The sequence below is a fragment of the Mesorhizobium sp. LNHC229A00 genome, assembly GCF_000502415.1.
Taxonomy (GTDB): domain Bacteria; phylum Pseudomonadota; class Alphaproteobacteria; order Rhizobiales; family Rhizobiaceae; genus Mesorhizobium.
The window spans coordinates 346030-402806 of sequence record NZ_AYWQ01000003.1; the positions used below are offsets into that span (position 1 = coordinate 346030).

Sequence of the window (56777 nt, forward strand, 5' to 3'; positions counted from 1 at the left end):
GAGCTGCTGGTCGACCTGCAACGCGAGTTTGGGCTGGCCTATCTGTTCATCTCGCATGACATGGCGGTGGTCGAGCGGATAGCGCACCGCATAGCGGTCATCTATGCCGGCCAGATCGTCGAGATCGGCGACGCACAATCCGTGCTGTCGAAGCCGAGGCATTCCTATACGAAGAAGCTGATATCAGCCGTTCCGGCCATCGACCGTCGGCGCGAGCATTTCGAGATCGACACGCGCCAGGTGCCCTCGCTGGTGCGCCCGCCAGGATTCGAGCCGGCGCCGGCGAAATGGGAGCGGTTTGGGGTGGATCATGTGGCGAGGGCGGAGGCTTAGAGATGTTTGCGGGACAGCGCCATCTCTCCGAGGGTGGCCGGCATTGAGCGACCTCCCCGAGATTTTCGATAGCGCATTCCAGCCCCTCGCAATGGCAGTAACCGCCAAGCGAATCCCCGGCGGCGTGCTCGGAATTGTCGACAAAAACGGCGAACGTATCATCCGCGCGACCGGCTCAGCGCAGCTCGTGCCGAAGCCGCGCCCGATGCGGGAAAACACCTGGTTCGACCTGGCGTCGCTGACCAAGGTGATCTTCGCCACGCCGCGTATCCTGGCGCTGGCGCAGGACGGTATCATCGATCTCGACGCGCCGCTGATCTCCCTGCTTCCCGACCTTCGCCAGTATGACGCGAACGCATGGGAGCGGAAGGTGACCTTTCGCCAGTGCCTTGGCCACCAGACGCCGTTCCCCGCCGTCGAGCCGATCTACACTTATGGGCGCGACCCTGAACTGCTCCGCGCCTTCATCCTGCAGCGGGAATGGCGGGCGCGTGACCCTGTCTATTCCGACATCAATTTCATCCTGCTCGGCTTCGCGATGGAGCGACTGTCGGGCAAGAGCATCCGCGCCATGGAGCCCGGCCCAGGCTTTGCCTGGTTCGCGGAACCCGATACCGCCGCGGCGACCGAGGACTGCACCTGGCGCCATCGCGTGCTGTCCGGCGAGGTTCACGACGACAATTGCTCGGCGCTGCATGGTGCCGGCCATGCCGGCCTGTTCGGCACGGCAGCTTCGGTGCTCGATTTTGCCTGGGGATTGCTGGACGGAACAGGTTCATCCGAACAATCGATCGCGCTGATGCGCGAGCCCCTGTCGGCCACCCGCACCCATGGCTGGGAGCGCCCTTACGAAGGCTGGTCCGGCGGTGCGGTGTGCAGTCCGGGAACGATCGGCCACACCGGCTTTACCGGCACCGGGCTGTGGATCGACTTCGATCGGGGCAAGGCTTGGACCTTGCTCACCAACCGGATCCATCCGACACGTCATTTCGACAGCGGGATCGTTCAGCTTCGGCAAGCGGTCGGCGACCTAATCAATGGAGCTCAATGATGGAACCTATCTGGGCCGTCGGCCTGATGACCGGCACGGTGCTTGACGGCAACATCGATGTCGCCCTGATCAAGACCGATGGCGAGCGGATAGACGATTTCGGCACTTACCGGCTGATGCCTTATCCCGCGTCGATCCGTTCGCTGCTGGAAGAGACGCTGACAGCGGCGCGAGCCTGGAATTTCACCGGGCCGGAACCCGCGATTTTCCGCGGGGCCGAAGAGGCGCTGACGCGCGCCCAGTCGGCGGCGGTGAAGGAACTCGTGGAAGGTTACGGCATGACAATGGCCGAGATCGGGGTCGTCGGCTTTCACGGCCAGACCGTGCTGCATCGCGCGCCGCGGGTCGGACGGCTCGGCCAGACCCGGCAGCTCGGCGACGGCGAGCTCATGCATGCCATCCTCGGCACCAAGATCGCCTATGATTTCCGCTCGGCCGACATGCGCGCCGGCGGACAAGGCGCGCCTTTGGCCGCTGCCTATCACACCGCGCTGATGCGCGGCGCCGGCGCCGGTGGCGAGGTGGCCGTGCTCAATCTCGGCGGCGTCGCCAACATCACCTGGTGGGACGGCGCCGACAATGTCATCGCCTTCGACACCGGCCCCGCCAATGCGCCGCTCAACGATTTCATCAAGTCGAAAGGGCTGGGCGATATGGACCGCGACGGCGCGCTTGGCCGCGCGGGAAAGGTGGACGAAGCCCGGCTCGCCAAGCTGTTGCAGCATCCCTATCTGACCAAGCCGTACCCAAAGTCACTCGACCGTTTCGACTTCGGCGCGGCCATGGCCGATGGCCTGAGCGCCGAGGATGGCGCGGCCCTGCTCACCGCCTTCACCGCGTCGGTTGTCGGCAAGGCGCTCGACCTTCTGCCAAGCCGGCCGAAGAAGCTGGTGGTCAGCGGTGGCGGCCGCCACAACCCGACGATGATGGCGATGCTCGCCAGCCGCGCCGGCGTCGAGGTGGTGCTGGCCGAAAGCCTCGGCTGGAGCGGCGACGCTGTGGAGGCGGAGTGTTTTGCCTTCCTCGCGGTTCGCGTGCTGCGCGGCCTGCCGATCAGTTTCCCGAGCACGACGGGCGCGCCGCAGCCGATGCGTGGCGGAAAGCTGGCTGGCTGATCAGTCGACCAGTTTCTTCCGCAGGAAGATGCGGCTGCGGCCGACAGGGAAATCGGCCAGCGTCCCGAAAGGCTGGTAGCCTTGCCTCTGATAGACCTTGGCGGCATTCGGATTGAAGGTATCGATCCAGGCGTTTTGGCAGCCGCGCGCGACAGCCTCGCTTTCGGCCGCGTCGAGCATCCGGCCTGCCATGTGCTGGCCGCGCAGCCTTTCGTCGACCCACAGCCACTGTATGTAGAGCCAGCCCCAGGCGGTGTAGCCCGAAATGCCGGCGACGATCGCCCCGATCTCGTCGCGCACGAACACGGCCAGCGCCTTCCTTTCGGACGCGCCGACATCGCCGTCGTTGAACGCCGTCAGCCGTTCACTGAGAAAAGCGAGTTCTTCCGGCAGGGGATCGGCGGTCGTTTCAAATGTCGTGTTCATGGCTTTTCCGGATACTCGCTTGGAAACGTCAAGAGGGACGAAAATCAGATGCGGCGATGCCATAGCGCTTGAGCTTGTCGTAGAACGTCTTGCGCGGCACGCCGAGCGCGTCGATGGCGCCGCGCACGTCGCCGGCATGGTCGCGCAACGCGTCACGGATGAGCTGTGCCTCGTAATGCCCGACCCGCTCCGGCAGTGCGGCTGCAGGCGCTGGCGATCGTGGGGGCGAGGACCTGGTTTCCTCATCGGGACCAAGACCGAGCGCGACGCGATCGGCGAAATGGGCGAGCTCGCGCACATTGCCCGGCCAGTCGTGCGACTGGAGATGATGGCTCACGGCGGCGTTCACCTTGGCGACAGGCTGGCCAAACCGTTCCGCCGCCTTGCCTAGGAAATGGCCGAACAGCATCTCGATATCGCCGCGCCGCTCGCGCAGCGGCGGAATGCGCAGCGTCACCACGTTGAGGCGGAAATAGAGATCCTCGCGAAAATCGCCGCGCTGGTCCTGGCGGCCGAGATCGACCTTGGTCGCCGCGACGACCCGGAGATCGAGGCGCCTTGTTTCGTTCGAGCCGAGCGGGGTGAGGCTGCGCGTCTCCAGCACCCGCAACAACTTGACCTGCAGGGCCGGCGGCATGGATTCGATCTCGTCGAGGAACAGCGTGCCGCCGCTGGAATGCTCGATGCTGCCGATCCGCCGTCGCTGCGCCCCGGTAAACGCGCCGGCCTCGTGGCCGAACAGCTCGCTTTCGATGACGGTCTCGGGCAGAGCGCCGCAGTTCAGTGCCACGAACGGCTTTGCACGCCGTCGGCCCCACCGGTGCAGGAGGTCGGCCACCACCTCCTTGCCGGTTCCGGTCTCGCCTTCCACCAGCACGTCGACGTCCATGTCGGCAATCTGGCGCAAGGTCTCGCGCAACCGCCTTATGGCGAGCGCTTCGCCGATCAACGGCATGCCGTCCGCGGCAAGTGCGGCGGCTTCGCGCAGCCGCCGGTTTTCCATCACCAGCCGCCGCTTCTCCGATGCACGCTTCAGCGCCTCCACCAGACGCTCCCCCGCATATGGTTTCGGGATGAAATCATAGACGCCATCCTTGAGCGCGGCGACCGCAAGATCGACATCGCCATGCCCGGTGACCAGGATCACCGGCAAGTCGGGATCAACAGCCTTGACGCGGTCGAAGAGTTGCAGCCCATTCATGCCGGGCATGCGGATGTCGCTGACGACCACACCCTCGAAGTTCCGGTCGACGACACCAAGCGCTGCCTCGGCGTTGTCGAACCCGATCACCGTGAAGCCGGCAAGTTCGAGCAGTTGCGTGGTGGCATGCAGCAGATCCGCATCGTCGTCGACAAGCGCGACCAGCCCTGATCCCTGCGTCATTCGATCCGCCTCAAGTCGATGGTGAAGGATGCACCGCTGGCCGTGCCGGGGTCGAGCCGCAGCGTGCCGCCCAATTCCTGGGCGATCTCCTGCGAGATCACCAGGCCGAGGCCAAGCCCCTTCTCCTTGGTGGTCTGGAACGGCATGAACAGATTGGCGGCCGCGTCCGGGCCGAGGCCGGGACCGTTGTCGCGCACGGAAATCAGCACGCGGTCGCCGCGTTCGGCGAGGTCGATCTCAATGCGGGGATCGGGCCGGTCCTTCACGGCGTCCAGCGCGTTCTGCAACAGGTTCACGAGGATCTGCTCCAGCCGGATGCGGCTGGCCATGACCACGGGCGATGCGGTGCCGCGCGGCTTGACGATGGTGACGCCGGAATCGCGGATGCGGCCGGATAGAAGCGACAGCGCGCCGTCGATCGCCTCGCCTACCGGCAACGGCGAGGCAGCGACGCCAGGTCGTCGCGCAAAGGTGCGCAGCGTGCTGGTGATCGCGCCGATGCGTTCAGTCATCGACACGATCGAGGTCAGATTGCCGTTCGCCGGTTCGGTCCTGCCGGCCTCGAGAAAACGGCCGGCATTCTCGGCATAAGTGCGGATCGCGGCGACCGGCTGGTTGATCTCATGCGCCACGCCGGCGGCGATCTGCCCGAGGATGGAGAGCCGGTTGGCCTGAGCGAGATCGTCGCGCAGCCGGCGGACCTTGGCCTCGGCGTTTTCGCGCTCGGCGATTTCGCCGGCAAGAGCCGTGTTCGAGCGCGTCAACTCGGCGGTCCGCGTGCTGACCCGGCTTTCGAGTTCGGCATTCATGCGCCCCAGCGCCTCCTGGCGCAGCCGGCGTGTGCGCCGGCGCCGGGTGAACACATAGGCAAGCAACCCCATCAGCAGCAGCCCGAGCAGTGTCGTCAGGCGCGCCGTGTTGGCGGCGGCGGCCAAGGTGGTATCGGCGGGCGTCAGCAACCACAGGCGCCAGCCGGGGACGGCACCGGGCAAGTCCTGCACCACTTCGACGAACCGGCGCGATTTTCCGGCTTCGTCTATTGTCGCCAGACCGTCACCGGCGCCACGCCGGATCGGCAGCGGGTCGAAGGCGGCTTCGACCAGTTGAAGCTGGTCATGCGCCGCGGCGGCATCCGCGGCGGAGAGCGGCGCCAGCGCATGGAACCGCCAGTCGGGCTGGCTGGTGGCCAGAACGACGCCGCGCTCGTCGGTGACGAAAACGAGAAAGCCGCTCGCCCGCCAATTGGCTTCGACGCCGCCGAGTTCGACCTTCAGAACCGCCACGCCAAGCGGTTTGCCACCATCGTCGACACGGCCGGCAAGGTAGAGTCCCGGCTTGCCGCTGATCGTGCCGAGGCCATATTGACTGGCTGCGCCCTTGGCCATCGCATCGGTGAAATAGTGGCGAAAATTATAATCGCTGCCGACAAAGCTGTCCGGCTGGCCGGCATTGCTGGCCGATATCGCCATGCCCGCCGTATCGATGACATAGATGGCCGAGGCCGACGCATCGCCGGCTATGGCCTTCAGCTTGGCGTCGAGCGCTGTTTCCTCGACTTTCCCGGCGCGGCGCAGCGCATCACGCACCGCATCGTCGCGCGCCAGCACCAGCGGCACGAGACGTTGCTTTTCGATTTCGCCGGTCAAGGTTCCGGCCGCCAGCGGCAAGGCGGCCAATGCCCCATTGCGCAGGTCATCGGCGGCCTGACCCTCGGCGATGCGCCCGGCGGTGGCAACCGCGCCGGCAAGCACAGCGAGCGCTATTGCCGCAAACAGCCAACGGCGGCGCAGGCGCGCTACCGCTTCGCGCAGCAGGTCGCGGCCTGCAGACCCCGGAGATCCGCTATCGATGCGCTGTCGTGGCGTCGGCTCTCTCCCTTTGCTCCCCGGCTTTGCCCAGTCTAATGCGAAATTCCGCCAGGGCAAACAAGACCTGTGCGGAAATCCGCACAACTCCCCGTCGCAGGCAGGACAGAAACGGCTAAACCCAGGGATTCCGCCCTATCCGGCATCTGGCACAGCACTTGCAAAGTTCTTGCAGCGGCGGGCGACCGGAACGCCGCGATGGGAGAAGTCACGCAGGGCGGGTTCCGCCTATCCGGCCAGGGAGAGAGTTCGATGCATATCGCAGACCAATCCGCCGCGCCCGCGGCGCAGCGCAAGCCCCTCTATGCCCAGCTCTACGTGCAGGTGCTGGCGGCGATCACCGTCGGCATCCTGCTCGGCCATTACTATCCATCGATCGGCGAGAGCATGAAGCCGTTGGGCGACGCCTTCATCAAGCTGGTCAAGATGATCATCGCCCCGGTCATCTTCCTGACGGTCGCAACCGGCATCGCCGGCATGAGCGACCTGCAGAAGGTCGGCCGCGTCGCCGGCAAGGCGATGCTCTACTTCCTCACCTTCTCGACGCTGGCGCTGATCATCGGCCTTGTCGTGGCCAATGTCGTGCAGCCGGGCGCCGGCTTCAACATCGACCCGGCGACCCTCGACGCCTCGACCGTGAACACTTACGCTGCCAAGGCACATGACCAGTCGGTCACCGGCTTCCTGATGAACATCATTCCCGGCACGATCGTCGGCGCCTTCGCCGACGGCGACATCCTGCAGGTGCTGTTCTTCTCGGTGCTGTTCGGCATCGCGCTGGCGCTGGTCGGCGACAAGGGCACGCCGGTGCTCAATTTCCTGCAGGCGCTGATGGCGCCGATGTTCAAGCTGGTCAGCGTGCTGATGAAGGCAGCCCCGATCGGTGCGTTCGGTGCGATGGCCTTCACCATCGGCAAATACGGCATCGGCTCGGTCATAAACCTCGCCATGCTGGTCGGAACCTTCTACGCGACCTCGTTCCTGTTCGTGTTCGTCGTGCTCGGTGCCGTCTGCCGCTACAACGGCTTCTCGATCCTGTCCCTGATCCGCTACATCAAGGAAGAGCTGCTGCTGGTGCTGGGCACCTCGTCGTCGGAGGCGGCATTGCCCTCGCTGATGGAGAAAATGGAGAAGGCCGGCGCCAAGCGCTCGGTGGTCGGATTGGTCATCCCGACCGGCTATTCCTTCAATCTCGACGGCACCAACATCTACATGACGCTTGCCGCCCTGTTCATTGCCCAGGCGACGAACATCCATCTGTCGATATCAGACCAGATCCTGCTGCTGCTGGTGGCGATGCTGTCGTCGAAGGGTGCCGCTGGCATCACCGGGGCAGGCTTCATCACCTTGGCCGCCACGCTTTCGGTGGTTCCCTCGGTGCCGGTCGCCGGCATGGCGCTGATCCTCGGCGTCGACCGCTTCATGTCGGAATGCCGGGCGCTGACCAACTTCGTCGGCAATGCGGTGGCGACGCTGGTCGTGGCGCGCTGGGAAGGCGAACTCGACGAAGCCAAGCTGGCGAGAGCGCTGGCTGGGAGCGCCGACGACAGCCTCCCGGCGGACATCGTTCCCGCCGAGTGATCCACGGCTTGATGCCACGGACCATGGCCGCAAGCACGCCGCTTGCGGCCATGGTCATGTGTCATCGCTATCAGGCGGCTTTGCGCAGCGGCGGCAGGGCCTTGCCATCGGCCGCGAAGAGATGGCAGAGACAGGGCCGCGCAAGCTTGAGCTCAGCCCTTGAAGTCCCTCCTCGTGTCCAGACATGTGCTTGGGCCGACAGGCATGGGAGCCGCCAACGTGCCCAAGTCATCGAACAGGACGAGGCTGGCCGCGCCGACCAGCCCGGCATGGCGGCCGAGCTGGGCCTGGACGACCGGCACGTCGCGATAGGCGCGCATGGCGCGCTGGCGGATGGTCGCGCCGATGACGGGCGCCATCAGGTCGAGGCCATTGGCGATGCCGCCGCCAACGACCAGCACGTCGGGCGAATAGAGGTGCAAAAGGTTGGTGAAGCCAAGGCCCAGCCAGCGCGCCTCCTCCTCGAGCAGAGCCAGAGCGAGGTCGTCCTGTAGCCGCGCGGCTTCGACCACGTGGCGACCCGTGACCTCGGCGTTAGCCGAGAGGCGGCGCAGCGTCGAACCGTCCAGAGGAGACGTTGCGGCATTGGCGCGGCGGCCGAGCGCGGTTCCCGAAGCGATGGCCTCGAAGCAGCCGACGACGCCGCACACGCAGCGCTCGCCTTCATTGGTGATGGTCATGTGGCCGATCTCGGCGGCAAGGCCGCGGCGGCCGTGCAGGATGCGTCCGTCGGCAACCACACCGCCGCCGATCCCAGTCGAGACGGTGACGAAGACCAGGGAACGCACACCGTGTCCGGCGCCGAAGCGCCATTCGCCGAGCGCTGCCGCATTGGCGTCGTTCTCCAGCCGCACCGGCAGGCCGAGCCGCCGCCCGAGTATGTCGGCCAGCGGCACATCGTGCCAGCCGGCCAGCGTCGGCGGTCCGACGGCGATGCCGGCCAGCGGATCGAGCGGCCCCGGCGCGCCGATGCCGACGCCGAGGATCGACAGTTCCGGCGCTTCTGCATGAACGGTCGCGGCCAGGGCCTCGATCTGGCCGATCACCACTTCGGGGCCGGCCTGCGCCTGCGTCGGCACAGCGGCGAAGGCCAGGATCTTGCCGTCAAGGTCGACCAGGGCGGCACGAAGCTCGGTGCCGCCAAGATCGATCGCGAGGGCGACTTCAATGCTCATCAGGCCGCGACCTTCAAACCATGCAGCCAGCCGACGCGGCCGGCGAGATCCTTGTCGCCGAAAGCGAGCGAACCGAGCACCACGGTCTCGGCGCCGGCGGCGCGCAGCAACGGCACGGTTTCCTGGCGGATGCCGCCATCGGCGGCGAGCACCACGGCCGACTCGCGACCGGCGTTCCTCAGGACGACGCGGGCTTCGCCCAGCCTGTCACAGGCCTTCTCCGACAGGCCTTGGCCCTTGACGCCGATCGCGGTTCCAAGAAGCGTGACGAATGCCACTTCTTGGACGAAGGGCTTCACCGCCTCTACCGGGGTCTCCAGCCTCAGCACGACGCCGGCCTCGGCGCCGAGTTCATGCGCCAGCCGCACCGCGCGCAGACCCGCTTCGCCGTTCTCGGCATGGACGCTGACCATGTCGGCGCCGGCCTCGATGAACTGGCGCGTCTGTTCTTCGACGATTGCTTGGTCGACCATCAGATGGACGTGGATCGGCCTGGCCGTCAGCTTGGCGATACGGGCGACGAGATCGGGGAAGAACAGGAAGGACGGCGCGAAATGGCCGTCCGCGACGTCGATGTGGTGCATATCGACATAGGGTTCGATGCGCTGCAAGTCGCTCTCGAAATTGGCGAGATTGGCCGACCACGATGAGAATTCGGCGATCAGACGGTCGCGCGGCAATGCGGCGATGGCGGCCGGGCCTGACAAAGGTTTCGAGATCATGATTGGTCCTGGTTGTTGAAATTTCTATCGAGAAAGCCGCCGATGGCAGCGCGGATTTCGGTGAAATGGCGATCCTTGTCGACGGCTTTCGGCGTCACCTCGGCGAAGACGGCGCCGGGGATGGTCTCAGCCAGTTCGCGGGCGGTCGCCAAGGGATGGACGAGGTCGATGCCGCTGCCGATGACGAGCGTCGGGATTGCGAGGCTGGTCGCCGTGGCCCGCGTCACGCTAGGCCCATCATTTGCGATCGCTTGCATCACCTCGGCAAAAACGGTCGCGTTGTCACGCGCGAAGAAGCCGAGCAACGAGGCGAGATTGTCCGGCGCCTCGCTGCGAAAGCGGGTTGCAGTCGCGGAGGAAGCGAAGGCGTCGCGCGCCTCGTCCAGCGGCAGCCGGCTGATGAGTTCCGCCACTTCGACGTAAGGGCGCATGTTTCGCGGCGCCGCACCGAAGGTCCAGGCCGGGCGCACCAGCACAAGACCTGTGACGCGATCCGGGTGGTGGGCCGCCAGGTGCAGTGCAATGGCGGCGCCCATCGAGATACCGCCGGCGACGAAGCGCTCCATTCCAACCGCATCGGCGGCGGCCAGCACGTCGTCGGCGAACATCGCGATCGAGAAGGGACGCTTGCCGCCGGCGCCGGAACCGCCTTGCGCACGGCATTCAATGGTCAGCCGGCGGCGCGACGGACTGTCGGGAAAGTTCAGCGCCACCTGCGCGGCATCGCCGCCGAGACCATGCTGGAAGGCGATGGGAACCCCCTGCCCTGTGTCCAAGACGTGGAGCGCAGCGTCGTCGCGCAGCATGATCGTCGGCGCGGCACCCATCAGAGTAGCCCTCGCAGGAAGATAGCGACGCCAGGGGCTTCGACGGCGGGCAAGCCGTGCGTGACCAGCGCGCCATCGAAATCCACCCCCTTCAGCCGCGCGACGAAATCCGGGAAGTCGACGACGCCCTGGCCTGATGTGGCGAAGCGGCCGTCGGCAAAACGATCCTTGGCGTGCGCCATGGCGATGTGGCCAGCGGCCTCATCGATCGCGGCGGCGACGATGGCTCTCGCTTCATCGGGCTTTGCATGCTCGAACAGGTTGGCGGGGTCGAGCACGATCTTCAGATGCTTCGAACCCATCTCGGCGATCAGCCGGGTCGCATCCATGGCCGAGGTCACGACGTTGGCCTGCTCGGGCTCGATGCCGAGATCGACGCCGGCCTCCTCGGCCAGCGCCAGTGCCTTCGCCATTTCGACGGCCATGTCGGACCAGGCGGACGGATCAGCATTGTCGGGATGGTATGCCCATTGGTCGGCTGCGTTGCGCGAGCCGGTGCAGAGCGTCACCAGTGGGATGTCGAGTGTGGCCGCAGTGTAGATGACCCCCGCCAGGCGCCTCAGCCCGTCGTCGCGCGTAGCCTTGTCGGGATGCGCCATGTTGTAGGTTCCCGACAGCGCGGCCAGGGAAACGCCTGACGATCGCGCGGCGGCACCAATGGCGGCGACGGCATTCGCTGGCACCGCATCCGGCATCGACGGCAGGCCGGCGCAGGCGAGATTGAACTGCGTCGTCTCATAGCCGGCCTGCTTCACGGCAGCCAGCACGGCGGCCGGGTCGGTACCCGCAAATGTCTTGGCGAAGATGCCTAGATACATCAGACCGCACCCGAAACCGAGGCAAGCTCGATCCGCTCGCCAGTCTCGACAGAGCGCGCAATCGCCACCATGGCGCGGATCGACGCGATGCCGTCCCCGACATTGGCGCCGCGCATCGGCGCGCCGGTGAGCACGGTATCGGCAAGGCCCTCGAGCTGGCGGCGGAAGAAGTGGCCGTCGGCGCCAAGCGGTTTTCGCGAGGTCGCGTCCTTCTCATGGAAGATGTCGACCTCGCTGGCGCGGAAGTACCAGGGATTGAAGGTCTTGGCGATGACGGAACCGTTCTCGCCGTAGAGCTGAAACCCTTCGTGCCAGTCCATGCGCACGGCGACGGTGAGGTCGAGATGGCCAAGCGCGCCGCTGGCGAATTCGGTTTCGACGAACCAGCAATAGGCGCCGAAGCGCTCGTTGAGGCGGGCGCGCACGGCAACGATGTCGCCACAGAGGAAGCGGGCGGTGTCAACCAGATGCGATCCGTGCGCCAGCATGAAATATTGCCTGAGATCAGCCTTGGGATTCCCGCCGGGCTTTTTCGCGAGCTTACTGGTGACGGGCAGCGGCTGCACGGCATCTGTGTTGGTGTAGCGGTGGGTGGAATCGCAATACCAGGCCTTCAGTGCCAGAACCTCGCCCATCTCGTCGCGGACGAAGTCGCGGGCGGCCTCCAGCGCCGGATCGAAGCGCTTCATGTGGCCGACCTGCAGCACCTTGCCGGAGCGCTTCACCGCCTCGGCCAGCGCTTCGCCTTCCTCGACCGAGGTACCGATCGGCTTTTCGCAGAGAACATGCTTGCCGGCATCGAGCGCCTTGATCGACATCGGCACGTGATAGGCATCCGACGTGGCGACGATGACTGCTTCGAGCTCGGGATCGGCGAGCATGGCATCATAGTCGGCATACATCTTCCGAGGTTCATAGGAGGCGCCCATGCGGGCGAGCAAATCGGGTGCCGCATCGCAAATGGCGTAGAGGTCGGCATTGCCGGCCTTGACGCAGGATTCCAGATGCGCGAACTGGGCGATCGGGCCGCAGCCGAGCACACCGACCCTGAGGCGTCTGTCCTGTTTCTTGATCATCGTCTCAGGCCCCGTAGCCGCGCATGGTCTGGCGGTTGGTCTTGACCGCGCCGGCCGGATCGGCGGCGGCGGTGTCGGATTCTTCTTCCAGCACCAGCCAGCCGTTGAAGTTCGGCGCGGTACCGGCGATCTCGATCACTTGAGGTGTGTCGCAGACGCCTTGGCCAAGCATCGCCCAGGAGCCGTTGGCGTCGACGTCCTTCAAATGGATGTAGCGGATGCGGTCGCGATAGGTGGAGAGCGTGTCGGCCATGTCCTTGTGGCCGCGCAGGATGTGGCCGGTGTCCGGCACCCAGCCGACCAGACCGGGATCGAGCAAGGCAAACATCGCGTCATAGTCGGCACGGTCGAACAGCAGCGTGTTGTGGTGCGAACTCGGATGCACCGCCACCTGGACACCCGCCTTGCGGCCGATCTCGCCGGCCTTGTTGTAGACCTCCGCGGCGATGGCGAACTTGCCGTCGCGCGGCCCGTCGGAGACGACGGTGGCCGAGCCCATCGACACCAGTGCGCCCGGAAAGGCGGCGGCGAAATCGATCCAGCGCCTGGCGGTTTCGAGATCGGTGCCGATCCCGTCCTTGAGCGTGAAGCCGCTCCTGGAGCCGAAGGCGAACGATACGAGCGCCAGACCGGACGACTTCAGCGCGGCGGCGAACTCGATGGGTTTGCCGCCATAGTGGCCGATCATGGTGTCGGTGATCTCGATGCCGGCATAGCCGCCATCGCCGATCGCCTTCAACAGGTCGTCGGGGCCGCCGGTGAACCGGTCTCCGAGCATTTCCCAGGTGAAGGTCTGGCAGCCGACTTTGAGGTCTTTCACGTTCATCCTTTCATTCCTTGATACCGATCTGTTCCATCAGTTGTCCGTGCGACATCCTACTTGACCGAACCCGCGGTCATGCCGGCGAGGAAGTACCTCTGGGCAACGAGGTAGATGAGCAACAAGGGTAGCGAGCCGAGCACGCTCATTGCCATCATCTGGTTCCATTCGAAGGCGTGCTGCCCCATCAGCAGCTGGATGCCGATCGGCACGGTGCGCATGGACGTCGACTTGGTCAGCGTCAGCGCAAAAAGAAATTCGTTCCAGCACAACAGGAATGTGTAGACCGATGTCGCCACGATACCAGGCAGTGAAATCGGGACGATGACCCGCCAAAGCGCTGTCCAACTGGTGCCGCCATCGACAGCCACCGCTTCATCGAGATCGCGGGGCAAGGTGTTCAGATATCCCGTCATCAGCAGGATCGCGTAGGGCAGCGTAAACACCAGGTAAGTCAGGATCAATGCGACATAGGTGTCGAAGATACGGTATGAGACGACAAGCCCGAAGAAGGGGATCAGCAGCGTGATCGGCGGTATCGTCTGCGTGCTGATGATGAGCGTGTTCAGGCTGCCCTTGCCACGGAAATTGAAGCGGCTGAACCCATAGGCCGCCAGCAAGGCGATCAGCACCGTGAGCACGGTCACCGCTCCCGCGACGAAGTAGCTGTTGAAGAAGAAGCGCAGCTTTACCGGGTCGCCAAGGATGGCCGCGTAGGCTTCCAGGGTGAAGGCCTTCGGCAGGATGGTTGGCGGCAAAGCGAAGATTTCGGTATTCGACTTGAATGAGCTGCTGAGCATCCAATAGATCGGGAAGGCCGCGAAGAACAGCCCTGCCGCAAGAGCAATATGCAGCGCGACGGTGATCAGCTTGTCTTTGCCGGTGTTTCGTCTTCTCATGGCGTCCTACCTAGCCCGCTGATAGCGAATATAGAACAGCGTCAGGCCCAGAGAGATCAACAGGATGACTACGGCACTCGCCGACGCTTGAGACAGGTTGTAGCTCGAAAACGCCAGCTTGTAGGTGTAGGTGCTGAGCACCTCGGTCGAGTAGATCGGACCACCGCCCGTCGTTATCCAGATCAACGGGAAGACCTGCATGGTCCAGATGAAGTCGAGCAGCGAGATGCTGATGATGATCGGCATCAGCTGCGGAATGGTGATGAAGATCAGCTTCTGGTAGGCCTTCGCCCCGTCGATATCGGCGGCCTCGTAGAAATCCTTGGGAATGCCCTGCAAGCCTGCGAGCAGGCTGACCATGAAAAGCGGATAGCCCGCCCAGATATTGGCGAAAGTGACGGCGTGCAGCGCGGTCTGCGGCGAGGAAAACCACTCGACCTTGGAACCAATGAAGCCCAACTGCATGAGAATGCTGTTCACGACACCATTCGGCTCGAGCAGCAGGCGCCAGATCACCGCGATGATCACCGCCGTGAACAGCCAGGGCAGAATGTAGAGCACGCGCAAGACATTGCGCAACGTCGGATTGATGCGGTCGCTGTTCAGCATGAGCGCGAAGACCATGCCGATGGTCATGTGGAAAACGACACTCATGCAGGTGAAATAGAGCGTATGCCACAGCGAAGCCCAAAACACAGGATCGTCGAAGATCGCCTGGTAGTGCTTTAGCCCGGCAAAGGATGGATCACGACGCAGCACCGCGCTGTTCTGGAACGAGTAGGCAATCACCGTCGCCATCGGCAACAGCATCAAAAGGCCGATTATGAGCAGCGAGGGCGACAGGTAGAGATAGGGCGCCACAGCTCGTTTGAGCTTGTGATGGGAGCGCTTCCGCTGGGTCATGGTGCCAACCTCGCGACAGAGAAATGAGCTTCAAATACCATTCAGAGTCGTCATTTGCCGGCTGGCCCGCCTAATGGCAGGCCAACCGATAAATGGGCCGCAAGAGCGGAGGACGACGATCAGAATTTCGCCATCCAGCCCTTTTGCGCGGCAGCGGCCGCTTCTTCCGGCGTTTGCTCGCCGGCAAGCATCTTTTGAGCCTGCACGTCGAACTGGGTCATCAGGTCTTCAGCCACCGGCAGCCCCGTGAACTCGTTGGCGAGGTAGCCGGTCTTGAAGATCTCGAAAGCCTTGCCGAAAGCCTTGTCTGATGTCACGAAGTCGGGTTTGGCGTTGACGTTGCCCGGGAAGGCGTTGGCAAGCGAAACGAGCTTGGCGTTGACCTTTTCGCTCATTAAATACTGGACGAGTTTCCAGGCCTCCTCCTGATGTTTCGAGGCCGCCGAGATGCCGATACCCCAGGAGGCATAGGGAAGGCCGCGCTTTCCGGTATAGTTCTCCACAACCGGGACCGGGATTAGGTCGAAGTTCAGCTTGGGATTACGCTTGCGGATGAGGTTCACATGGGCGAGCGAGTCGATCATCATCCCGACGCGGTCGTTGACGAATTCCTCGACCTTTTCCTGTTCGGTCTTGGTGGCAATGCCGGGCGAGATGGTGCCGGCGTCGTTGAGCGATTTGACGAAGGTGAGCATATCCACCACCGGTTTGCCCTCGAGGTCGGGCTTGCCGTTCGCCATCATCGATTGGCCCGAAGCCCAGACCCACGACATCATGTCGTTCTGGACACCGGACGGCGTTTGCAGCGACAGAGGCAGCACCCAGCCATACTGGTTCTTGTCGGCGTGCGTCATCTTCTTGGCGGCTTCGAGAAATTCCGCGCGCGTCGACGGCAGCTTGGTCACGCCTGCCTGGGCGGCGAGGTCCAAATTCACGAAGACCGGATAGACGAACGAAGCGACCGGGAACATCACCGCCTTGCCGTCCACCTTGATGATATCCGCGACCTGGGCTTTGTCGAACTTGCTCGCATCCATCAGCGGGTTCATGTCGGCCAGCGCACCCTGCGCATTCAGATTGTTCACCCAGGCGCCGTCAAGACCGACGACGTCGCTCAGCGTTCCGGTTGCGGCACCAACCGAGATCTGGTCTCGCGTCGTCGCATAGGGGCCGCTGACCAGTGTCACCTTGATGCCGGGGTTTGCGGCCTCGAAGTCATTCATGATTGCCCTGAGCGAGCCGGCCGGCAGTTCGGGCTCCCACCATTGGGTGAATTCCAGCGTCGTGTCGGCCATGGCGCCGGTCGCACCAAGCAACCATGCGGCCGCGGCCATCTTCAGCATCGCGGGTTTTATACGAAACATCATTTTCTCCTCCTTCTCTGGGATCGACCGCACAATGCTGCCGATCGTCTGGTTATTCAGAAGTCTTCTTACGCAGGCGCCTCGCCCTCGCCTGCGGGCCTTGCCGGGGTTCTTCAGATCGCCAGATGCGTCTCGGGATCGAAGAAATGGAACTTGGCATCATCCACCGCCAACCGGATTTCCGAGCCTGAGCGGACGGCGCTGATTGGCTCGAACCTCGCCACCGCGTTCGATGCCAGGCCAAAATCGTCCACCGCGTCCGGATCGCCGGAGTCCACCCGGACCGCGTCGATGTTCAGGTGGACAATCTGTTCGGAGCCGAGTTCCTCGATCGAGGTCACCTTTGCCGGTATCGTCTGATACTTGCGCCCGGAGTCGAGACTGCTGTCATAGAGATCCTCCGGCCGGATCCCGAACACGACCTTGCGCCCGGCATAAGACCGCAAGCCCGGCCTGCGCACGAAGGCTGCCTCCTGCAGCCGGATGGCGAAGGCGGCGGACGTCAGTTCGTCGCCCTTCAGCGTGGCCTCGAAAAGGTTCATCGAAGGAGAGCCGATGAAGCCGGCAACGAAGGCGTTCACCGGTGATTCATAGAGCCTCTTGGGTGTGTCGACCTGCTGCAGCACACCGCCTTTCAACACCGCGACCCTGTCCCCCATCGTCATCGCTTCGATTTGGTCGTGGGTCACGTATATGGTCGTGACGCCGAGCTGCTTTTGCAGGCTGGTGATTTCGGCGCGCATTTGAACACGCAGCTTCGCGTCCAGATTGGAAAGCGGCTCGTCCATGAGAAAGGCCGCCGGCTCGCGCACCATGGCACGGCCCATGGCAACCCTTTGACGCTGTCCGCCTGAAAGGTTCGCGGGTTTGCTGTCCAGCAGCGACGTTAGCTGAAGGGTTTTGGCGATCTCGTCGACGCGCTTCTTGCGCTCGGCCTTCGGCTTGCCTGCCAGCCGCATCGAAAAGGCGATGTTTTCAAATACCGTCATATGCGGGTAGAGCGCGTAGCTCTGGAAGACCATCGCGATGTCGCGGTCCTTTGGCGGCATATCGACGACGTCGACGCCGCCGATCCGCAGGCTGCCGCTGGTGATGTCCTCCAATCCCGCGATCATTCGCAACGCGGTGGATTTGCCGCAGCCCGACGGCCCGACGAGAATCAAGAACTCGCCGTCCTCGACCGCCAGGTTCAATTGATCGATCGCTCGAAAATTGTTCCCGTAGGTCTTGCAGATATTCTCAAGAACGACTTCTGCCATCTTCCTCCCTCCACAAGTCCAAGCCACTGATTTTTGATTGTTCGTGGCCATTTTTTGCCTGCGAAACGTCTCCTCGGATCTTTCCAGCCTATGTTCCGGTCTCGTGCCGCGCATATTTCAGCCCGACCGCCGACGGAGCGTTCGCCGATGCCAATAATTCCGTGACCTGGGCGTCGGTCGGAAGCGCCTCGCGCCCGCCCCGACCCGTTATCGACAGCGCCGCCGCCGCGGCCGCGAACGCGACCCGGCCCGCGGTGTCGGCTCCGCGCGCCAGTGCATGCGCATAGGCGCCATGAAAGCAGTCGCCGGCGCCGGTCGAATCGACGACGGCAACCCGGTGCGGAGGCAAGTGCCAAAGCCCTGCCTCGTCGCGTCCGCGGTAGTAGACGCCCCTGCCGCCATCCGTCAGAACCACGGCGGACCGCGACGGCAACCACAATGCATCGAGCATCTCGGCCGGCGATCTGCAGCCCGTAGCGGTCTGTGCAAAGCCCAGGGGAAGAATGAGATGGTCGCAGAGCGCGATCAGCCTCTCGGTGGCCGGGCCGGCGCTCCATTCGATATCACCGAGGATCGCAAGGCCGAGATCGCGAGCCCGTGCCAGGACATCCAGCGACCGGATCGCGTAACTATCGATGATCAGGACTGTCGCGCGGCTGAGGACCTCGTCCGGAAAGTCCGGAGCGGTGCCCAGCATCGCTTCGTCGTCATAGGCGATGAACCGCTCGCCATCCGAGCCGACGGTGATCCGCGAGCGCACCGGGCGGGCGTGCGGGTGGCGCGGCGCGAATGCAGTTTCAACGCCGCTCGCTACGAGATCGCACAGCACGGCATCGTCCGCGGCACTGCCCAGCCATCCGACGAACCCGGCGGTGCCGCCGAGCCGCGCGACGGCGGCAAGGGCCGTCGCGACATTTCCGCCGAAAGCCCGGGCGCTTTGCAGAACCTTCCCCTTGCCCGCCGACAACGGCTGATCGACATAGACGATGTCGTCGATCGCAATAGCTCCGAAGCCGAGGATTGAAGGGACGGCGGGCATCGTTCAGGCACCCGCCCTTGCCAGGGCGTCTTGCGCCGAAAGGCCGTCATGGATGACGCCCCGAAAGGCAATCGCTGCCTTCTCCGGATCGCCATGCCCCCAGAGATTGCGGCCCACCACGGCACCGCGCGCACCGGCACGGATGGCGTCCGCCGTCTGCTGGAGGGCGCCGAGCAGCGTATCTGTCTTCGGGCCACCCGCGATCACAACCGGCACCGGGCAGGTCCGAACGGTCTCTCGGAACGATTCGAAATCGCCCGTGTAACCGATCTTGATCACGTCGACGCCGGACTCGTAGCCGATGCGCGCCGCATAGGCGATCTCGTCGGGAGTGAAGACGATTTTTGCCCCGTCGGTGAAATCGCGAGGGTAGATATGCGCGACTACCGGCATGCCGTAGCGGGCCGCTGCATTCACCGAATCGGTCAGCCAGCGTATGTATTTGCCCTCGGTCGCGCCGCGTACCGGAATGGCCACGGCCAAGGCATCGGCGCCGGCGCGCACGGCATCCTCGGGCGTTGCGATCAGCTCACTGATGCGATCGTCCGGGGTGAAGCAGCCGGCCTGGATCACCAGGCAGGCCTTGCCCGCGTATTGCGGCCATAGATGGCGCGCTGTGCCAGGCTGGATGCTGACATAGTCGGGTTTGCCCACCATGACGCGAGCGAGGGCGCCCGGCAGATCGGCAAGACCTCCTTTGCGCACGTCGCCATAGCCGACAAAGTGGTCGACCGCGCCGCCGAAAAGATTGCCCGATGGATGCGAGAAGAGGCGCGCAAGGCGCACCTGGGTTCCGAGGCTCATGAGTGCAAAATTCTCCAGTCGATTGATTTCCAAATGCTGGACCCAGTGTTTTCGAAAGAAAGAACAAATGCAATCTTTCGAAATCTTTCGAATTCGCGTATTTTCGGTAGAATGAGCCGAGGCCAGGGCGGTTGCTTGGCACATGGAGGCAGGGACAAGGCAATGTTGTCAGAGCAGAGACGCCAATCGATCCTGAGTGAGGTGCAACGCAGCGGACAGGTTCGCATCAAGGACCTGTCAGACGATTTTGGCGTGTCGGAAGTCACGGTGCGCTCCGACCTCGAGATACTGGACCGCAAGGGACTGCTGACCAAGACCCGTGGAGGGGCGGTGACCCGGACCACGGATTCGACCACGGCCGCGTTCGCCCGCCGGATGCAAACCAACCTCGATGCGAAGAAACGCATCGCCCGGGCAGCGGTAGAGCTGTTCCAGGACAACCAGTCGGTCATCTTCGACGGCGGCTCGACATTGATGCAGGTTGCCATGCAGTTACCGCCGCTCAACAACGTCGTGGTCGCGGCCACGGCGATGAATATCGTTCAGCATCTGATGCATCGGCCTGGGCTCGACGTTCACATGATCGGTGGCCGGGTCTATCCAGACACGGTGAGCACGCTGATTACCGATGCCGACACTGCTCTCGGCGGCTTGGTAGCGCATCAGGTCTTTGTCGGAGCGCATGCGATCGACTCGTCACTGGATGTGGTCGACGTGAACGAAGACATGGCGCGAACGAAGCGAATCCTGGTGCGCATGGCCCGGCGCGTCGTCCTCCTGGCGGATTCGAGCAAATTTGGCGTCAGCGGGACCTCCAAGGCCTTTTCGCTGTCGGGCGTCGATGTGGTGATCACTGACGATGGCCTGCCCGGTACAATACGCAGCGAGCTTGATAGGATCGGGGCCACGGTGATCTATGCCTGAACCCGTCGCGGTAGCTGGGCGCCCTCGAAATATCCGACTCGCGGATGACCCACCGGCTTTGGCGCCCGCGATCGGCCGTTTTTCATGTCCGTCATTTTCTCCTCCCAAGGCCAGCAGCCTCCCGATGCCCCGGCAGCATTTACGCATGTTCCATAAAAATTTTACGCGCGTCAATATTTAAAATGTTGTATAGCCATTTCGAGCGCGATCCGGCACCGTCGCGAGAGATCAGGCAGATGATCGCATTGGGAGGTAAGACGGAAAATGCAGGCAAAATCAGAAGCCAAACTGGGCATCGGTGTCATCGGATGCGGCAACATCTCGATGACCTACCTGCGCAATGCCGCGCTTTTCGGCGGCATCGAATTGCGCGCCTGCGCCGATATTTCAGCCGAGATGGCGGCGCTGCGGGCCAAGGAATACGGCATCCGGCCCCTTGGCGTCGATGCGCTGCTGGCCGATCCACAGATCGACCTCGTCCTCAACCTGACCATTCCGGCGGCGCATTTCGACATTTCATTCTCCGCCCTTTCGGCGGGAAAGCATGTCTTCACTGAAAAACCGCTCGCAACCTCGGCCAGCGATGGCCGCCGTCTGGTGGCGGAGGCGGCCAAACGCGGCCTGCTGCTCGGCTCGGCTCCGGACACTTTCCTTGGCGCAGCCGGCCGCAAAGCGCGCCGCCTGATGGATGAGGGCGCCATCGGCAGCCCTGTCACCGGCACCGCCTTCATGATGGGGCGCGGCATGGAACACTGGCATCCCAATCCGCAATTCTACTACCAGCCGGGCGGCGGCCCGGTGTTCGACATGGGTCCCTACTATCTGACGATGCTGGTCAACCTGCTCGGCCCGGTCGCGCGCGTCATGGCGATGGCGACGAGGGGCCAGGAGGAACGGCTGATATCGGCCGAAGGGCCGTTCAAGAACACCACATTCAAGGTCGGCACGCCGACCAATGTGCTGTCGCTGCTCGAATTCCGTTCCGGCGCGACCGTCACTTTCGGCGCGTCATGGGATGTCTTCAGGCATTCCAACCATCCAATCGAACTGCACGGCACGGAAGGCTCGCTGCGGTTGCCCGACCCGGATACGTTCGGCGGCACGGTGTCGCTGTCGGAACGCGGCGCCGACTGGAAGGATTTCGCCAGCGAAGGCGAACTCTACGGCGCCCGCAACTGGCCTTACGCGGCGCCCGACCGTGCCAACTACCGCATGCTCGGCGTCGCCGACCTGGTGCGTTCGCTACAGACAGGCGCGACGCCCCGCGCTTCCGGCAATCTGGCGCTGCATGTGCTGGAGATCATGGAAGCGATCCTGCATTCGGGCGAGACGAAAAGTTCGGTCGCCATGACAGGTGACGTCGTCCAGCCGGCCCTGCTCGGCGAAGACGAAGCGCGCGGCCTGCTCGCCTAAGCGTTCCATGTTTTCACGCAATTCCGGACGGAAAACCGCTGCACACTTTTCCTGGAATTGCTTTGACGGAGATAACGATGACGCTCGACCCAGATGCGCTGCGTGCCCTGGAAATCGGCCTTGCCGCCGGCGGCGAACCCTTCGAGAACGGCAGTGTCGCGGCGGCGCGGGCCACGTACAACGCTTCGTTCCCGACGCTGCAGGGCGAGCACGAGCCAGTCGCGGCAACCGAGCAGCGGCAGATCGACGGGCCGAACGGCCCGGTGACGATCCGCATCCATCGCGGTATCGGCGCGCCGCGGACCGGGGCGCGCGCGGTGCTCTATCTGCACGGTGGGGGCTGGGTGATCGGCAATCTCTCCTCGCATGACGAGATCTGCCGCTGGCTGGCCAATCTCGGCAACGCCGTCGTCATCTGCCCCGACTACAGGCTGGCGCCGGAGCACAAGTTTCCCGCCGGGCTAGAGGATTGCGCCGCAGCGCTGCGCTTCATGGCTGCTGGAGGACTCGGAATCGACCCGACCCGCATTGCCGTCGCCGGCGACAGTGCCGGCGGCAACGTTGCCGCCGTGCTGGCATTGCTTGCCCGCGACAGGCTGGCGCCGCCGCTCGCCGCCCAGATCCTGATCTATCCCAACACCGATGCCCGCCAGACGGCGGACAGCTACCGGCGTTTCGGAGACGGCTTCGGACTCACCTCCGCCACCATGGCCTGGTTCCGCGATCATTATGTGCGAACGCCCGAGGATATCGCGGACTGGCGCGTATCTCCGCTGCTGGCCTCCAGCCTCGCCGGTGCACCGCCGGCCTTCGTCGTGATCGCCGGCCACGACATCCTTGCCGACGAAGGCACGGCCTATGCCGAGCGCCTGCGCGCCGACGGAGTGCCGCTGGTGTTGCGACACTGGCCGGGTCAGATCCACGGCTTCGTCTCGATGGGCCGCCACATCCTGGCCGCGCGGCAAACGGCAAGCGAGGCGGCGGCCTGGCTCCGCCTGCAGACGCCGGAGCCGATCACTCAGGCCGACTGACGCATCACAAGGGTCGCGCCAAGCTTGACGTTGCGCGCCAGATCATGGCCGGGTGGATCGGCCTCGTCCAGCAACGCCAGCAGGATCTCGACGCTGCGGCCGGCCATGGCGGCGAAGTCCTGTGCCATGGTGGTCAGCGCGGGACAGGTGTAGCGGCTCAGCGGATGATCGTCGTGGGCGGCGACCCGAAAATCGCAATCGGCACGGCGGCCGATCTTCAGCCCGCGCGAAAAGGCGGCCGCCATCACACCGAAGGCGAGACGGTCATTGGCGCAGAGCAGCGTGCGGGCCGGCAGACCGCCTTTCTCGAGCGTCCTGTCCATCCATTCGTGGCCGATGCGCTCGAAGTCCCAGCTATAGTCGCCCGCCGCCTTGAGAACGGTGGGCTCCAGGCCCGCGGCCTGCATCGTGTCGATATAGCTCTGCAGGCGTTCGCCCGAATTGTGGTTGACGTGCGGGATGTCGACATAGACAGGCGGTTCGCCGGACCGGCAGAGATAATCGACGATGGTCGAGGTGCTCTGGTGGTTGTCATTGCCGACGAATGGTGTGTCGCCTTCGATATAGGTGTCGAAATAGACGATCGGGATGTCCTCGCTCATTCGTTCGAAGACGCCGGGTTCGGAGACTAAGCCCAAGGGCGCGACGATAGCGCCGGCTACTTTCAGCGACATCAGCGTCCTGACCGATTCCGCCTCCAGCTTCGGCGAACCGTGCGAGGAGATGACGATCGGCCAAAACCCTTCGTCGCGACAGCGCCGTTCGATGCGGCTGACCATCTCGGCGTAGAAGGGATCGGTGATCGCCGGTACGACGATGCCGACATTACGGGTGCGCTTGCGGTTGAGGTTCCGGGCAAAAACATTCGGCTGATAGTCGGACGAACTAAGCGCCGCCTCGATGCGCGCCCGTGTCGCCGGCTTCACGCTGGCCGGATCGTCGAAATACTTCGACAGGGTCGGTCGCGAAACGCCGGACGCCCTGGCGAAATCATCCATCGTCCGGTGGGTCTTTTCCGCCATCTATGTTTCAGGCCCCCTTATCCTCGATGCCAGCCTTAACGCTCTGGCCAGAATCAGTCTTGCGATCGTCGCGGTGAGGCAGCATTGCTTGAGCGATCTTATTCAGTCAAATTTCCATGTTTCCAGTACAACGCAGAAGCATTGCGCACGTCAAATTATTTATTGACGCTCCGAAAACGACAATTTAGGTTTTGAACATGCACGGGCAAAGAAAGTTCTGGCCAAAGGGGAGGCCGTCCGTCCGGCAGATGGTGAGGACATGAAGAAACTGGTTTGTGCCGGCGAGATCCTGGTCGAGATCATGGCCGAGCGGATCGGCCAGAGTTTTCGCGCTCCCGGCCCGCTGGTCGGCCCGTTTCCGTCAGGCGCTCCCGCCATCTTCATCGATCAGGCGGCGCGGCTCGGCCAGCCGGCGGGGCTGATCGCGGCAGTGGGCGACGACGATTTCGGCCATCTGAACATCGAGCGCCTGCGTGCCGACGGCGCCGACATCTCGGCCATCACCGTCCATCAGGGCTCCGCGACCGGAACCGCCTTCGTCACCTATGAGAGCGATGGCAGCCGACACTTCGTCTACAACATCAAGCAGAGTGCCGCCGGCCTGATCGAGATGGGCGCGGAGGCGCGCGAGCTGCTGGCCGGCGCCGACCATTTTCACGTCATGGGTACATCGCTGTTCTCGCCCGAGGTGATCGAAATTGCCCGCAACGGCATCGAAGCCGTCAAAACGCGCGGCGGCACCGTCTCTTTCGACCCCAACATCCGCAAGGAGATGCTCGATCTACCGGGCATGCGCGACGCCTTGCACTTCGTGTTGTCAAAGACCGACGTGTTCCTGCCGAGCGGGGCGGAACTCTTCACCTTCGCCGAGGCAACCGACGAGGAAAGCGCGGTACGCGAAATGCTGGACCGCGGCATCTCCACTATCGTCGTCAAGAAGGGCGCGCAGGGCGCCGTTCACTACGACCAGTCGGGGCGCACGGCTTTACCCGGCTTCGTCGTCGAGGAAATCGATCCGACCGGCGCCGGAGACTGCTTTGCCGCAGCCTTCGTCTCCTTCTGGCTGCGTGGAGAGGCACCGGAGAAGGCGCTGCGAATAGCCAATGGCTGCGGCGCGCTGGCGGTGACGAAGAAGGGACCAATGGAAGGCATCGCCTCGCTCGCCACCGTCGAGGCGTTCATCGAGACCGCCCGGACCGGAGCACCGGCATGAGCCAGGCGACCGGTCGACTGGCTAGCATCGCCACGCGCCGTGCGGCCGGCGAACGCTGTGGCATCGCCTCGATCTGCTCGGCCCATCCGCTGGTCGTCGAAGCGGCGCTGCGCCACGGCAAGGCGCGCGGCGCCGACGTGCTGATCGAGGCCACCTGCAACCAGGTCAACCACGAGGGCGGCTATACCGGCATGACACCGGGCGAGTTCCGCCGCTTCGTCGAGACGATCGCCGGCAAGGCCGGCTTTCCCCTGGACAGGCTGGTGCTCGGCGGCGACCATCTGGGCCCCAATCCTTGGAAGCACCTGCCGGCGCCGGAGGCGATGGAAAAGGCCGCACGCATGGTGGATGCCTATGCCGAGGCCGGCTTCACCAAGATCCACCTGGACGCCAGCATGGGCTGCGCCGGCGAAGGTGCGGCACCGCCCGACGCCACCATCGCCGCGCGCGCCGCCGAACTGGCCGAGGTGGCGGAGGCCGCGGTTGAACGAACAGGCGGCACCAGGCCTGTCTATGTCATCGGCACGGAAGTGCCGGTGCCGGGCGGCGCACAGGAGGCGATGGACCATCTGGCGGTGACGACACCGGAGGCCGCGGGTGAGACGGTTCGCATCCACCGCGATGCCTTCAGCCGGCGCCGCCTCGACCAAGCTTTCTCGCGGGCGATCGGCGTCGTCGTGCAGCCGGGCGTCGAATTCGGCAATGCCGAGGTCATCGCCTACCGGCCGGAACGCGCCCGGGCGCTTGCTGGCACGCTGCGAGACCTGCCGCAATTCGTCTTCGAGGCCCACTCGACCGACTACCAGCCCACTGCGGCGTTGAGCGCACTGGTCGACGACGGTTTTGCCATACTCAAGGTCGGGCCATGGCTGACCTTCGCGCTGCGCGAAGCCCTCTACGGCTTGGGCCACATCGCCGACATTCTGGTTCCCGACCCATCGAGGGAAAGTCTGCCGGCGGCCATGGAGCGCGTCATGCTGGCGGCGCCCGGCAATTGGAAGAGTTACTATCACGGCGCCGAGGCCGAGCAGCGGATCGAGCGGCATTTTTCCTACAGCGACCGCATCCGCTATTACTGGCCCGCGTCGGCGGCGCGGCAGGCCGTGAACGCGCTGATGCAGGCGCTGGGCGAGCGTGACATCCCCTCACCCCTGATCAGCCAGTATCTCGGCCGCCTCGATAGCGCGGTGGCGAGCGGATCCGTCACGCCAAAGGCCAGGGAACTCCTCATCGCAGGCGTGACGGACGTTCTCGACATCTATGCCAGCGCTACCGGCTGATCCCCGTCATGGCTGCGGCACCAGGAGCAGGGCGCCCGTTGGTACGGCGCAACTCCAGACCGCGCTGCGCGTCAGCGGCGGCGTCAAGGGCTCCGGCTATGGTCGCTTCGGCGGCAAGGCCCGATCGCCGAATGCACCGATTTGCGCTGGGTGACGATTGAGGCCTCGCTCGCGGAAGATCAAACAGCCAGCGACGGTATGAAGCGGACGCTGGCGGATTGTTTCTGGCCAGGGGCCAGCACAATGCAGCCGGTGTCGATCTCCTTGTCGCCCATCCGGTTGAAAGCATCGGTGATGTTGCTGACCGGCTCGGCGCAAAAGAACGGTTCGCCCGGCGGCGTGTAGAGGACGAGGAAGTCCATCGGCGCCTCGGCCTCGATGTCCAGCTGCCGTCCGTGTTCGGGCCACGTAATCCGGGCGCGGCGCGTCCATCCGGTGAAGACCGTATCGAAGTCCACTTCCGATACGTCAAAGCCGATGGATGGATGGGCCCCCACGGGCGGCGGGACATGGCGGATGGGCAGCACCTCCGCATCGTTTTCCCACATGCCTGATACCCCTGCCTGGACATGCGTCCACTGTGTCGACGGGAAATAAGGATGGAAACCGAGGCCAACCGGCATCGGTGCGTCCGACAGGTTGCGCACGGCAATGGTCAAGCAAAGCCTGCCGTCGGCCAGGGAGATCGCTTGCTCTGCCTCATAGCTCCACGGCCAGGAATCGGCGGCGTGGCGATAGCGCAGGACGATCATGCTCGCTTCATGGCTCACGACCGTCCATGGGTGACGCCAGCCATGGCCGTGCTCATGGTGTGGATCGTCCGAGGCCGTCGGCAATTGAATGGGGCGTCCCGCGAAATCGAAGCGGCCATTCCTTATGCGGTTGGAATAGGGCACGAGCGGAAAGCAGGCCATGGCGCCGGGATCGCGGCGACCGATGGCCGTTGGCTCGGCCGGACGCAGCCAATCCACGGCGGAACCATCCCGCCACCATCGATACGAAGCCAGCGCTCCACCAGCGGCGGAAGCAACTTCAACGGTCGCGATGCCATCACTGATCGAGACCAGTTCCGTGTGCGGAGCGACGGCCACAAAGGAATTATCTGTCATCGGCACTCCCCAATCCCTTGACTCCAATCGCCACGGTTATAAGACATATCATATGAATAGTATGAAGAATAGAAAATCGTTCATCACGGTCCGCACGTCACGGGTCGCGGTCGCGGTTTCCAGCGGTTCCACCGCGCTGCACGCCACCGTCGTCGAGCAGATCGGGCTGCGCATCGTGCAGGGCGACTTCCAGCCCGGCGAGGCGCTGCCCAATGCCGACGATTCCAGCGAGATGCTGGGGGTCAGCCGCACAGTGCTGCGCGAGGCGATCAAGGTGCTGGCGGGCAAGGGGCTGGTCGAATCGCGGCCGAAGACCGGCACGCGGGTGCGTCCTCGCGCCGACTGGAATTTCCTCGACCCCGACGTCCTGTCCTGGCGCTATGCCGGCGGGGTCAGTGCCGAGGATGTGCGGGCGCTGTTTGAACTGCGCCGCGCCATCGAGCCGATGGCGGCGGCCCTTGCCGCGCAGCGCGCGACGCCGGCGCAGATCGCCGAGATCCACGCAGCGCTGGCCGAAATGGAAGCACTGAGCGACGACGGCGACCGCTTCGCCAAGCCCGATCTGGTGTTCCACCAGACCATATTGCGCATGACCGGCAACGAGCTGATCGGCTCGCTGGCCGCACTGGTCGAGACCGCGTTGGTAATGAGCTTTCGCCTCTCCAACGACAATCCGGAAGGGCAGCGCCATTCCTTGCCGCTGCACCGGGAAGTCGCCGAGAAGATCGCCGCCGGCGACGCCGCCGGCGCGCAAAAGGCATTGCTGGTGCTCATCGACAATGCCGAGGATGACGTGCGCCGCAGCGTCGAGAACCGCAACAAACGCCGCAACGAGCGGGGCCTGCAATCGTGACCGAGACCAAACGCAAATTGCGGTCCGAAGCCTGGTTCGGCGGTGAAGGCAAGAACGCCTTCATGCACCGCAGCTGGATGAAAAACCAGGGCATTCCCGCCGACGCTTTCGACGGCCGGCCGGTGATCGGCATCTGCAACACCTGGTCGGAACTGACGCCGTGCAATGCGCATCTGCGGGCGCTGGCCGATCACGTCAAGCGCGGCGTCTACGAGGCTGGCGGCCTGCCGCTGGAATTCCCTGTCATGTCGCTGGGCGAGAGCAACATGCGCCCCACCGCCATGCTGTTTCGCAACCTGGCCAGCATGGATGTCGAGGAATCCATCCGCGGCAATCCGATCGACGGCGTCATCCTGCTTGTTGGCTGCGACAAGACCACGCCGGCGCTCTTGATGGGGGCTGCCTCGTGCAACCTGCCAACCATCGCCGTCTCCGGTGGACCGATGCTGAACGGCAAGTTCCGCGGACAGGATATCGGCTCGGGCACGCATGTCTGGAAATTCGCCGAGGAGGTCAAGGCTGGCCGCATGCTGGTCGCCGACTTCCTCGCCGCCGAACAGGGCCAGAGCCGGTCGGCCGGCAGCTGCATGACGATGGGCACCGCCTCGACCATGGCCAGCATGGTGGAAGCGCTCGGCATCGGCATGCCGGACAACGCCGCGATCCCGGCGGTGGATTCGCGCCGAGGCGTGCTTGCCCAGTTGGCCGGACGGCAGATCGTCGATCTTGTCCACCGCGACGTGACGATTGCAAGGATCCTTACCAGGCAAGCCTTCGAGAATGCCATTCGCGTCAATGGCGCGATCGGCGGCTCGACCAACGCGGTGCTGCATCTGATCGCCATCGCCAACCGGGTCGGTGTCGATCTCGGCCTCGATGACTGGGACCGCCTTGGCCGCGGCGTGCCAACCATTGTCGACCTGATGCCGTCGGGTCGGTTCCTGATGGAAGATTTCTACTATGCCGGGGGGCTAGCTGCGGTCATGGCGGCGCTTGATGAAGCGGGGCTTCTTCATCGCGACGCCATGACCGTCAGCGCCAAGACCATCGGTGAACTGATCGACGGCGCGCCCAACTACAACCGTGAGGTCATTCGGCCGCTGCGCGAGCCGCTGACCAAGGAGGGCGGCATCTCGATCCTGCGTGGCAACCTGGCTCCCAACGGCGCGGTCATCAAGCCGTCCGCGGCAACGCCCGAACTGATGCAGCATCGTGGCAAGGCCGTCGTCTTCGAGAACATCGAGCATTACCATGCCCGCATCGACGATCCGGAGCTGGATATCGACGCCTCCTCGGTGATGGTGCTGAAGAATTGCGGACCGCGCGGTTATCCCGGGATGGCAGAGGTCGGCAACATGCCGCTGCCGGCCAAGCTGCTCAGAGAAGGCGTCTCCGACATGGTGCGCATTTCGGACGCGCGCATGAGCGGTACCGCCTACGGCACGGTGGTGCTGCATGTTGCGCCGGAGGCCGCGGCCGGTGGTGTGCTGGCCCTGGTGCGCGACGGCGATCTCATCGAGCTCGACGTCGCCGGCCGCCGTCTCGAGCTTTTGGTTTCGGATGAAGAGCTGGCGATCCGCCGCCGTGACTGGAAGCCGCCGGAGCCGCCGCAGGGTGGCTACCAGAGCCTCTATGTCGAGCGCGTGCTGCAGGCCGACAAGGGCTGCGACTTCGACTTTCTCGTCGGCCGGCGCGATGCCGGCATACCCCGGCATTCCCACTAGAGAGGCGCGCGATGACTGATCAGATCGGCAGCTACGCGACCTACCCCAGCCTCAAGGGCCGCAGCGTGTTCATAACCGGTGGCGGCAGCGGCATCGGCGAAAGCCTGGTGCGCCATTTCTGCGCGCAAGGCAGCCGCGTCGCCTTCGTCGATCTGGCCGAGGAGCCTTCACGGCGCCTGGTCGATGCGATCGCGGCCGAAGGGCGTGCCGCGCCGCTGTTCATTCCCTGCGACCTGCGCAATGTAGAGCAGTTGCAGACGGCGACCGTCGAGGCGATGCGGCACAACGGCCCGATCCAGGCGCTGTGCAACAATGCCGGCAATGACGACCGCCACCAGACCACGGACGTCACGGTGGCCTATTGGGACGACCGCATGGCGGTCAATCTGCGCCACCAGTTCTTCGCCGCCCAGGCGGTGCGTCCACAGATGAGTGCGCATGGCGGTGGCTCGATCATCAATTTCGGCTCCATCACCTGGATGGTCGGCGATCCCGACTGCCCTGCCTATGTGACCGCAAAGGCGGCGGTGTATGGCATGACGCGGGCGCTGGCCCGCGAACTCGGCCCCGAGCGCATCCGCGTCAACTGCATGGTGCCGGGCTGGGTGATGACCGAGCGCCAGATGCGGCTGTGGCTGAACCCCGCTGGCGAACGCCAGATCACGGAGCGGCAGTGCCTGCCCGACCGGCTGCAGCCATCCGACATTGCGCGCATGGCGCTGTTCCTCGCCGCCGACGACAGCCTGATGTGCACGAGCCAGCAGTTCATCGTTGACGCCGGCTGGGTGTGACCCCGTACGGCCTCTAGGGAAGAAGGGTATTTCATGCGTCTTGTTCAGTACATAACGATCGACGGCGGCAGGCGGGTCGGCCTCGTTTCCGATGACGGCGATCGCCTGCATCCACTCGACAAGACAAGCACCGTGCTGGAGCTCGCCGAAGCGGCGATCGCGCAGGGTGCGTCGATCGCGGCGCTGGTCGAGAAGCGGACGGGCGCGGCCACGATCGACTATGGCGAACTGCTGCGCGATGGCCGCGTGCTCGCTCCCGTCGACCATCCGGAACCGGCGCGGTTCCTGGTCACCGGCACCGGCCTCACTCACACCGGAAGTGCCGCCGCGCGCGACAAGATGCATGTGCTGACCCATGGCGAGGACGCCGAGGAGTCGGATTCGCTGAAGATCTTCCGCATGGGCCTGGAAGGCGGCAAGCCCGGTGCCGGCAAGATCGGCATTCAACCAGAATGGTTCTTCAAGGGCGTCGGCACCTGTGTCGTGCCGCCTGGCGCCGATCTGCCGATGCCTGCATTCGCGAAAGCCGGCGCGGAAGAGGCCGAGATCGTCGGCCTTTACCTCAATGGGCCGGATGGCCGCCCCTATCGCATCGGCTATGCGTTGGGCAACGAATATTCCGACCATGTGACGGAGGCCGAGAACTACCTCTATCTCGCCCACTCGAAACTCCGCTCCTGCTCGATCGGACCGGAGCTTTTGATCGGAGACCTGCCCGAAGAAGTGCGCGGCCATTCCCGCATACTGCGCGACGGCACTGTTATCTGGGAACAGGAATTCCTGTCGGGCGAAGCGCACATGTCGCACTCGATCGCCAATCTCGAACACTTCCATTTCCGCTACCCGATGCACCGCAGGGCGGGCGACCTGCACGCCTATTTCTTCGGAGCGGCGGTGATGAGCTACGCCTCCGGCGTCAAGACGGCTTCCGGGGACGAGTATGAAATCCAGGCACAGACATTCGGCAAGCCGCTGCGCAACCGGATGGTGTCGGTGCCGGACGAGGGACTGGTTGCCGTCACCCAGCTGTGACGGCGATAGCCCCGGAAATTACGGTCCACCAGAATGACAATGGGAGATTAAAAATGGGACTGAAGAAAGCGTTTCTGAGACTAGCGACCATCGGGCTCGGCATCGGCCTGATGACGTCGGCGGCGCTGGCCGCGAACCTTCGCGTGCTGGCCTGGGACGGTTATGCCGACCCGGATTGGGTGAAGGACTTCACCGCCGCCACCGGCATCGGTGTCGATGTAGTCTTCATCGGCAGCGATGACGAAATCTGGGCCAAGATCAAGGGCAGCGAAGGGCAGGACTTCGACGTCTTCGCGGTCAATACCGCCCAGTTGCAGCGCTACATCAAGGCCGATCTGGTGTCGCCGATCGACATCACCAAGCTGCCGAACCAGAAGGACGTGCTGCCGCGCTTCCGTAATCTGTCTCAGGTCAGCGGCGACACCAAGGACGGCAAGGTCTACGGTATTCCGTTCTGCTTCGATTCCATCGGGCTGATCTACGACACCGACAAGGTCAAGCCGGCGCCGACCTCGATGTCCGTCCTGTGGGATCCGGCTTACAAGGGCAAGATCCTCGCCTACGACAATGGCGAGCACAATTTCTCGTTCACCGCGCTGACGCTCGGCTACAAGGATCCGTTCAACCTCGACGAAAAACAAATGGCGGCGGTCAAGGCCAAGCTGGTCGAGCTCAAGCGCAATGTGCTGAGCTTCTACACCACCGCCGACGAGGCGCAGCAGATCTACCAGAACAATGACGTTGCGCTGATCTGGGCCAATTATGGCCAGCAGCAGGTCAAGGCACTGCAGAAGATCGGCGCCCATGTCGCCTACGTCAATCCGAGCGAAGGCGCGCTTGCCTGGCTCGACAACTGGGTCATTTCCAAGGGCGTCCGCGACAATGCCGCGGCCGAGAAGTGGATCGACTTCATGCTGACGAAGAAGGTCAGCGGCGCGCTTTCCGAGCGCACCGGATTCGGCAACACGGTGGTCCAGTCGAGCAGCGCCGGCGGCAACGACAAGCTGGTCTGGCTCAACAATGTCGAGGATCCGCTCAAGCGTTCGGACTTGTGGAACGAGGTCAAGGCGACGCCCTGATCCTTTCCACGCCTGACTTCGAAGGACCCGGCGGTCCGGACGTTCCGGACCGCCGAACCGTATGCGAGAATACCCCATGAGCCAGAACACCGACCTCTTGACGCTGCGGTCCGTCTCGAAATCCTACGGCACGGTTCCCGTGCTGCACGACATCGACCTGTCGATCCGGGACGGTGAGTTCCTGACCGTTCTTGGGCCATCAGGCTCGGGCAAGACCACGGTCCTGCGCCTGATCGGCGGGCTTGAGCCACTGACGTCAGGCGAGATCCGGCTCGACGGCCAGGACATCAGCCGCATGCCGATCAACAAGCGGCCGTTCAACACTGTGTTCCAGGATTATGCGCTGTTCCCGCATATGACCGTCTCCGGCAATGTCGGCTATGGGCTCTCGGTGCGCCATATCAAGCGCAAGGAGATCGCCAGCCGCGTGGCGCAAGCCCTCGATCTGGTCCAGCTCGGACGTTTCGCCGAGCGCTTTCCGGCACAGCTTTCCGGCGGCCAGCGCCAGCGTGTCGCGCTCGCTCGGGCGCTGATCTGCCAGCCGCGCCTGATCTTGCTCGACGAGCCCCTGGCGGCACTCGATCTCGAATTGCGCCGGCAGATGCAGGAGTTCCTAAAATCCATCCAGCGCGAAATCAAGACCACCTTCCTGTTCGTCACCCACGACCAGGAAGAAGCGATCGGCATGGCCGACAGGATCTGCGTCATGCAGGCCGGACATATCCGCCAGCTCGGCACGCCGCATGAGCTCTACTACAAGCCGAATTGCGAATTCGTGGCGCGCTTCTTCGGCGAGAACAATCTGGTGGCTGGAAAACTCGGTCCGGTGCAAGGCGAGCAACGACCGATCGAGACGGCACTCGGACGGCTGGTCTGCTCGATCAGCGACCAGCCGCATCTGAAGATCGCGCCGGATGGCGCCGAGGCTTTCGCGGCGTTCCGCCCCGAAGCCTTGCATCTCGCGGACACCAAGGACGGCGGCAACCGCTTTTCCGGCACCATCGCCGATCTGGCCTTTGCCGGTTCATCGACCGTCGCCACGATCACGGCAGGTGCGGACAATGCCGCGCTGCGCCTGCGCCTGCGGCTGCGCATGCCGAGCCGGATCGACGGCAGTGCTCTCAAGTCAGGCGAAACGGTCTCGCTTTGCTTTGCACCGCATGAAGGCCATCTGGTGCTGGCATGAGCGCGGCTGGCTCGACATCTTCCGAGGAGCGGCGCTTGTCGCAGCTTGTCACGGCGCTGGCATTCGTCTTGCCGGTTATCTTCGTCCTCGTGCCACTGGCGATCTTCCTGGTCTACAGTTTCTTCAGCGTCGACCAGGGTACGATCGTCCATGCACCGACCCTCGGCAACTATATCAGGTTCTTCACCGATCCGATCTTTCTGCCGGTGTTCTGGAACACCATCGTGCTGTGCGTATCGGTGGCCGTCATCTGTATCCTTCTCGCCTATCCAGCTGCCTATTTCCTGACGACGCTGAANCGTGCTGTGCGTATCGGTGGCCGTCATCTGTATCCTTCTCGCCTATCCAGCTGCCTATTTCCTGACGACGCTGAAGGGGCGGTGGCGGTACGCCCTGCTGATGTTGCTGCTGGTGCCGCTGCTGATGAGCTACGTCATCAAGATCTACGCGATCCGCAGCATCCTCGGACTCAACGGCTTCCTCAACAAGGCGCTGGTGGCGCTCGGCATCCTGGATCAGCCATCGACGCTTTTCGTCTTCAACATGAACGCCATCCTTTTGACGCTGAGCCTGCTTTTGATCCCGTTCGCCATCCTGCCGATCTTCCTGTCGCTGGAGCGGATTCCGCAAACCTTGCTGCGCGCCTCGGATGACCTGGGCGCCAGCAGCCTGCAGACATTCCTGCGCATCACGTTGCCGCTCAGCCTGCCCGGCGTCGCCTCGGCGGCGAGCTTCGTCTTCGTACTGGCGATCGGCGATTTCCTGACGCCCCAGATGGTCGGCGGGATCAGCGGCTTCACCTTCGGCCGCATCCTCTACAGCCAGTTCGGCACGGCCTATAACTGGCCGTTCGGCGCCGCGCTATCGGTGGCGCTTGCGATCGTGGTGATCGCCGCCATTCTCATTGGCGAACGGTTCGGGCGCAGCCGGGGAACGTCGGTATGAGCGCGCTGCCCCGGCCTTCCACCATCTTCCTGGCCTCGATTACGACGCTGGTCGCTGTGCTGCTTTACAGCCCACTGTTCGTGCCGATCGTGTCGTCGTTCTTCACCATTTCACATGGCAATGTCGACTGGTCGTCGCCGACCCTTTCGACCTATGTGGCGCTGGCTGGAAACCATGAGATTCTGGCCGCGCTGCGCACCACGCTGATCGTCGGCGTCTGTACCGTAATCCTGTCGGTGGTCAGCGGGACGCTGCTGGCGCTCTACTATCACAGCCGCCGCTCAGGACGTTCGGTTCTGCAGTTCATCATTTTCCTGCCATTCCTGATGCCGCCTATCATAAGCGGCCTGGCGCTGCTGATCTTCTTCCGCGAGATCGGCCTCGAACGCTCGCTGCTGACGGTCGTCATCGGCCACACCGTGTTCGTGCTGGCGATCGTCTACCGCACCGTGCTGATGCGGCTGCAGTCGATGAGCCGCACGCTGGTCGAAGCCTCCTACGATCTCGGCGCCAGCGGCTGGCAGACCTTCTGGCGCATCATACTGCCGAACCTGTCGAGCGCCATGGTCGGCGGCGCCATCCTGGCTTTCGCCCTGTCGTTCGACGAGACGATGATCACCATCCTGGTCACCGGCACGCAAAGCACGCTGCCGGTCAGGCTGTGGGCGATGATGCGGCTTGGCTTCTCGCCCGACATCAACGCGCTGGTGGCGCTGATCTTGATGTTCACCGTCCTGCTCTGCGTGCTCGCCGCCCGTTTTCTCATTCCCAGGCAAATGGCGACGGAACGTAGCTGAGTTTCAGGCGGTTGGGTCAAGGTCGAAGACTCGTCCGGGATTGAGGATGTTCTTCGGATCGAGCGCCGTTTTCAGCCGCCGCATCGTGGCGACCTCGGCGTCGCTGCGCACCAGATTCAGCCACTGCTTCTTGTCGAGGCCGATGCCGTGCTCGGCCGACACGCCGCCTCCGGCCGCCGCCACGCCGCGATAGATGATACCGTAGGCCGCCGCCGGATCCACCGTCAGCACCTGATAGTGCAGGTTGCCGTCGCCGAGATGGCCGAAGACATAGATGTCGGCTCCGGGATCGACCGCGCGGATGGCGGCATCCGCTTCTTGCAGGAACGCTCCCATTCGCGCCAACGGGATGCTGATGTCGACGCCGATCAGGCCTTTCATCGAAAACAGAACGCGGTTGGCGTCCTCCCGCACATCCCACAGCGCGCGGAATTCGCGCGGCGATTGGGAGACGACAACATCGTCGACGATGCCGTCCTCGACCGCCTGCATCAAGACCTCGGCGAATCGCTCGCCGTCGCGTTCTGGCTCGCTGCCCTGGATTTCGGCCAGCACGTAGACGGGTGAGCCAGCCGGAAGCGGCGCCGGCATGGCCATGCTGGCGACCATGACGTCATAGAGCGGCGCGATATTGACCTCATAGGCGGACAAAAGCGGGCCGAGCTTTTGCCGCAGCAGCCCGAGCAGGACGATCGCGGCATCGAGCGAAGGCAGCGCGCAGAAGGCGTTCACCTCCGATGCGGGCTTGTGATGCAGCCGGAGCGCGGCGCGGGTGACGACGCCAAGCGTCCCTTCCGCGCCTATGAAGAGTTGGCCGAGGTCGTAGCCGGAATTGTCCTTGGGCAGGCCTTTGAGCGACGTCAGCACCGTGCCATCGGCAAGTACCGCCTCCAGCCCCAGCACCTGTGCCCGGTACATGCCGTAACGCAGCACGCGGATGCCGCCGGCATTGGTGGCGATGTTGCCGCCGACCGTGGCGGAGCCGCGCGCGCCGATATCGACGCCGAACATCAGCCCGGCGCCGTCTGCCGCTTCCTGCACCGATTGCAGCGTCGCGCCAGCTTCGGCGACGATGGTGGCGGCTTGACGGTCCGGGGCGGCAAGGCCGGTCATGCGCTCCAGCGACAGCACGATCTCGCCCGGCTGGACGCGCGCGCCACCGGCCAGCCCGGTGCGACCGCCCTGGACGACGACCGGCTGGCCAAGAGCGTTGCATATGGCGAGTGCCGCCGCGACACCCTCGGTATCGGGCGGGCGCAGCACTGCTTCGGGAAGCGCGCCGAGCTTGCCGTCGGGATCATCGCGGTAGCGCTGGTCCACGTCGGAGCCGGCGAGCATGCCGCCCGAGCCCAGCCTGTTGCCAAGCGCGGACAGCAGCCGTTGTGTTTCAGGCGACATCCGGATCAGCCGCCTGCGTGACAAGGCGCATCGTCAGCGTCCAACAACCGGATGGCCCGATGAGTATCCTTGTCCAGCACGCTCGCCATCCCTTGAATTGCAGCCGGCCGATCCTATTCGCGCCCGCTTGTCGTGCAAGCGATATCGACCCGCCTCAGGTGACGCCGGCATCGATCGCGATGGGCGAGATCGATGCCGGAAGTACAGCGCCGGCTTACTGAAGCTTGGCCTGCAGCGCGTTGACGTCGTCGGTGGTCATTTCACCATCGGTCGTCACCTTGCCGTCGGCGATCTTCCACAGCCGGAACGGGCCGGTGATGTCGCCAAACTTGTCGAAGGCGACGGGACCGATGACACCTTCATAGCGGATCGGCTTGCCGTCCTTGATCAGGCCGAGCGCCTTGGCGAATTCTTCCTTGCCCGCATAAATCGGCGTGCCGGCGGGATCGACCGCCTTGTACATGGCGTCCTTGATCTTGGCCGGGTCCTCGGAGCCGGCAATCGCGATGGCGAGCCCGACAATGGCTCCGGCATCATAGGAGCGGTCTGCCGCGGGATTTGACGGTTCGATACCGGAAAACGCCTTGTAGTTCTTGGTGAAATACTCCGTCGAGGCGGTCGGGCTGGTGCCTGAAGACGTGCCATAGGCGTCCTTCAGATAATCGGCCCCGACGGACTCTATGAAATCAGGGCTGTTCATGCCGTCATTGAGCAGGAATTTCTGCACGCCGCCCTGCGAGATCCAGGTGCGGGCGATGGTGGCGCCGTCGACGGGCGTGCTGACCAGGTAAAGTCCATCCGGTTCGCCACCCATCGCCGCGGTGACTTCCGAGGCGTAGCTCGACTGCTTCTCGTTGTAGGGCGTGTCGGAGACGATGGTGCCGCCGAGCGCTTTGTAGGCACGCGAGAATTCGGCCACCATGTTGACGCCGAAGTCGTTGTTGACGTGGATGATCGCCAGCTTCTTGAAACCCTTGTCGACCGCATATTTGGCGGCGGCCACGCCCTGCAGCGCGTCCGAGGTAATGGTGCGGAAGAAGATGCCGTTGGTCTTGCCGTCGCGGCCGAGTGTCGTCAGCGTCGGCGAGGACGACGCCGGCGAGACCTGGACGATCTTGGCCGGCGCGGTAACCGAGGTCAGGATCGGGATCGACACCGAGGAAATGATGCCGCCGATGATCACAGGCACTTTCTTGACCTGAACCAGCTGGGTGGCGGCATCGACCGCGATGTTGCCCTGGCTTTGGCTGTCGCGAGTATCGGTGACGAGATCGCAGCCGCGCACGCCGCCGGCTTCGTTGATGTCGCGGAAGGCCATTTCGACCGATTTGGCGCCGGCCTGCCCGTATTCACCGGCCGGACCGGTCAGTTCCATGACGAGACCGACGGTGATCTTGCAGTCGGCGGCCTGGGCGGCACCCGCCATCGTCACGAGAGCAAGTGCCGTGGTGAGCTGGAGTATCGTCTTTCTCATTGTTGTTCCCCTTGAGTTACACGAACTGATTTGACGTCTGGAAAGTCTCAGTGTTCCGGCACCTGCAGCCAGGTTTCATGCAGATGCCGCCATTGGACGCCGTTGGGCGCCGATGAACTGGTGGTGAAGACCGCGCTCGACCGGCGGCGGCTGTGCTTGCCCGCGCGCAGCTGCGCCTCGACATAGAGGACGACGATGGTATCGCCATCCTGCCAGCCGGGCTTGATGTCCTCGATCGAAATGGCAAAGCCGTCGTCGCAAGTGGCGCGGCTGGAGCGCACATGGTCGATCACGGCATCGCGGTCGAGGATCTGGCCGCCTGGTGCGATCATGGTCAGGCCTTCGCCCATGACGGCTTCGAAGCGGCCGAAATCCACCTTGTCGGCGCGCGAGGCGACGAACCAGTCGACGAAAAAGCGATGCAGGGCGACGACTTCGGTGCTGGCCTGCGAAAACAACCTATCGTCCATGGTTTTCATATCCGGCCCGCGTTGAGATTGTAGTGCATGATAGAGCCGTGGCGGCCGTGGCGGTCGCGCTCCAGCGTGTAGACGTCTCCCTCAAGGCCGTTGCTCCTGGCTATCACGGCTGCAATCCGCGCACGGTCATCAGCGTCGAGTACGACATCCATGATTTTGGCGTTGGCCAGCGCGTGCGCCTGGTTGCGGGCACCGACGATGACCGCGGCGACTCGCGGCTGCTCCAGCACCCAGGCGCTGGCGATGGTGGCGATGTCGACGGCGTGGCGGTCGCCCACCGCCTTCAGTGCGCGAAGCAGTTGCTGGAACAGGTCCCAGCCGCCGAAATCGTCGATGATCAGCTTATATTTGACCAGCGAGCGGTTTTCGAGCGGCGTGCCGGGTTCGGCGACATCAAGCCATTTGTCGCTGAGAAAGCCGCCGGCCACAGAACCGTAGCAGAGGAAGCTGACGCCGTTTTCCTCCGCAAGCGCGGCGAGGCTGTTCGCCGGACGCTGGTCGAGCACCGAATATTGCAGCTGCTGGCTGACCAGTGGGATGCCAGCTGACAGGATTTCGGCAAGCCGGGGCGTATCGAAATTGGTGGTGCCGAGATTGCGCAGCTTGCCCTCGCGCCGAAGCTCGTTGAGCCAACCCATCGCCTCGACATAGCGCGGCTGCGCATAATCCCACCAGTGAAACTGCACGAGGTCGAGCCGCTCGGTCTTAAGCCTGCGCAGCGACTGGTCGACGATGCCCCTGATATAGTCGCGGCTGATCGTAGCGAGCCGTTCAAGGTCGGGCACGAGCTTGGTGTGCACCTTCATTTTGGCCGCTGCAGCGAGACCGCGCTCATTGGCCAGCCGCAAGCGCGCGGCGCCGATCAATTCCTCGACGCCGGTGTAGATGTCGGCGCAGTCATAAGTCCAGATGCCGGCATCGAAAGTGACGATCAGGTCGCTCACGGCCTGGCTGCGATCGATAGCGCCATGGCCGCCGGCCAGTTGCCAGCCACCGCGTATGACGCGCGAAATCGCGTAGCCCGGACTGAGCTCGAATGTCTTGGCGGTCATGTCAGGTCATTCCCTTCGGCAGCGGCACGGCCGTGGTTTCGGCATGGCTGAACCGCCGCTTGGCCAGCCTGACGATCCTTAGCCGACTGGCGCAGTTGGGATCGGGACAGGCGATCTCGGCGTCGGAGGTCATCCAGTCATTCGGGTGGGTCGGACGCTGCTTCGCCGCCAGCAGCGGCAGCACCGCCGAGATCGAATAGATCGAAAAGCCCTGCCCCGCCGGCATCGACAGCATCTCGCCCTTGAGTTCGAAATAGTCGCCGGCCCTGGCGCCGCAATAGATCGGCTTGCCCTGCGGAATGACCGCCTCGACGCGGAGATCGAAGAGTTCGAAACTGTCGTCAGCCATTTCAGGCCTCCACCAGGCTGAAGGTGATGTCGCAGGCGCCGTTGCGGCGGATAATGCCGCAGGCAGCCGCGAATTGATCGCGCTCCTTGGGCTTCACCTGCGCGACGACGCTGCCGGCCAGCCAGCCGATCGGGAACAGCAGACGCGCGCCCTGCCCGTAGAACAGGCCGATGTCGAAGATCGCGTTGGGATTGCCGCCCCACATGCGCGGCGGCACGTAAGACAACACGATGTCGCCCGGCTGCGGCGTCAGGGTCGCGTTCTCCGCCGGCAGCGGCCGGGCATAGGCCTGCCCCTCGAGATCGACTGATGGAACCGGACAGGAGATCTCAGGTCCCGTCCACATGGCGTGAATGGCGGGGACGACACGTGGCGTGGCGACATAGGCTGTGAGAAAGGCCGCGTTCTCCGGCGCCCTTTCCGGCAGCAGCAGCGCAGTGACGGAAAGCTTGGAGCGCGGCTCGCTGATCCTGATGGAGGTCATATCTGGCCTTTCGCGGCGGCGGATTGCAGCTTGCTGCGCAGGAAGGTGAAGGGCCGGCTGATGTCGGCGACCAGCGCTTCGCGCGCCGCCCGAGCATCCTGCTTGGCCAGCGCCTCGACAATGCGGCGGTGATACTGGGCGGTGTCGACCTCGCCGGCTTCCGAGAAGGCGTAGATGGCGACGCGGATGCATGGACCTGATTGCAGCCACAGGCTCTCGATCATCGGGATCAAAACGGCCGAGCCGCAGGAGCGATAGATCTCGAAGTGAAAGCTCTGGTTGAGCGTCACTTCGCGGTCGACATCCTTCTTGTGTTTCAGCGCCCGCATCTCGTCCCATTCGCCGAGAATGGTTTCGATGGTGGTGATCTGGCGCGGCCCCATGCGGACGGCGGCCAGCGCGATCGCCTCGCCCTCGATCAGGATACGGGCTCGCAAGAGATCGTCGAGGCGCTCCAGCGTGATTGGCGGCACCCGCACCGAACGGTTGGGCAGCGCCTCCAGCGCCTTTTCCGTGATCAGCCGGCCAAGCGCCTCACGCACCGGCATGGTCGAAGTGACCAGCGCATCGGCCAGACCGCGGATGGTCAGCACCTGGCTTGGCTCGAACAGGCCGCCTATCAAGGCCCGACGCAGCTCGGAATAGACTCGATCCTGCACCGTCTCGCGGCCCACCGGCGCGAGCTGGGCCGCGATCGCCTCGTTGTTTTTTTCGATGGCAGCCTTTTGCATGGAATTCCGTACTCGGCGGGTTTTCGGCTTGCGGATGAAATTAAAGCCGAATAGCGTGATCAAAGCAAGTGTGATCACAAATCATAATCAGAAGACGGCAAGGACCGTCTTCGGCCAGAGGGTTTGATGAGCGAGGCAGCGGAAAGGCAGGGGAAGGAGACCCGTGTCCCGGTTCTGACGGCAAGCAACGTCGTCAGGCGGTTCGGCGGCCTTGTCGCCGTCAACGATGTCTCGTTTCATGTCAAAGCGGGCGAAATCCTTGGCCTGATCGGACCCAACGGCGCCGGCAAGACGACCATGTTCGACCTGCTGGCTGGCAGCATCCTGCCCACCAGCGGCGACATCCTTCTCAACGGCACGCGCGTCTCAGGCGAAGCCGCTCACCTGCGCATCGGCCGCGGCCTTGGCCGCACCTTCCAGATCCCGCGCCCCCTGCCCAATCTGACGCTGATCGAAAACATCATGCTCGCGGCACAGGGCCAGGCCGGCGAAAAGCTGCTGGCTAACTTCCTCACGCCGTGGCGAGTGGCCGCACAGGAAAAAGCCGCCCGGACGAAAGCCCTCGACCTGCTGGAACTCGTCACCCTCAGCCATCTCGCCCATGAGCCGGCGCGCGTGCTGTCCGGCGGCCAGCGCAAGCTGCTCGAACTCGCCCGGGTCATGATGGCCGACCCGGCGATCATCCTGCTTGACGAACCTGCCGCCGGCGTCAACGCGACGCTGCTCGAAGTCATCATCGACCGCATCCGCGACATCAACGTGCGCGGCATCACCTTCCTGCTGATCGAGCACAACATCGACATGGTGACGCGGCTCTGTCACCGCGTCCTTGTCATGGCGAGCGGCCAACTGCTGAGCGAAGGCACGGCAGAAGAGGTCGCGCGCGACCCGCGCGTCATCGATGCCTATCTCGGAGGCACCGCATGAGCGAGACCGTCCTCGATGTACGCGACCTCGAAGCCGGCTATGAGCCCGGCGTGCCGATCGTGCGCGGCGCCTCGATCACCGTCGACAGAGGCGAGATCGTCGTCGTACTCGGCCCCAACGGCGCTGGCAAGTCGAGCCTGATCAAGGCGATCGCCGGCCTCGTGCCGATCACCGGCGGCACGGTGCTGCTGGACGGCAGGGATATCACCGCCGCGCCGGCCCACACCATGGTGCGGCTTGGCCTCGCCTTCGTACCGCAGACCGAGAACATCTTTCCGCTGATGTCGGTGGAGGACAATCTCAAGGTGTCCTGCGGCATCCTCGAGCGGCGCGACATCCCGGTCCGCATCGAGGAAATGTACGCCGCCTTCCCCGACCTTGGCCGCCAGCGCCGCACCGCCGCCGGCAATCTGTCGGGAGGCCAGCGGCAGATGCTTGCCGTGGCGCGGGCGTTGATCGTCCATCCCAAGGTGCTGGTGCTGGACGAGCCGTCCGCCGGCCTGTCGCCGAAGTTCGTCGCGATGGTATTCGAGATGCTGGCCGGCATCCGCAAGTCCGGAGTCACCATCCTTTTGGTTGAGCAGAACGCCAAGGCAGCGCTTGCCATCGGCGACCGCGCCTATGTGCTGGCTGAAGGCAAGGACCGGCACGAGGGCATAGCCTCCGAATTGTGGAACGACCCTGTCGTCGCCGAACTCTATCTTGGCCAGCGCCCTTCTCACACAGGCAAGGGAGGCGCGGGATGAGCCTGCAATTCATCGTCGACGGATTGCTGACGGGCTCGATGATCGGCCTCGGCGCCATCGGCGTGACGCTCACCTATTCGATCCTGCGCTTCTCCAACTTCGCCCATGGCGACTTCATGGCCTGGGGCACCTATGCGACGCTGGCCGTGGTCAGTGCCATCGGTGCGATGTTCGGCAAGGTGGCGCCGATCGGACCGCTGTCCTTCGGCTGGCCGCTTCTAGTCGCCCTGATCGTCGGCATGGCATTCACCGCCTTGCTCGCACTGCTGCTCGACAAGATCCTGTTTTCGCGGCTGCGCTCGCAAGGCCAGGCGATCATCGTGGTGATGGCGAGCTTCGGCGCCTCGATGGCGCTACGCAGCCTGCTCGAATTCACCTTCACCTCACGGCCGACCTACTTCAGCCGGGCGATCCAGATCGCCATGCCGGTCGGCTTCGGCATCCGCATCACGCCCGACCAGATCGCGTTGCTCGTGTTGACCGCCATACTCGTGCTCGGCGTGCATCTGTTGATGACGCGCACGCAGACTGGCCGCGCAATGCAGGCCTTGAGCCAGAACGCGGCACTGGCCCGCGTCGTTGGGATCGACGTCGCCAGCGTGGTGCGGGTGACGTGGATCATCGGCGGCGCGCTCGCCTGCGTGGCTGGCGTGATGATCGGCATCCTGGTGCAGATCCGCCCGTTCATGGGCTTCGACATGCTGCTGCCGATGTTCGCCGCCGCCATCCTCGGCGGCATCGGCAGCATCCCGGGCGCGGTGCTCGGCGGCCTGATCATCGGTCTCGCCGAAGCCGGCGCGGTGCAGTTGATCGGCGCCGAATGGCGCGCCGCCGTGTCCTTCGTCATCCTGATGGCTGTGCTGTTCGTGCGGCCGATCGGCCTTTTCGGAGTTCGGGAAAGATGATCGATCTGGTTGGCTACGGCGCCTTCTTCCTGACCACGGCGCTGATCTTCTCGCTGGTCACGCTGGGGCTCAACCTGCAATGGGGCCTGACCGGCCTGTTCAATGTCGGCCTGGCGGGCTTCGTCGCCATCGGCGCCTACACCTCGGCGCTGCTGACGACACCGGACGATCCCGCGCGGCTCGGCGGCTTCGGCCTGCCCATCCTCGCCGGCTGGGTGGGTGCCATGGTCGTTGGCGGCATTGCGGCCGCGCTTACCGGCATGGCGACATTGCGTCTTAGATCCGACTATCTGGCGATCACCACCTTCGGCGTGGCCGTCGTCGTGCAATTGGTCGCACTCAACGCGCAGAAACTGACCGGCGGCCCCTTCGGCATCGGCTTCATCCCGCGCCCCTTCGGCGGCCTTGCGGAGACGCCGCTGCTGTTCAACCTGTCGAACCTTGCGGTCGTCTGCGCTGTGACGCTGATTGCCTATCTCGCCTTGGAGCACCTGTCGCGCAGTCCGTGGGGCCGTGTCCTGAAAGCGCTGCGGGAGGACGAGTGGGCCGCGATTTCTCTCGGCAAGAGCGCGCGCTTCTACCGCGTCCAGGCGTTTGCCGTCGGCGGCGCCATCATGGCGCTGGCCGGCGCGCTGCAAGCGCATTTCACCGGCTTCATCGCGCCGGACAATTACCTGCCGATCCTCACCTTTCAGGTCTGGGTGATGCTGATCGTCGGGGGCTCGGGCAGCAATCTCGGCGCGGTCATCGGCAGTGTCCTGGTCTGGGGGATTTGGGCCGGATCGGGCACGCTGACCAGCGTGTTCTTCCCGCCCGAGCAGCAGGCGCGCGCCGCCTCGCTGCAGATCGTCGCCATCGGCGTGATGCTCTGCGTGATCCTGCTGATGCGGCCGAACGGATTGTTCGGCGACAGGCCCCCGCGGACGCGCTTTGGCAAGCGCAGGCGGATCGCCACGGACAAGAGCAGTTCCGGTTCATGAATGCCTCGGTCCGGCAGGGTGCGAACGGCATTTCGCTCTGGCATGCCATCAGCCGCGAGCGCCGCAAGCGGCCGGTGCTGCAAGGCAGGCTCGACGTCGACCTCGCCATTGTCGGCGGTGGATTTTCCGGTCTGTCGACCGCGCTGCACGCCGCCGAAAAAGGCATCTCGGTCGCTGTGCTCGAAGCCGAGATCATCGCCTGGGGCGCGACCGGCAGGAATGCCGGTTTCGTGGTGCCGAACTTCGCCAGGATGGATCCAGACAGCATCCTCGCGCATCTCGGCGCCGAGCGCGGCGAACGCCTCATCGATTTTGCCGCCGGCAGTGCCGACCACGTCTTCGACTTGATCCGGCGGCACGGCATCGACTGCGACGCGGTGCAGAACGGATGGATCCAGCCGGCGCACTCGCCGGCGGCCCTGGAGAAGGTCAGATCCCGCGCGGACCAATGGGCGCGGCGCGGCCGGCCTGTCGTCACCCTGGATCGGCAAGAGGTCGAGGCGCTGACCGGCGCGCGCGGCTATGTCGGGGGCTGGATGGATCGCTCCGGCGGCGTGCTCAATCCCGTCGCCTATGCGCTGGGGCTGGCCGATGGGGCGGAGAAGGCCGGCGCGAAGATTTTCGAGCACACGCCGGTCGCCTCGATCGATCGCGTCGCCGATGGTTGGGCACTTCAAACACGGTTGGGCTTGGTACGCGCGGCCAAGGTGCTGGTCGCTACCAACGCCTATGGCGGCTCCCTCGATCCGTTGCTGGGGCGAACTTATATTCCCCTGAAGGTCTTCCAGATCGCAACCGCGCCCCTGCCGCATGAAATCCGCACGCGTCTGCTGCCTGGCGGACAAGGCGTCGGCGACACCAGGCGCAATCTCTTCACCTTCCGCTTCGACGCCGACAACCGGCTGATCAGCGGCGGCATGCATATTCTTGGTGCCGGCGCCGATACGCGCGTGCGCCAAACAATCTGGCGACGGCTCGGCCGGCGCCTCGACCTGCCTGATCTGCCCCCCCTTGCATATGGCTGGTCGGGGATGGCGGCGGTCGAATCGGATTTCCTGCCGCATCTCCTGGACCTCGGACCCGGGCTGATCGCCGGTCGCGCCTGCAATGGACGCGGCATTGCCATGACCACGGCGATGGGCAAGGTGCTGGCCGACTGGGCCGCTGGAGCCGGAGCGCGTGATTTGCCGGTGCCCTTCGCACCGCCGGCGCCAATTCCGTTCCATGCCCTGCTGCGGCACGCGCCCAACATGCTGCTCGGCTGGAGCATCCTGCGCGACCGGATGGACGAGACGGCATAGGCCGACCGAGCCTGCCCTGCGATCAGTGCGCCATGTGAAGATTGTCGGAGAGGACCGCGGCCGCCACGGAGATATCCTCTTCAAGGGAAGCCCGAACGGCCGGACCGTTGCCCTGTTCCAATGCGGCGACGATCCTGCCGTGTGCGTCATTGGACTGCGGAATGTAGCGATCGGCCCGCATCAGGAGCTTAAGATAGGGTCCGACGCGCCCCCAGAGATCGCGGATCATGTTCAAGAGGATCGGCGCGCCGGCGTGCTCGTAAATAGCAAAATGGAAGGCTTCGTTCAGGGAAAGATAGGCCGTGGGGTCCTGCGTCTCGATGGTCCGCTGCATGCCGGCGAGCGCGGCTTGGATGTCGACCAGCCCGCTTTCAGTCATCCGTGACGTGGCCATCTCGCCCGCCAGTCCCTCGACGGCGATGCGGATGCGCGTCAGTTCCGCGAAAGCGGGCGCGGATAGCAAGGGCACGATGATCGAGCGGTTGTTCTGCATTTCCAGAAGCCGCTCGGCGACCAGTCTTTGCAGCGCCTCGCGGATCGGTGTGGTCGAAATGCCAAAAGTTTCGGCGAGCTTGCGAATGACCAGCGTCTGGCCCGGGCTGAAGCCGCCCGAGATCAATTCCTGCTTGAGCGCACCGTAGGCGCGGTCATTGAGGGTTTGATGCTCGAGCTTCAGCATGCGTGTCTGCTCGGCTCACCAGTTCGACAGTGCGCGATCGAGCGCCTCGGCCAGCTGCTCGGCATTGTCCCTGGCAAAGGGCAGCGGCGGCCTGATCTTCAGCACATTGCCGCGCGGACCGCACGACGAGATCAGCACGCCGTCCTCGCGCATGGCTTCAACGACCGATGAAGTCTTGGCAGCAGCAGTGGCCTCATCCTCCGTCAGCTCGACGCCGAAATAGAGGCCGTTCTGCCTGACATCGGCGACCATGCCGTGCCGGCCTTGCAAGGCGCGCAGCAATTCCCCGGTGTAGGCGCCAACCGTCCGCGCGTTCTCGATCAGCCCCTCGCCCTCGATCACATCGAGCACGGCGATGCCGACGGCGGCCGCCACTGGATTGCCGCCGAAAGTGTTGAAGTAGCCGGTGTTCGAACCGAACGAGCTCACCAGTTGCGGCCGCACGATCACCGCGCCCATCGGATGCCCGTCGCCGATCGGCTTGCCCATGGTGACGATGTCAGGCGCGAGGCCATAGTTGGCGAAGCCCCACATGCCCTGGCCAAGCCGGCCGAAGCCGGACTGGACCTCATCGGCGATGACGATGCCGCCTGCTTTCCTGACGTGATCGGCGGCCTCGCGCATGACGGACGCGTTGGGAAAGAAAATGCCGTCGCTGGAAAAGGCGGAATCGAGCAGCAACGCCGCCGGGCGGATGTTTTGCGCGCGCATATCCTCGATGGCGGCGGCGACATTTCTGGCGAAATCATGGGCGGCGCGGCCGCCGTCGCGGAACGTGTCCGGCGCCCCCACGGCTCGATGCCGCGCGGACACGCCCGCTGCCCCGACCGCCGCCGGCGACAGCTGTGCTGTCGCGATGGTGGCGCCGTGATAGGCGAAGTCGGTGATGATCACGCCGGTGTTGCCCGTCGAGTGCTGGGCGATCCGGATGGCGAGATCGTTGGCCTCGCTGCCGGTGCAGGTGAACATCGCATGGCCGAGATGGGAAGGAAGCGTGCCGAGCAGCCTTTCCGCGTAGTCGAGGATGATCTCGCTGAGATAGCGCGTGTGCGTGTTGAGCGTGGCGGCCTGCACAGACAGCGCCTCTACGACGCGCGGGTGGCAGTGTCCGACGGAGGCGACGTTGTTATAGGCGTCGAGGTATTTTCGGCCTTGGGCATCGTAGAGCCAGACACCGCTGCCACGCACCAAATGGATGGGGCTGCGGTAGAAGGCGCGATAGGTCGGCCCGAGTAATCTGGCACGGCGTTCGAGCAGCGCTTGCTCGGATGCCGCCGGATCGACATTTGCAGGATATGGCGAGGACAGGGACACGGGCATCTACTCCGGCTTGGAATGGTCGAGAAAATAGCGGCGGGCGTCCGCGGACGACAGTCCGTCCAGCCGCTCAAGCGAGGCCCAGACCTCGGTGATGAGGCGTAGGACATAGTCGCGTTTGGCCGGAAAACGCTCGGCCTGCCAGCTGGCGATGTTGGCGATGAGTGCGAGGCGGGCACGAATGAGGTGAAAGAGGATGCCAAGTTCTTCGATCTCGAGCGGCTGCACGGACTGATAGCCGGCGACGAAGCGCGCGGCGGGCGCCAGCGGATGACCTTCGGCCGGCCAGCGATAGACGGCCCCGATGGCGAGATCGCAGATCAGCGGCGAATGGATCATGTCGCCGAAATCGAGGATGCCGTTGACCATTTCGGGTCGCGAAGCGTCCATCACCACATTGTAGGAGTTCATGTCGTTGTGGACGATCTGGGCGCGCAGCCCCGGAATAACCGGTGCCGCGTGCTCCTCGTAGGCGTCGATGACGCGCTCGACCATGGCGCGATGGCCGGCATCGACGATATGCGCCAGCATGGGCCGCGTCTTGGCGACCTTGCGGATGTCCCACAAAAGGTCGCTGCCGGCGGCCGGATGGAAGAACCCGCGCAGCGCCCGGCCAAGCCTGGCGAGGAAGATGCCGAGATTGCGATCCTGTGCCGATGAGGTGGGCGAGCGCGAAAGCAGCTGTCCCGGCAGATAGGTCACGAGCCGCACGATGCGCGGCGCCGATCCGCCGATGCCGACCATGAACTGCGCTTCGCCTTCGAGGCTCTTGCGCACCGAAGGAACCGGCAAAGCCGGGTCGACCGTCAGTATGTGGTCGAGCGCCTTGTTCTGGAAATCGGTGAAATCAGCCTCTTCCGCCGGATGCGATATCTTCAGGACAAATTCGCCCTCGCCTTCCGAATGGACGTGAAAATTGTGGTCGCGTTCGCCTGGCAGCGTGCGCGCGCTGCCAGTGAGCCCATAGTGCCGGCGCAACAGGGCAAGCGCCTCGGCGATCGAGACATCCGGCGCATCGTCCGCGAGCGTCTCGCCGAAAGCATCCGATATGGCCGCGTTCATGGCCTGACCTCGTGATCGATCGGCTCGAGGCCGCACCAGTCGGCGATGAACAACGCGATGGTCTGGGTGACCTTGCGCACCGAGTCGAGATCGACGGCTTCGTCATAGCCATGCGGCATGCGGCAGATCGGGCCGTAGACGATTGCCGGCGTGTCGGCATAGAGGCCGAAGAAGCGCGCATCGGTGGTNTCCAGCACATAGCCCTCGGCCATGAAGCCGTTATAGGTCATCCTGGGCGGGCGATTGGCGAGGAACGGATCGGCGCGGGCGGCATCGGCGATGCAGGCCTCCAGTTCGGCCCTGGCGTCCTCGAGCTTCTGGCCGGGATAGGTCGCGACCCGCATCTCGAAGACACAGCGCGCGGGAACGCTCGATGTCCATTCGCCGCCTTCGATCTTGCCGAGGTTGAATCGGATCGGGTGCGGGTGACTACAGAAATGCCTGTCGTCAACCTTTCTGGCATTCCAGACGATTTCGAGTTTCTTCAGCGCCTGGATGATGAGGAAGGCCTTTTCGATGGCATTGGCGCCGGCGGAAAAGGCGCCCGACGCGTGCTGCGGATCGCCGTCGACCTCGACCCTGAACCAGATCGGCCCAACCTGGGCCCGCATCAGTCTTGGTTCCAGCGGTTCGGGAATGAAGGCGGCGTCGGCGCGATAACCGCGCTGCAGGCAAGCGAGTGCGCCATTGCCGGTGCACTCCTCCTCGACCACCGACTGCAGGAACACGTTCGCCGCCGGCTGATAGCCGAGGCCGCGCAAGGCGGCGAGCGCAAAGAGACAGGCCGACAGGCCGGCCTTCATGTCGCCGGCGCCACGGCCGTGCATCCAGCCATCCTCGATCGCCGGATCGTAGGGATCGCGCACCCAGCGGTCGAGCGGTCCGGTCGGCACCACATCGATATGGCCGTTTAGGATCAGCGAGCGACCGGTGACGTTTTTCGGCGTGTGGGTGGCGACGACGTTGAACGCGTCATCGTACGAAACGGCTACGGGCGAGAATCCGGGCAGGTCGCGGATCGCATTGACGTCGACACGCCACATATCGACCGCATAGCCATTGGCTTCATAGGCAGCCGCCATGAAGGATTGCGCGGCGTGTTCCTCACCACGCTGCGAGGGAAAGCGTACGAGGTCCGCCAGGAAGGCGAGCTGGCGGTCGAAGCCATCGTCGACCGCCCGCAAGATGGCCTCGTCCGCAATTCGCTCAGGCATGATATTCCGCTTCTCCATGGATGGTGTATCATATCTCATATGCCATTCTCCGAAAAGGCAAGGCGACAGGCGGGCCAAAATGATGGCCCACCTCTGGAGCCACTTGGCAGGCGGTCGCAGAGTTGGCATCAGCTTCTTGACATGCCGCCCAGGCTGCGCGGCGGAAGACCGAGGACAGATGCAAGTCACTGAAGGCTCATTGCCGGATGAAACCACCGATCTCGCGCCGGGCTACCGGCGCGTGCCGGCAGGCAAAATCATCAATGCGGTGACGTGGATGGAGGCGCGTGCCCCGGTGCCCGGTCTCGTGCATCCGCTGACGATGAGCCGCGTCACCAAGCCCGATCCCGCCGTCTACCGCGCAGTCTTCCTCGAGATCGGCGCTCCCTGGCTCTGGGACCGCGCCGCCGAAATGTCGGACGCCGACATCGCGGCGCATTTCGCCGACCCACGTCAGCATCTCTACTACGGCCATGATGAGAGTGGGGGCCAGGTCGGCATGGTCGAATTCTCTCTCGCCGACAGCAACGAGATCGAGATCACCTATTTCGGCCTGTTTCCCTCCTTGACTGGCCAAGGCTTCGGCAAACGGCTGATGGCGGGCGCGCTCGACCAGGCATGGCGCCTAGGTCCCATCCGCATCTGGCTGCACACCAGCAGCTTCGATCATCACAGCGTCATCGGTTTTTACAGGGCTTGCGGATTTGAACCCTATGCAACCGGTTTCGAAATCACCGATGATCCCAGGATCAAGGGAACCCTGCCGCGCGATTGCGCGCCGCAAATTCCGCTGATCGAAACGGAATGGGTGCCCGGCGCCAGATGAGACCATCGTCGCAACCCACCAGCCTGGCATCGCCTCACCACCGCCGGTGGGTACGGCGCGAGAGCATCTTGTCGAGGCTGGAGCGGAATGTCGACACGCGCATCGTGCTGTTCGCCGCGCCCGCCGGCTTCGGCAAATCGACGACGATGGCGCAATGGGCGGCCGAGGTCGCGCGCCACGGCCGGCTGACGGCCTGGCTGTCCTGCGAGGCGACGGACAATGACGAAGGCGCCTTCCTGTCGCATCTGGTGGGGGCGTTGCGCCATCTCGTCCAGAACCCGGCCGAGCTCGACCTCGCCTTCCAGTCGAGCCCCATCCCGCAGCTCGACGTGGTGCTTGCGGCACTCGTGTCGGGTTTCGCGGCACGCCACGCCGACATCACCCTGTTCTTCGACGACTATCACGCCATCGATGCACCGGCGGTGAAGCGGTTCATGGAACGGCTGACCCGGCAGGCACCAACCAACGTCGTCTTCGTCATCGGTTCGCGCAACCTGCCCGAGCTGCAGCTCGGCAAGCTCAGGGTGCTCGGCGATATCTTTGAAATCGGCCCGGACGATCTGCGTTTCGCCTCGTCGGAAGCCGAAGCCTTCTTCAACGACAAGCTGGGCCTCTCTGTCAGCAGCGGCACGGTGGAAACACTGTGCTCGCGCACCGAAGGCTGGGCCGCCGGCCTGCAGCTCGCCTCGCTGTCGCTCGGTGCGGCCCATGCGCCCGAAACCGTCATCGGCAATTTCACCGGCGCCAACCGCAACGTCGCCGACTTCCTGATGGGAGAAGTGTTCCTGGAACTGCCGCCGGTGCTGGCGAAGTTCCTGCTCTATTCCTCGATTTTCGAGCGCTTCAGCGCCGAGGCCTGCCGGGCGGTGATTCGGGAGGCGGACGCCGAGGTTGCCATCACCGAGATCGAGACCCGCAACCTGTTCCTGGTGCCGCTCGACGAGGAACGGCGCTGGTTCCGCTATCATCACCTTTTCCACGACTTCCTCAGCCGTGAAATGGAGCGGCGGGAGCCGGAGATGATCGCACCGCTGCACTTGGCGGCTTCGGAATGGTTCGGCGAACGCAAGATGCTGACCGAGGCCATCGGCCATGCGCTTGCCGCCGGCGACGAAGCCCGCGCCGCGGTGTTCATCGAGAACAACGCGCTAGAACTCATCGCTCAATGCCAGCTTCTCTATGTGCGCCAACTGCTGGCGCTGCTGCCAAGGAAACTGATCGACCAGCGCATCCGGCTGCAACTCGTCGTGCTATGGCTTGCGGTGCACAGCAGCCAGCCCGAGATTGCCCAGCAGACCCTCGCCAACGCGCGCCAGCTCGTCGAAACCGGGCCGACCGATAGAAAGGACCCGGGCACGCTGACCGGCACGACCATCGAGGCTGAACTCGAGGTCCTTGCAGCGGCCGTGCACAGCACGCTGGAACAGTTCGAGGACGCGCGCGACACCGCACTGGCGGCCCTGCGCATCATCGCCCCCGATGCGTGGTTCATGGAAGGCGCGACCGCAAACGTCATCGGCTACAATCTCTACGCGCTTGGCGACCTTGAGGGCGCTCGCGCTGCCGTGGACGCGGCGCGCAAGGCCCATGAGCGAAGCGGCAGCCTGCTCGGCGTCACCATCGCCAACTGCTACATGGCCGTCATCGAGCGCTCGGCCGGCCGCCTGCCCGCGGCCGAACGGCTGCTGCGCAACGCGATCATCGAGGCCAGGACGCGGATCGGCGCCAACTCCTATGCCGAGGCCCTCGCCGGAACGCTGCTTGCCGAACTCGCCTATGAGACCAACGCATCCGGCGAGGCACTGGCGCTGGTGGAGAATCTCGGGCCGCTGATCGAGGGCGCCGCGGTCATTGTCTATCCCCTCGCCAGCGTGCCGACCTATGCCCGGGCGCTGCAGCTGACCGGTCGCGGCCAAGCCGCCCTCGACATGCTGGAGCGCGTCTACCAGCGCGCGCGCGGCTCCGTCTACCGCCGCCTCGCTTCGGTGCTGGTGCACGATCGTATCCGGCTGCTTCTTGACCAGAACCGCATCCCCGAAGCCCGCGTGTTGCTCGACGAGCATCGCCGCGAAAGCGCTGAAACCGCCTCTACCGTCGCCAACGAATTCGAGTTCTTCGCCGAAGGCCGGCTGCTTACGGCGGAAAAATCCTACGCGGCGGCGGCGGCAATTTTCGACGCACTGCTGGAGCGAACCAAAAGCAGCGGGCGCATGCGCCGGCACATACTGGCGCTGATCCTGCGCGCCAAGAGCGCCGGCCATGACCAGCGGGGGGCAGACCGCCATCTGCACGAAGCATTGCGCCTTGCGCAACCCTCGGGCTTCATCCGCTCCTTCGTCGACGAGGGCAGGTCTGTCGTCGAAGGTTTGATGCGACTGCGGGCGGCCCAGGCAAAGGCCGACCCGTCACTGTCGGCCTATGCGACGCGCATCATCAATGCAGCGCAGACGATGCCCGTGACGACGCGCAAACCAGCCGCCCCGACGGTCGAGAAAGAACAGCTCACCCAGCGCGAGTCCGAGTTGCTGCACTTTCTTTCGGAAGGCATGTCCAATCGCGATATCGCCGTTGCACTGTCGGTAAGCGAAACGACGGTGAAGTGGCATTTGAAAAACATCTTCGGCAAGCTCTCGGTATCGAACCGCGTCCAGGCGGTGCGCGCGGCGCAGGTCGCCGCAAACCTCCGTACCCCTCCGAAAGGAGGGGCATAGATAACAGACGTGGCCCCTCTTTAGGGTCGGGCCGGGCGATTGTTAGCCTGCTAGCGTCTGGTTTTTAGAGGATGCCGCGGATGGCGACAGGCTACGTTTTTCACGAACAGCTGATGTGGCATGATACCGGCTCCAGCGCCGACATGATGCCTCCCGGCCGTTTCGTGGAACCCGGACGCCACCTGGAATCGCCTGGATCGAAGCGACGGCTCAACAATCTCATCCAGGTCAGCGGCCTGGCACGCCATCTGGTTCCGATCATTGCCGAACCGGTAACGGTGGAAGACCTGCTGCGCGTCCACACGCAGCGCCACGTCGATGATATCAGGATACTGAGCGAAGGCGGATCCGGTTTCGCCGGGCCTCAGGCACCGATCGGCCTCAACAGTTTCGACATCGCGCTGTTGTCCGCCGGCACCACCTATGCCGCGATGCGTGCGGTGCTGACCGGCCGCGTCGACAACGCCTATGCGCTGGCGCGGCCGCCCGGGCACCATGCCGAACCCGACCAGGCCATGGGCAATTGCCTGTTTTCCAACATCGGCGTCGCCGTGCGGCGGCTGCAGCACGAGGGCCTGCTCGGCCGTGCCGCCGTGGTGGACTGGGACGTGCATCACGGCAATGGCACAGAGACGGTGTTTTATTCCGATCCGTCGGTGCTGACGATTTCGCTTCACCAGGACAATCTCTACCCGACCGGACGCGGCGCGCTGGCCGACAATGGCAAGGGCGAAGGCGAAGGCTACAACATCAACATCCCACTGCCGGCCGGCAGCGGCACAGGCGCCTATGAAGCCACGTTCGACCGCGTCATCGGCCCTGCCTTGCGCGCGTTCAAGCCCGACCTCGTCATCGTCGCTTCCGGTTTCGACGCGTCCGGCTTCGATCCGCTCGGCCGCATGATGCTCAACAGCGAATGTTTTCGCCGCCTTGCCGCGCGCATGGTGGCGCTCGCGGCCGAAGTCTCGAACGGACGGCTGATGATGAGCCATGAAGGCGGCTATTCCGAGGGCTATGTGCCATTCTGCGGCCACGCCGTCATCGAGACGCTGGCCAATCACCGCACCGAGGTGGTCGACCCGCTGTCGGACCATATCGACGAGTGGGCGGGGCAGGACCTGCAGCCGCATCAGGCGGCGGTGATCGATGCCGCTGAAGGCCTGCTCGCGCGCTTGCGCCAACGCCTCGCCAGCGCGGCCTGAAGCGATGGATTTCGCCATCACGACATTGCTCAATGCACTGACGCTGATCAGCATCCTGATGCTGGTCGGGCTCGGGCTGGCGATCAGCTTCGGCCTGATGAACGTGACCAATCTGGCGCATGGCGAGTTCGTCACCGTCGGCGCCTTCGCGGTATACTTCATCCAGAGCATGGGCGGCTCGTTCTGGCTGGGCCTGGCGGCGGCGCCGATCGCCGGCGCCGTGGTCGGCTGCATCTTGGAATTCGCCATCATTCGCCACCTCTATTCGCGGCCGGTGTCGACGGTGCTTGCCACCTGGGGCGTCAGCCTCATCCTCCAGCAGGGGCTGGAACTGACCTTTGGCCTCGGCGCCAAGCCGGTGACGCCGCCGATCGAGGGCACGCTCGACCTCTTCTTCACCGTCTATCCGGCCTATCGGCTGATCCTGATCGGCATCGCCATGGCGACATTGCTCGGCGTCATCCTGCTGATCAGCCGCACATCCTTCGGCCTCGACATCCGCACCGTCATCCAGAACCGCGAAATGGCGGAGGGCGTCGGTATCAACACGCGCCGCACCTACGCCATCGCCTTCACCTTCGGCGCGGCCATCGCGGGCCTTGCGGGTGGGCTGGTCGCGCCGCTGGCGATCGTGCTGCCGCAGATGGGGGTGAACTATCTCGCCAACGCCTTCTTCGTCGTGATCGTCGGCGGGGTCGGCTCGATTGGCGGCCTCGTCGCCGGCAGCGTCTTCGTCGGCGGGCTGACAAGCATCCTCAACTACCAGATCTCGCCATCGCTGGCGCAGGCGATCGTGCTGCTGGCGGCCATCGTCGCCGTGCGGCTGCGGCCCAACGGCCTGTTCAACGGGGCTTCGCGATGATCGCCCGGGACCGCAACTGGCTGCTGATCTTCGTCGTCTGCGTGGCGCTCGCGATCCTATATCCCTTCCTCGCCGACGGCTACCAACTGACGGTGATCCGCGACGCGCTGATCTTCGGCCTGTTCGCGGCGAGCCTCGACTTCTTCTGGGGCCGCACCGGCATATTGTGCTTCGGCCACGCCGCTTTCTTCGGTATAGGCGGCTACATCATGGCGTTG

At 64.3% G+C, this 56777-nt stretch carries 55 protein-coding genes (2 of these 55 only partly in view); 27 read left to right on the plus strand and 28 right to left on the minus strand.

Annotation, left to right across the window (positions count from 1 at the left end):
- From X742_RS161115 to X742_RS161105, 3 genes are all read left to right on the plus strand, one after another.
- A protein-coding gene (locus X742_RS161115; protein WP_023771125.1) for an ABC transporter ATP-binding protein crosses the window boundary here: on the plus strand, window positions 1-333 show its 3' end. The gene continues 1416 nt to the left of window position 1, outside the view; only the last 333 of its 1749 coding nucleotides appear in the window; the start codon falls outside the window, past its left edge; the stop codon is at window positions 331-333.
- A gap of 91 nt (window positions 334-424) precedes the next feature.
- Window positions 425-1384, plus strand: a complete 960-nt coding sequence (locus tag X742_RS161110; protein WP_051407605.1) for a serine hydrolase domain-containing protein — start codon at window positions 425-427, stop codon at window positions 1382-1384.
- A complete protein-coding gene (locus X742_RS161105; RefSeq protein WP_023771127.1) occupies window positions 1384-2499 on the plus strand; it encodes an anhydro-N-acetylmuramic acid kinase in 1116 nt (371 codons plus the stop codon). Before X742_RS161110 ends, X742_RS161105 begins: the two co-directional genes overlap by 1 nt.
- Here X742_RS161105 and X742_RS161100 read toward each other — a convergent pair whose 3' ends face one another.
- Genes X742_RS161100 through X742_RS161090 form a run of 3 tightly spaced genes read right to left on the minus strand, consistent with a single transcriptional unit; the run spans window position 2500 to window position 6060 of the window.
- The gene (locus X742_RS161100) at window positions 2500-2925 is read right to left on the minus strand and encodes a GNAT family N-acetyltransferase (protein ID WP_023771128.1); all 426 of its coding nucleotides are present in this window, start codon (window positions 2923-2925) and stop codon (window positions 2500-2502) included.
- A 28-nt stretch (window positions 2926-2953) separates the two neighbouring features.
- Window positions 2954-4309: a sigma-54 dependent transcriptional regulator gene (locus X742_RS161095; protein WP_023771129.1), complete on the minus strand. Its 1356-nt coding sequence runs from the start codon at window positions 4307-4309 to the stop codon at window positions 2954-2956.
- On the minus strand, window positions 4306-6060 hold the full coding sequence (locus tag X742_RS161090) for a sensor histidine kinase (protein ID WP_245275501.1): 1755 nt from the start codon (window positions 6058-6060) through the stop codon (window positions 4306-4308). Before X742_RS161090 ends, X742_RS161095 begins: the two co-directional genes overlap by 4 nt.
- A 366-nt stretch (window positions 6061-6426) precedes the next feature.
- Between X742_RS161090 and X742_RS161085 the strand changes: the two genes are divergently transcribed.
- The gene (locus X742_RS161085) at window positions 6427-7755 is read left to right on the plus strand and encodes a dicarboxylate/amino acid:cation symporter (protein ID WP_023771131.1); all 1329 of its coding nucleotides are present in this window, start codon (window positions 6427-6429) and stop codon (window positions 7753-7755) included.
- Between the two features lie 152 nt (window positions 7756-7907).
- Here the strand turns inward: X742_RS161085 and X742_RS161080 are convergent, their stop codons facing one another.
- From X742_RS161080 to X742_RS161025, 12 genes are all read right to left on the minus strand, one after another.
- Window positions 7908-8930, minus strand: a complete 1023-nt coding sequence (locus X742_RS161080; RefSeq protein ID WP_023771132.1) for an ROK family protein — start codon at window positions 8928-8930, stop codon at window positions 7908-7910.
- Window positions 8930-9652, minus strand: coding sequence for a ribulose-phosphate 3-epimerase (locus X742_RS161075; RefSeq protein ID WP_023771133.1), 723 nt, complete (start codon window positions 9650-9652; stop codon window positions 8930-8932). Before X742_RS161075 ends, X742_RS161080 begins: the two co-directional genes overlap by 1 nt.
- Window positions 9649-10479: an alpha/beta hydrolase gene (locus tag X742_RS161070; protein WP_023771134.1), complete on the minus strand. Its 831-nt coding sequence runs from the start codon at window positions 10477-10479 to the stop codon at window positions 9649-9651. The genes X742_RS161075 and X742_RS161070 overlap by 4 nt, the downstream gene beginning before the upstream one ends.
- Window positions 10479-11297 carry a sugar phosphate isomerase/epimerase gene (locus X742_RS161065; protein WP_023771135.1) on the minus strand — a complete coding sequence of 273 codons (819 nt, stop codon included), beginning with the start codon at window positions 11295-11297 and terminating at the stop codon, window positions 10479-10481. The genes X742_RS161070 and X742_RS161065 overlap by 1 nt, the downstream gene beginning before the upstream one ends.
- Window positions 11297-12373 carry a Gfo/Idh/MocA family oxidoreductase gene (locus tag X742_RS161060; RefSeq protein ID WP_023771136.1) on the minus strand — a complete coding sequence of 359 codons (1077 nt, stop codon included), beginning with the start codon at window positions 12371-12373 and terminating at the stop codon, window positions 11297-11299. The genes X742_RS161065 and X742_RS161060 overlap by 1 nt, the downstream gene beginning before the upstream one ends.
- A 4-nt stretch (window positions 12374-12377) precedes the next feature.
- Window positions 12378-13199: a sugar phosphate isomerase/epimerase gene (locus X742_RS161055; RefSeq protein ID WP_023771137.1), complete on the minus strand. Its 822-nt coding sequence runs from the start codon at window positions 13197-13199 to the stop codon at window positions 12378-12380.
- 50 nt (window positions 13200-13249) lie between these two features.
- Complete coding sequence (locus tag X742_RS161050) at window positions 13250-14092, minus strand: carbohydrate ABC transporter permease (RefSeq protein ID WP_023771138.1); 843 nt, start codon at window positions 14090-14092, stop codon at window positions 13250-13252.
- Between the two features lie 6 nt (window positions 14093-14098).
- The gene (locus X742_RS161045; RefSeq protein WP_023771139.1) at window positions 14099-14995 is read right to left on the minus strand and encodes a sugar ABC transporter permease; all 897 of its coding nucleotides are present in this window, start codon (window positions 14993-14995) and stop codon (window positions 14099-14101) included.
- 119 nt (window positions 14996-15114) lie between these two features.
- Window positions 15115-16362 carry a sugar ABC transporter substrate-binding protein gene (locus tag X742_RS161040; protein WP_023771140.1) on the minus strand — a complete coding sequence of 416 codons (1248 nt, stop codon included), beginning with the start codon at window positions 16360-16362 and terminating at the stop codon, window positions 15115-15117.
- A gap of 110 nt (window positions 16363-16472) precedes the next feature.
- The gene (locus X742_RS161035; RefSeq protein WP_023771141.1) at window positions 16473-17618 is read right to left on the minus strand and encodes an ABC transporter ATP-binding protein; all 1146 of its coding nucleotides are present in this window, start codon (window positions 17616-17618) and stop codon (window positions 16473-16475) included.
- Between the two features lie 88 nt (window positions 17619-17706).
- Entirely contained in the window at window positions 17707-18657 is a 951-nt protein-coding gene (locus X742_RS161030) for a PfkB family carbohydrate kinase (RefSeq protein ID WP_023771142.1), read from the minus strand.
- Window positions 18658-18660: 3 nt separating this feature from the next.
- Window positions 18661-19461, minus strand: coding sequence for a class I fructose-bisphosphate aldolase (locus tag X742_RS161025; RefSeq protein WP_023771143.1), 801 nt, complete (start codon window positions 19459-19461; stop codon window positions 18661-18663).
- A 162-nt stretch (window positions 19462-19623) separates the two neighbouring features.
- On the opposite strand from X742_RS161025, the gene X742_RS161020 reads away from it, so the two are divergent.
- From X742_RS161020 to X742_RS161010, 3 genes are all read left to right on the plus strand, one after another.
- The gene (locus tag X742_RS161020) at window positions 19624-20385 is read left to right on the plus strand and encodes a DeoR/GlpR family DNA-binding transcription regulator (RefSeq protein WP_023771144.1); all 762 of its coding nucleotides are present in this window, start codon (window positions 19624-19626) and stop codon (window positions 20383-20385) included.
- 264 nt (window positions 20386-20649) lie between these two features.
- Window positions 20650-21798: a Gfo/Idh/MocA family oxidoreductase gene (locus X742_RS161015; RefSeq protein ID WP_023771145.1), complete on the plus strand. Its 1149-nt coding sequence runs from the start codon at window positions 20650-20652 to the stop codon at window positions 21796-21798.
- 77 nt (window positions 21799-21875) lie between these two features.
- Window positions 21876-22829 (plus strand): alpha/beta hydrolase, encoded by a 954-nt coding sequence (locus X742_RS161010; RefSeq protein ID WP_023771146.1) that lies wholly within the window; start codon window positions 21876-21878, stop codon window positions 22827-22829.
- Here X742_RS161010 and X742_RS161005 read toward each other — a convergent pair.
- The gene (locus tag X742_RS161005; RefSeq protein ID WP_023771147.1) at window positions 22817-23851 is read right to left on the minus strand and encodes a LacI family DNA-binding transcriptional regulator; all 1035 of its coding nucleotides are present in this window, start codon (window positions 23849-23851) and stop codon (window positions 22817-22819) included. The genes X742_RS161010 and X742_RS161005 overlap by 13 nt on opposite strands.
- 259 nt (window positions 23852-24110) lie before the next feature.
- On the opposite strand from X742_RS161005, the gene X742_RS161000 reads away from it, so the two are divergent.
- Both X742_RS161000 and X742_RS160995 read left to right on the plus strand, forming a co-directional pair.
- Window positions 24111-25064 (plus strand): sugar kinase, encoded by a 954-nt coding sequence (locus tag X742_RS161000; RefSeq protein ID WP_023771148.1) that lies wholly within the window; start codon window positions 24111-24113, stop codon window positions 25062-25064.
- Window positions 25061-26344: a D-tagatose-bisphosphate aldolase, class II, non-catalytic subunit gene (locus tag X742_RS160995; protein ID WP_023771149.1), complete on the plus strand. Its 1284-nt coding sequence runs from the start codon at window positions 25061-25063 to the stop codon at window positions 26342-26344. The genes X742_RS161000 and X742_RS160995 overlap by 4 nt, the downstream gene beginning before the upstream one ends.
- 179 nt (window positions 26345-26523) lie before the next feature.
- Here the strand turns inward: X742_RS160995 and X742_RS160990 are convergent, their stop codons facing one another.
- Window positions 26524-27453 carry an aldose 1-epimerase gene (locus X742_RS160990; RefSeq protein ID WP_023771150.1) on the minus strand — a complete coding sequence of 310 codons (930 nt, stop codon included), beginning with the start codon at window positions 27451-27453 and terminating at the stop codon, window positions 26524-26526.
- 61 nt (window positions 27454-27514) lie between these two features.
- Here X742_RS160990 and X742_RS160985 point away from each other — a divergent pair, with 61 nt between their 5' ends.
- The 8 genes from X742_RS160985 (at window position 27515) to X742_RS160955 (ending at window position 35860) form a co-directional block, all read left to right on the plus strand.
- Window positions 27515-28306: a FadR/GntR family transcriptional regulator gene (locus X742_RS160985; RefSeq protein WP_031247750.1), complete on the plus strand. Its 792-nt coding sequence runs from the start codon at window positions 27515-27517 to the stop codon at window positions 28304-28306.
- A complete protein-coding gene (locus X742_RS160980) occupies window positions 28303-30030 on the plus strand; it encodes an IlvD/Edd family dehydratase (protein WP_023771152.1) in 1728 nt (575 codons plus the stop codon). The genes X742_RS160985 and X742_RS160980 overlap by 4 nt, the downstream gene beginning before the upstream one ends.
- Window positions 30031-30041: 11 nt before the next feature.
- Window positions 30042-30821, plus strand: a complete 780-nt coding sequence (locus X742_RS160975; protein ID WP_023771153.1) for an SDR family oxidoreductase — start codon at window positions 30042-30044, stop codon at window positions 30819-30821.
- 33 nt (window positions 30822-30854) lie between these two features.
- Window positions 30855-31853 (plus strand): AraD1 family protein, encoded by a 999-nt coding sequence (gene araD1 / locus X742_RS160970; RefSeq protein ID WP_023771154.1) that lies wholly within the window; start codon window positions 30855-30857, stop codon window positions 31851-31853.
- A 53-nt stretch (window positions 31854-31906) separates the two neighbouring features.
- Window positions 31907-32932 carry an ABC transporter substrate-binding protein gene (locus X742_RS160965; protein ID WP_023771155.1) on the plus strand — a complete coding sequence of 342 codons (1026 nt, stop codon included), beginning with the start codon at window positions 31907-31909 and terminating at the stop codon, window positions 32930-32932.
- A gap of 76 nt (window positions 32933-33008) precedes the next feature.
- Complete coding sequence (locus X742_RS160960; RefSeq protein WP_023771156.1) at window positions 33009-34118, plus strand: ABC transporter ATP-binding protein; 1110 nt, start codon at window positions 33009-33011, stop codon at window positions 34116-34118.
- A 315-nt stretch (window positions 34119-34433) separates the two neighbouring features.
- Window positions 34434-35063: an ABC transporter permease gene (locus tag X742_RS1000000171485; protein WP_245275502.1), complete on the plus strand. Its 630-nt coding sequence runs from the start codon at window positions 34434-34436 to the stop codon at window positions 35061-35063.
- Window positions 35060-35860: an ABC transporter permease gene (locus tag X742_RS160955; protein ID WP_023771157.1), complete on the plus strand. Its 801-nt coding sequence runs from the start codon at window positions 35060-35062 to the stop codon at window positions 35858-35860. The genes X742_RS1000000171485 and X742_RS160955 overlap by 4 nt, the downstream gene beginning before the upstream one ends.
- A gap of 3 nt (window positions 35861-35863) precedes the next feature.
- On the opposite strand, the gene X742_RS160950 is transcribed toward X742_RS160955, so the two are convergent.
- From X742_RS160950 to X742_RS160920, 7 genes are all read right to left on the minus strand, one after another.
- Window positions 35864-37258, minus strand: coding sequence for an FAD-binding oxidoreductase (locus X742_RS160950; protein WP_023771158.1), 1395 nt, complete (start codon window positions 37256-37258; stop codon window positions 35864-35866).
- Between the two features lie 214 nt (window positions 37259-37472).
- Window positions 37473-38732 (minus strand): ABC transporter substrate-binding protein, encoded by a 1260-nt coding sequence (locus X742_RS160945; RefSeq protein WP_023771159.1) that lies wholly within the window; start codon window positions 38730-38732, stop codon window positions 37473-37475.
- Window positions 38733-38779: 47 nt separating this feature from the next.
- Window positions 38780-39202, minus strand: a complete 423-nt coding sequence (locus X742_RS160940) for a DUF4440 domain-containing protein (protein WP_156939356.1) — start codon at window positions 39200-39202, stop codon at window positions 38780-38782.
- Between the two features lie 5 nt (window positions 39203-39207).
- A complete protein-coding gene (locus X742_RS160935) occupies window positions 39208-40263 on the minus strand; it encodes an aldo/keto reductase (protein WP_023771161.1) in 1056 nt (351 codons plus the stop codon).
- A 1-nt stretch (window position 40264) separates the two neighbouring features.
- Window positions 40265-40612: a TIGR04076 family protein gene (locus tag X742_RS160930; RefSeq protein ID WP_023771162.1), complete on the minus strand. Its 348-nt coding sequence runs from the start codon at window positions 40610-40612 to the stop codon at window positions 40265-40267.
- Window position 40613: 1 nt separating this feature from the next.
- Entirely contained in the window at window positions 40614-41096 is a 483-nt protein-coding gene (locus X742_RS160925) for a DUF3830 family protein (protein WP_023771163.1), read from the minus strand.
- A complete protein-coding gene (locus X742_RS160920; RefSeq protein ID WP_023771164.1) occupies window positions 41093-41827 on the minus strand; it encodes a GntR family transcriptional regulator in 735 nt (244 codons plus the stop codon). The genes X742_RS160925 and X742_RS160920 overlap by 4 nt, the downstream gene beginning before the upstream one ends.
- A gap of 126 nt (window positions 41828-41953) precedes the next feature.
- Here X742_RS160920 and X742_RS160915 point away from each other — a divergent pair, with 126 nt between their 5' ends.
- From X742_RS160915 to X742_RS160895, 5 genes are read left to right on the plus strand one after another with little or no spacing between them, the layout of a single operon-like run.
- Window positions 41954-42754: an ABC transporter ATP-binding protein gene (locus tag X742_RS160915; RefSeq protein ID WP_023771166.1), complete on the plus strand. Its 801-nt coding sequence runs from the start codon at window positions 41954-41956 to the stop codon at window positions 42752-42754.
- Complete coding sequence (locus tag X742_RS160910; protein WP_023771167.1) at window positions 42751-43500, plus strand: ABC transporter ATP-binding protein; 750 nt, start codon at window positions 42751-42753, stop codon at window positions 43498-43500. Before X742_RS160915 ends, X742_RS160910 begins: the two co-directional genes overlap by 4 nt.
- Window positions 43497-44405, plus strand: coding sequence for a branched-chain amino acid ABC transporter permease (locus tag X742_RS160905; protein ID WP_023771168.1), 909 nt, complete (start codon window positions 43497-43499; stop codon window positions 44403-44405). Before X742_RS160910 ends, X742_RS160905 begins: the two co-directional genes overlap by 4 nt.
- On the plus strand, window positions 44402-45385 hold the full coding sequence (locus X742_RS160900) for a branched-chain amino acid ABC transporter permease (protein ID WP_023771169.1): 984 nt from the start codon (window positions 44402-44404) through the stop codon (window positions 45383-45385). Before X742_RS160905 ends, X742_RS160900 begins: the two co-directional genes overlap by 4 nt.
- A complete protein-coding gene (locus X742_RS160895) occupies window positions 45382-46686 on the plus strand; it encodes an FAD-dependent oxidoreductase (RefSeq protein WP_023771170.1) in 1305 nt (434 codons plus the stop codon). Before X742_RS160900 ends, X742_RS160895 begins: the two co-directional genes overlap by 4 nt.
- A gap of 22 nt (window positions 46687-46708) precedes the next feature.
- Here the strand turns inward: X742_RS160895 and X742_RS160890 are convergent, their stop codons facing one another.
- The 4 genes from X742_RS160890 to X742_RS160875 are packed head-to-tail and all read right to left on the minus strand — an operon-like array spanning window position 46709 to window position 50958.
- The gene (locus X742_RS160890; RefSeq protein WP_023771171.1) at window positions 46709-47365 is read right to left on the minus strand and encodes a GntR family transcriptional regulator; all 657 of its coding nucleotides are present in this window, start codon (window positions 47363-47365) and stop codon (window positions 46709-46711) included.
- A gap of 15 nt (window positions 47366-47380) precedes the next feature.
- A complete protein-coding gene (locus X742_RS160885; protein WP_031247752.1) occupies window positions 47381-48685 on the minus strand; it encodes an aspartate aminotransferase family protein in 1305 nt (434 codons plus the stop codon).
- Window positions 48686-49744, minus strand: coding sequence for a phosphotransferase (locus X742_RS160880; protein ID WP_023771173.1), 1059 nt, complete (start codon window positions 49742-49744; stop codon window positions 48686-48688). It abuts the gene before it with no gap.
- On the minus strand, window positions 49741-50958 hold the full coding sequence (locus tag X742_RS160875) for an ArgE/DapE family deacylase (RefSeq protein WP_023771174.1): 1218 nt from the start codon (window positions 50956-50958) through the stop codon (window positions 49741-49743). Before X742_RS160875 ends, X742_RS160880 begins: the two co-directional genes overlap by 4 nt.
- A gap of 178 nt (window positions 50959-51136) precedes the next feature.
- Between X742_RS160875 and X742_RS160870 the strand changes: the two genes are divergently transcribed.
- The 5 genes from X742_RS160870 to X742_RS160850 form a co-directional block, all read left to right on the plus strand.
- Window positions 51137-51784, plus strand: a complete 648-nt coding sequence (locus X742_RS160870; protein WP_023771175.1) for a GNAT family N-acetyltransferase — start codon at window positions 51137-51139, stop codon at window positions 51782-51784.
- 68 nt (window positions 51785-51852) lie between these two features.
- Window positions 51853-54495, plus strand: a complete 2643-nt coding sequence (locus tag X742_RS160865; RefSeq protein ID WP_245273841.1) for a LuxR C-terminal-related transcriptional regulator — start codon at window positions 51853-51855, stop codon at window positions 54493-54495.
- An 80-nt stretch (window positions 54496-54575) separates the two neighbouring features.
- Window positions 54576-55697 carry a class II histone deacetylase gene (locus X742_RS160860; RefSeq protein ID WP_023771177.1) on the plus strand — a complete coding sequence of 374 codons (1122 nt, stop codon included), beginning with the start codon at window positions 54576-54578 and terminating at the stop codon, window positions 55695-55697.
- Window positions 55642-56559, plus strand: coding sequence for an urea ABC transporter permease subunit UrtB (gene urtB, locus X742_RS160855; RefSeq protein WP_245273842.1), 918 nt, complete (start codon window positions 55642-55644; stop codon window positions 56557-56559). Before X742_RS160860 ends, urtB begins: the two co-directional genes overlap by 56 nt.
- On the plus strand, window positions 56556-56777 hold the 5' portion of the coding sequence (locus tag X742_RS160850; protein ID WP_023771179.1) for a branched-chain amino acid ABC transporter permease. Its footprint extends 762 nt past the window's final position; 222 of the gene's 984 nt are visible here — the first part of the coding sequence; its start codon is at window positions 56556-56558; its stop codon lies beyond the right edge, outside the window. Before urtB ends, X742_RS160850 begins: the two co-directional genes overlap by 4 nt.

Coding starts and splice junctions, on each gene's coding strand:
- X742_RS161045 (WP_023771139.1), bottom strand. CDS start 14,995: ATGACCCAGCGGAAGCGCTCCCATCACAAGCTCAAACGAGCTGTGGCG.
- X742_RS161015 (WP_023771145.1), top strand. CDS start 20,650: ATGCAGGCAAAATCAGAAGCCAAACTGGGCATCGGTGTCATCGGATGC.
- X742_RS161060 (WP_023771136.1), bottom strand. CDS start 12,373: ATGATCAAGAAACAGGACAGACGCCTCAGGGTCGGTGTGCTCGGCTGC.
- X742_RS160955 (WP_023771157.1), top strand. CDS start 35,060: ATGAGCGCGCTGCCCCGGCCTTCCACCATCTTCCTGGCCTCGATTACG.
- X742_RS161110 (WP_051407605.1), top strand. CDS start 425: ATGGCAGTAACCGCCAAGCGAATCCCCGGCGGCGTGCTCGGAATTGTC.
- X742_RS161105 (WP_023771127.1), top strand. CDS start 1,384: ATGGAACCTATCTGGGCCGTCGGCCTGATGACCGGCACGGTGCTTGAC.
- X742_RS160935 (WP_023771161.1), bottom strand. CDS start 40,263: ATGACCGCCAAGACATTCGAGCTCAGTCCGGGCTACGCGATTTCGCGC.
- X742_RS161070 (WP_023771134.1), bottom strand. CDS start 10,479: ATGGGTGCCGCGCCGACGATCATGCTGCGCGACGACGCTGCGCTCCAC.
- X742_RS160895 (WP_023771170.1), top strand. CDS start 45,382: ATGAATGCCTCGGTCCGGCAGGGTGCGAACGGCATTTCGCTCTGGCAT.
- X742_RS161010 (WP_023771146.1), top strand. CDS start 21,876: ATGACGCTCGACCCAGATGCGCTGCGTGCCCTGGAAATCGGCCTTGCC.
- X742_RS160925 (WP_023771163.1), bottom strand. CDS start 41,096: ATGACCTCCATCAGGATCAGCGAGCCGCGCTCCAAGCTTTCCGTCACT.
- X742_RS160920 (WP_023771164.1), bottom strand. CDS start 41,827: ATGCAAAAGGCTGCCATCGAAAAAAACAACGAGGCGATCGCGGCCCAG.
- X742_RS161075 (WP_023771133.1), bottom strand. CDS start 9,652: ATGATCTCGAAACCTTTGTCAGGCCCGGCCGCCATCGCCGCATTGCCG.
- X742_RS161065 (WP_023771135.1), bottom strand. CDS start 11,297: ATGTATCTAGGCATCTTCGCCAAGACATTTGCGGGTACCGACCCGGCC.
- X742_RS161055 (WP_023771137.1), bottom strand. CDS start 13,199: ATGAACGTGAAAGACCTCAAAGTCGGCTGCCAGACCTTCACCTGGGAA.
- X742_RS161005 (WP_023771147.1), bottom strand. CDS start 23,851: ATGGCGGAAAAGACCCACCGGACGATGGATGATTTCGCCAGGGCGTCC.
- X742_RS160965 (WP_023771155.1), top strand. CDS start 31,907: ATGGGACTGAAGAAAGCGTTTCTGAGACTAGCGACCATCGGGCTCGGC.
- X742_RS161000 (WP_023771148.1), top strand. CDS start 24,111: ATGAAGAAACTGGTTTGTGCCGGCGAGATCCTGGTCGAGATCATGGCC.
- X742_RS160860 (WP_023771177.1), top strand. CDS start 54,576: ATGGCGACAGGCTACGTTTTTCACGAACAGCTGATGTGGCATGATACC.
- X742_RS160940 (WP_156939356.1), bottom strand. CDS start 39,202: ATGGACGATAGGTTGTTTTCGCAGGCCAGCACCGAAGTCGTCGCCCTG.
- X742_RS161040 (WP_023771140.1), bottom strand. CDS start 16,362: ATGATGTTTCGTATAAAACCCGCGATGCTGAAGATGGCCGCGGCCGCA.
- X742_RS161035 (WP_023771141.1), bottom strand. CDS start 17,618: ATGGCAGAAGTCGTTCTTGAGAATATCTGCAAGACCTACGGGAACAAT.
- X742_RS160990 (WP_023771150.1), bottom strand. CDS start 27,453: ATGACAGATAATTCCTTTGTGGCCGTCGCTCCGCACACGGAACTGGTC.
- X742_RS160910 (WP_023771167.1), top strand. CDS start 42,751: ATGAGCGAGACCGTCCTCGATGTACGCGACCTCGAAGCCGGCTATGAG.
- X742_RS160890 (WP_023771171.1), bottom strand. CDS start 47,365: ATGCTGAAGCTCGAGCATCAAACCCTCAATGACCGCGCCTACGGTGCG.
- X742_RS160945 (WP_023771159.1), bottom strand. CDS start 38,732: ATGAGAAAGACGATACTCCAGCTCACCACGGCACTTGCTCTCGTGACG.
- araD1 (WP_023771154.1), top strand. CDS start 30,855: ATGCGTCTTGTTCAGTACATAACGATCGACGGCGGCAGGCGGGTCGGC.
- X742_RS160915 (WP_023771166.1), top strand. CDS start 41,954: ATGAGCGAGGCAGCGGAAAGGCAGGGGAAGGAGACCCGTGTCCCGGTT.
- X742_RS160985 (WP_031247750.1), top strand. CDS start 27,515: ATGAAGAATAGAAAATCGTTCATCACGGTCCGCACGTCACGGGTCGCG.
- X742_RS160885 (WP_031247752.1), bottom strand. CDS start 48,685: ATGCCCGTGTCCCTGTCCTCGCCATATCCTGCAAATGTCGATCCGGCG.
- X742_RS160880 (WP_023771173.1), bottom strand. CDS start 49,744: ATGAACGCGGCCATATCGGATGCTTTCGGCGAGACGCTCGCGGACGAT.
- X742_RS160950 (WP_023771158.1), bottom strand. CDS start 37,258: ATGTCGCCTGAAACACAACGGCTGCTGTCCGCGCTTGGCAACAGGCTG.
- X742_RS160900 (WP_023771169.1), top strand. CDS start 44,402: ATGATCGATCTGGTTGGCTACGGCGCCTTCTTCCTGACCACGGCGCTG.
- X742_RS161085 (WP_023771131.1), top strand. CDS start 6,427: ATGCATATCGCAGACCAATCCGCCGCGCCCGCGGCGCAGCGCAAGCCC.
- X742_RS160870 (WP_023771175.1), top strand. CDS start 51,137: ATGCAAGTCACTGAAGGCTCATTGCCGGATGAAACCACCGATCTCGCG.
- X742_RS160960 (WP_023771156.1), top strand. CDS start 33,009: ATGAGCCAGAACACCGACCTCTTGACGCTGCGGTCCGTCTCGAAATCC.
- X742_RS161080 (WP_023771132.1), bottom strand. CDS start 8,930: ATGAGCATTGAAGTCGCCCTCGCGATCGATCTTGGCGGCACCGAGCTT.
- X742_RS161050 (WP_023771138.1), bottom strand. CDS start 14,092: ATGAGAAGACGAAACACCGGCAAAGACAAGCTGATCACCGTCGCGCTG.
- X742_RS161095 (WP_023771129.1), bottom strand. CDS start 4,309: ATGACGCAGGGATCAGGGCTGGTCGCGCTTGTCGACGACGATGCGGAT.
- X742_RS161030 (WP_023771142.1), bottom strand. CDS start 18,657: ATGCCCGCCGTCCCTTCAATCCTCGGCTTCGGAGCTATTGCGATCGAC.
- X742_RS161025 (WP_023771143.1), bottom strand. CDS start 19,461: ATGAGCCTCGGAACCCAGGTGCGCCTTGCGCGCCTCTTCTCGCATCCA.
- X742_RS160930 (WP_023771162.1), bottom strand. CDS start 40,612: ATGGCTGACGACAGTTTCGAACTCTTCGATCTCCGCGTCGAGGCGGTC.
- X742_RS160975 (WP_023771153.1), top strand. CDS start 30,042: ATGACTGATCAGATCGGCAGCTACGCGACCTACCCCAGCCTCAAGGGC.
- urtB (WP_245273842.1), top strand. CDS start 55,642: ATGCCGCTGAAGGCCTGCTCGCGCGCTTGCGCCAACGCCTCGCCAGCG.
- X742_RS160905 (WP_023771168.1), top strand. CDS start 43,497: ATGAGCCTGCAATTCATCGTCGACGGATTGCTGACGGGCTCGATGATC.
- X742_RS160995 (WP_023771149.1), top strand. CDS start 25,061: ATGAGCCAGGCGACCGGTCGACTGGCTAGCATCGCCACGCGCCGTGCG.
- X742_RS161100 (WP_023771128.1), bottom strand. CDS start 2,925: ATGAACACGACATTTGAAACGACCGCCGATCCCCTGCCGGAAGAACTC.
- X742_RS161020 (WP_023771144.1), top strand. CDS start 19,624: ATGTTGTCAGAGCAGAGACGCCAATCGATCCTGAGTGAGGTGCAACGC.